Below are 56,560 nucleotides of genomic sequence, written 5' to 3' on the forward strand. Positions count from 1 at the left end.
TCATGATGGCGGGACTTGCTGGCTACCCTATTGTATCGGTGGGTGTAGGAAGGCCATTAAAGATCGCATTAACTTCAGCGCTGGTTTTTGGATTTATTGGCCTTTTTTTAATCGCATGTGATTATCAGCGCATGTACAATTTTTTTCATGGCAAAAATAAATCATCGCTGATGGATCTGGCTCAGATTCAAACGTCCTCTGTATTTCAATTTCACGCAAACTCCATGTGGCTCAATGTAATTGCCCTCAACGATGCTTTTGTGGAAGAGAAGTTGCAGGTGGCCGATTTCGTCCTCAGAGGGGTTCCCCAATATCAAACCATTTCAAAATATATTGCTTATCTTGTTTTGAGTAAAAAAGAAAAAGAAGCGCTGGATTTTTTGGAGGACTTCTCGCGCCGAGACCCTGCGGATTTCAAAGCTGTGGTGTTCGAATTGAACAGATTGGCGGCCACCGAAAAACAGTCGCACGCGATCTGGGGCTTTTTGCAGAGCCCATCCATGAAGATCTTAGTAGAACAGAGGGCGGCCGTATCGCCGATGCCGCCCTCACTGTCACTGGTTCCGTGAGGTGCATGGGTAGTCGCTGCCTCGCAAACCAAGTGTTGATACAGCTGCAGGGGGTGTGGTCCGGGGCATTACTTTTGCCTGGGGCGTGAGCGGTTAAGTGAGCGGTTAAAATCCGGCTTCTTCGCCCCATTCCATCATCCCACTTCCACCCATGTCCACCACCCCCAAGTCCCCCACCGCCATGGCCAACGCCATCCGTGCCCTTGCGATGGACGCCGTCCAGCAAGCCAACTCCGGCCACCCCGGCGCGCCCATGGGCATGGCCGACATGGCGGTGGCCTTGTGGGGCCGTCACCTGCGCCACAACCCCACGCAGCCGCACTGGCCCGACCGCGATCGTTTCGTGCTGTCCAACGGCCATGCGTCGATGCTCATTTACGCACTGCTGCACTTGACCGGCTACGACCTGCCGCTGGACGAGCTGAAGAACTTCCGCCAGATGCACAGCAAGACCCCGGGCCATCCCGAGGTCGGCATCACCCCCGGCATTGAAACCACCACCGGCCCCCTGGGCCAAGGCATCACCAACGCCGTGGGCATGGCCCTGGCAGAGAAGCTGCTGGCCACCGAGTTCAACCAGGGCGGCCACACCATCGTCGACCACCACACCTACGCCTTTCTGGGCGACGGTTGCCTGATGGAAGGCATCAGCCACGAAGCCGTGGCCTTGGCCGGTGCCTGGAAGCTGAACAAGCTGATCGCCCTGTACGACGACAACGGCATCTCGATCGACGGTCAGGTCGCCCCCTGGTTCATCGACAACACGCCCAAGCGTTTCGAAGCCTGCGGCTGGAACGTGATCGGCCCGGTCGATGGCCACGACGTCGATGCCGTCGACGAAGCCATCGTCAAGGCCAAGCTGAACACCGACAAACCCACGCTGATCGTCTGCAAGACGCACATCGGCAAGGGCTCGCCCAACCGCGCCAACACGGCCAAGGCCCACGGCGAACCGCTGGGTGCCGACGAGATCAAGCTGACCCGCGACACCATCGGTTGGCTGCACGAGCCTTTCGTGGTGCCCACCACGGCCTACGCCGATTGGGATGCCAAAGCCTCCGGCGACAAACTTGTGAGCGAGTGGGACGAACGCTTCGCCGCTTACGAAAAAGCCTTCCCTGAACTCGCCGCCGAGTTCACCCGCCGCATGGCCGGTGACCTGCCCGAGAACTTCGCCGAGATCGCCGTGGAATCCGTGGCCGCCGCGCACGACAAGGCCGAGACCGTGGCCAGCCGCAAAGCCAGTCAGATTGCGCTGGAATTCTTCACCGCGGCCTTGCCTGAAATGCTGGGCGGCAGCGCAGACCTGACCGGCTCGAACCTGACCAACACCAAGAGCACCCCCGCTTTCCGCGTGGACGCCGATGGCAAGGTGGCCACCACCGAAACCGGGCAGATCGGCCGCCACATCAACTACGGTGTGCGCGAGTTCGGCATGGCCGCGATCATGAACGGCGTGGCGCTGCACGGCGGCTACATCCCCTACGGCGGCACCTTCCTGACCTTCAGCGACTACAGCCGCAACGCCATCCGCATGGCCGCGCTGATGAAGCTGCGCGTGGTGCACGTGTTCACGCACGACTCGATCGGCCTGGGCGAAGACGGCCCCACCCACCAGTCGGTGGAACACGCCGCCAGCTTGCGCCTGATCCCCGGCCTGGACGTTTGGCGCCCGGCCGATACCACCGAAACCGCCGTGGCCTGGACCATGGCCCTGGCCAACAAGCACCGCCCGTCGGCGCTGCTGCTGTCGCGCCAGAACCTGCCCTATTCGCCCAAGACGGACGCGGATGTCATCACGCAAGGCGCGTACGTGTTGGCCGAACCCTCAGAAGTGGGGTTGAAGAAAAAGCCCCAAGCCGTGATCATCGCGACGGGGTCCGAAGTGCAGCTCGCCCTGCACGCGCAAACGCAGCTGGCCATCGAAGGCATCGCGGTGCGCGTGGTGTCCATGCCCTCGACCACGGTCTTCGACCGCCAGAGCCTGGCCTACAAGCAGAGCGTGCTGCCCGCCAACCTGCCGCGCATCGCGGTCGAGGCCGGCGTGACGGACTTCTGGTGGAAATACGGCTGCGCGGCCGTGGTGGGCATCGACACCTTCGGTGAGTCCGCCCCGGCAGGCGTGCTGTTCAAGCATTTTGGTTTCACCACGCAAAACGTGGTGGACACCGTGAAGGTGGCCCTGGGCCGCCGTCGTTGAACTGAACTTATTGATCGATTTTCAGTCTTTGTTTAAATCTCTCTGAGGACTCACATCATGGCTATCAAGATTGGCATCAACGGCTTCGGCCGCATCGGACGCATGGTGTTCCGTGCCGCCGTGCAAAACTTCAACGACGTCGAAATCGTCGGCATCAATGACCTGCTCGAGCCCGACTACCTGGCTTACATGCTCAAGTACGACTCGGTGCATGGCCGCTTCAAGGGCGAAGTCTCGGTCGATGGCAACACCCTGGTCGTCAATGGCAAGCCCATCCGCCTGACCGCCGTCAAGAACCCCGCCGAGCTGAAGTGGGACGAAGTCGGCGCCGACATCGTCGTCGAATCGACCGGCCTGTTCCTGACCAAGGAAACCGCCGAAGCCCACCTGAAGGCCGGCGCCAAGAAGGTCATCCTGTCGGCCCCGTCGAAGGACGACACGCCCATGTTCGTTTACGGTGTGAACCACCAGTCCTACAAGGGCGAAGCGATCATTTCCAACGCGTCGTGCACCACCAACTGCCTGGCCCCGATCGCCAAGGTGCTGAACGACAAATGGGGCATCAAGCGCGGCCTGATGACCACCGTGCACGCGGCCACCGCCACGCAAAAGACCGTGGACGGCCCGTCGAACAAAGACTGGCGCGGCGGCCGTGGCATCCTGGAAAACATCATTCCCTCGTCGACCGGTGCTGCCAAGGCCGTGGGCGTGGTGATCCCCGAACTGAACAAGAAGCTGACCGGCATGGCCTTCCGCGTGCCCACGTCCGACGTGTCGGTGGTCGACCTGACCGTCGAGCTGAACAAAGACGCCACCTACGAAGAAATCTGTGCCGAAATGAAGGCCCAGTCGCAAGGCGCCCTGAAGGGCGTGCTGGGTTACACCGAAGACAAGGTGGTAGCCACCGACTTCCGCGGTGAACCCTGCACCTCGGTGTTCGACGCCGAAGCCGGCATCGCCCTGGACAAGACCTTCGTGAAGGTCGTGTCCTGGTACGACAACGAGTGGGGTTATTCGAACAAGGTCATCGAGATGGCCCGCGTCATCGCCAAGTGACCCTTGGAGCTGTCCTCAAAAGCCCCCTCGGGGGCTTTTTTCATGGTCGAACGGTTTCTTTGTTGTGCCCAAATGTGTCCGCGCGGCCTGGTTTGCACATTGTGGGTGAGCGCTATTTCATAATCAGCGCTCTTTGCATTCCGGAGTGGTGTGTGGTGATCTGGCGAGGGCAGGCCTGCGGGCGGCGAGTTTTCTCGATGGGGCAGGTGGTCAAGGCCTTGTGGTGTGCTTGGGTGGTGTCTGTGCTGTCGGCAGGATCGGCCTGGGCCGAGCAAGCGCCCGAAGCTGCGCCCAGGATGGCGTTGGGCCTGATCGTCAAGCTCAAGGAAGCCAAGCCACCCTCGGTGGTGCGCTTGAAGGCGGCCGCCGTTCCCAGCGACGGCATGTCCCGGCAACGTGCTCGGATGGCCGATGCCGCCCGGCGCAGGCGGGTGTCCTTCCTGGTACAGCGACCGACGGCGTTTGCCGCCAATGTGATCCACTCGGGGCAGATCATGCCCTGGGCGGAGGCCAATGCCCAGGCCGAGCGCCTGCGGCTCGACCCGGACGTTGAATGGGTGGTGGTGAACGAGATCCTCACCAAGCAGGCCTATGTCTCCAGCCCCAGTTCCTTGCCGACCACGCCCTCCCAAAGCTGGCTGGGCTCGGTGACGACCACGGGCTTGCCGGGGCTGGCCAACATCGAGCCGGCCTGGGCCAAGTTGACGGACGGCCGGTCGCTGAACCCGGTGGTGGTGGCGGTGCTGGACACGGGCATCAGACCTCACCCCAGCCTGCAGGGACGCTACCTGGCCGGCTACGACTTCGTGTACCGCACGCTCATGTCCAACGATGGCGACGGCGTGGACCCCGACCCGACCGACCCTGGCGATGGCATCACGGCCAGCGACCTCCAAAACCACCCTGAGGTGTTCACCACTGCCGCGGGCTGTGAAAACAAGGTCACGGCCAGTTCGTGGCACGGGCTGGAAGTCGCGGGCACCCTGGGCGGCATCATCAACGACCAGGCCGGCATGCTGGCGCCGTTGCGGGGCGCCACCGGGTCCGAGGTCATCCTGCCTGTTCGCGTGGCTGGCAAATGTGGCGCCGAGGTGAGCAGCATCATCGAGGGCATGTTGTGGTCGGCCAATGTGCCCTACCAAGGCGGCCCTGCCTCGACCGTCAATCCGCATCCCACGGCCAGGGTCGTCAGCCTGAGTTTTGGCGGGGACGGGAACTGTTCCCTGGCCGCGCCAACGAGCGATCCGGGGTGGATCTATGCCCAGACGGTGGCCACCCTCAAGACGCAGGGCGTGCTGGTGGTCGCCTCGGCGGGCAATGGCGATGGCTCGACGGGTGAGGCGGTGCCCACCAGCCCGGCCAATTGCAGCAGCGTGCTGGCCGTGACGGCCCTGAATGCGCGCGGCTACAAGGCGGGCTATGCCAATTTGATCGCCAGCGGCATCGCGGTGGCCGGGGGGGATGTCAACACGCACGTCGACCCTCATCAATTGATCGACGATGGCGTGGTGGTGCCTTCGTATGACGGCACTTCTGCGTACGGCGCCCGGGCCATGGCCGGCACCAGCTTCGCCACGCCTCAGGCGGCGGGGGTCGCGGCCATGATGCTGGCGGTCAATCCGCAACTGACCGTCGATGAGCTGATCCAGGGCATCAAGGCTTCTTCACGCGCGCACGTGACTTCGGCCAATGTGACCGGTGTTCCGGCCAGCAGCCTTCCGCTGGGCAACTGCAGTGCTGGCAACCGCAGCCAGTGTTATTGCACCACCTCAACCTGCGGTTCGGGCATCCTGGATGCCGCGGCCGCCATTGATTGGGCTGCGGGGCACGCTGGCTCGTTCAACGGCCCCGGCGCCTACACCTCGCCCAGCACTTATTTCGTGCCCGCGCGGGAGGCCGCTGCCCGCCCCTCAGGCGGCGGTGGTGGCGGTGCCCTTGACTGGCCCGAGCTCCTGGGCCTGCTCAGCCTGACTGCGCTGGCGTCGTTCGGCTTGCGGCGCCCGGCTCAAAGCCGGCAGGCCGCGAAGCCCTTGCCCTGAGGCAGTTTGACCGCCGACAGGGCGACCTGGGTGTTGACGTCGGCCTGGGCCACCCGCACCACCTGCACTTCCATGGCCTGCCGCACGGTGACGACACGGGCGGTTCGGATGCCCCGCAGCTTCAGCGAGTTCAGCGCGGCATTGGCCTCGTCGAGGCTGCCATAGCGCCCCAGGGACAAGCCGGGTGAGAGGCTGGCCGGTGAGTGGATCTCTTCAAAGGACAGGCCCTTGATGCGGCGCAGTTCGTTCAGCTTGCGCGCCAGCATGTCCGCATCGACGTAGGGGCCCATGTAGGCCATCCACTGGCCGGGTACCGCCACGGTCTCGGTGCTCCAGGCACTGGCGCCCAGCACGGGTTTGAGGGTGGCCTCGACCTGGGTTTGCTCGGCAACTGTGAAGGGGCCGGCTTCCACGCAGATCGTGCGGCCTGCATTGACGGCGGCGGTGGCCGAAGAAGCGGGTGCAGGGGCTTCGGTGGCAGCGTCGCTGGCCGCCGGGCTCGGTGAACTGGGCGCCACTGGGGCGCTGGGCGGTTCCACCACGGTCAACTGATTCGCATTGACCTGTTGCTTCAGGCGTTGAGGCTCGCGCTGGGTGTCGGGTGAGGCGCCGACGAACTCATTCAGCCACCCGTGGCGCCAGGCATAGAAGCCCGCGTTGGCCAGCAACAGCACCAGGACCAGGGAACGCAGCATGTGGGTGTCAGGCAGGGAGTGTCGGGGATGGCGGTGATGATGGGGCCGCCAGGCGCACGCTCACGTCGCCGGTGGTCCAGCGTTGCAAGCCGGCGTCAGTATGCACGAGCAGGGCGCCCTGCTTGTCGACGCTGTAGGCCCGGCCGGTGTCGGTGGGGGCGCCACGCAACAGTGCGTTGTGGGCGGCGCCTTGCCACAGGTTGACTTCCTGGCCCGCCAGGGCGTCGCGCTGGGCATAGGCGGCCTGCAAGGGGGCGAAGCCTTCGGTGGCGAAGCGCAGCACGGCGCGCAGCAAGGACGGGGCGATCCACGTCCAGACCTGGCCGGCCGTGAGCGGCACTGGGCTGATGTCCTGCAAGCAGGTGTGTTCCAGGCTGGGCGCTTCCGGGGCGTGTTGCGGCCGCAGGTTGATGCCCACCCCGATCACCACCCAGCGTTGCCCGGCCGAAAGGCCGGGTGCCGGGGTGGCTTCGATCAGGATGCCGCCCAGCTTGCGCTGTTGCCACCACAGGTCGTTGGGCCATTTGAGGGTGATGGGGGCGCTGGCGGGGCCTTGCAGGCTGGCCAGGCCGACGTCCAGCGCTTCGGCGATGGCCAGGCCCACGGCCAGGGACAGGGCGCTGCCGCCGCCCGGTACCTGGTCCAGGTCCAGCGGCAGGCCCAGCGAGAAGGTCAGGCTGTCGCCGGCTCGGGCGATCCATTGGCGCCCATGGCGGCCGCGCCCGGCCGTCTGGTGGTGCGCGGCCAGCAGCATGGGTGCGGTGTCCCCGGCCCGGCCTCGCGCCAGCAACTGTGTGTTGGTGGAATCGGTCTCGGGCAGGACCTCCAGGCTGATGTCCGGGCAATCGGCCTGGGTGGCCAGCCAGATCTGCTCGGCGGCGGTGTTCAGGTCGATCATGGCCCGGCCGCTCAGCGTTTGCGGGTCTTGGCGGCCAGCATGGTGCCCCGGCACTGCTTGGCGCCGCACCAGCAGGCGTATTCGCGCTTCAGGGCGGCCGTCAGGCGGGCATCGATCACCAGGCCGTAGTCGAAGAACAACTCTTCACCTGGGGCGATGTCGCGCAGGGCTTTGAGGAAAACCCGGTTGCCGTCTTGTTCGGCTTCGACGTTGGGCGCGCAGGAATGGTTGATCCAGCGCGCCGAGTTGCCCTGATACTTCCCGTCGATGACGTGGCCGTCGTCGAGGTGAAAGTAAAAGGTGTGGTTGGGTTGATCGGGGTCGTGGGGGTGGCGGTCGAGGGCCGTCTCCCAGGTGATGATCTCGCCCTTGTACTCGATGACGGTGCTGCCGGCCTCGATGGGCTGGATGGCGAAAACCCCACGGCCGTGGATGCCGGACTGGCGGACCTGAATGCGCCGGCCTGACGCGGATATTTTGGGAAGTGCTTGCGTCATCGACAACTTTGGGTACATTGAAATGAGTGGGCGCGCGTGTGCGTGCGCACGCGTAAGAGCTGATTTTAGTTGGATAACAAATTCAAACCATGAGCAAAGCCCTGGTCATCGCTGAGAAACCTTCCGTCGCACAGGACATCGTCCGGGCCCTGACGCCCGTCGATGGCAAGTTCGACAAGCACGACGACTACTTCGAGAGCGCCAACTACGTGGTGAGCTCGGCCGTCGGCCACCTGGTCGAGATCAAGGCGCCGGACGAGTTCGACGTCAAACGCGGCAAGTGGAGCTTCGCCAACCTGCCGGTCATCCCGCCGCACTTCGACCTCAACCCGATCGACAAAAGCAAGGGCCGGCTCAACACCCTGGTCAAGCTGATCAAGCGCAAGGACGTCACCAACCTGATCAACGCCTGTGACGCGGGGCGCGAGGGTGAACTGATTTTCCGCCTGATCGCGCAGTACGCGCAGGAGAGCACCGCCACACTCAAGGCCAAGGGCCTGGGCAAGGGCGTGCAGCGCCTGTGGCTGCAGAGCATGACGCCGCAGGCCATCCGCGACGGTTTCGACAAACTGCGCTCCGATGAGCAGATGCAGCCGCTGGCCGACGCCGCGCGATGCCGTTCCGAGGCCGACTGGCTGGTGGGCATCAACGGCACGCGGGCCATGACGGCCTTCAACTCGCGCGATGGCGGGTTCTTTCTGACGACCGTGGGGCGCGTGCAGACGCCGACCTTGTCGATCGTGGTCGAGCGCGAGGAAAAGATCCGCAAGCACGTGTTCCGCGACTACTGGGAAATCCGCGGCAGCTTCGGCGCTTCGGCTGGCAGTTACGACGGCAAGTGGTTCGATCCTGCTTTCAAGAAGGACAAGGCGGCGGCTGAAGGTTCGGCCGAGGCTGAACTGAAGGCCGACCGGGTCTGGTCCGCCGATGAGGCGCAGGCGATTGCCGACGCGGTGCGTGGCAAGACCGGTTCGGTCACCGAGGAAGCCAAACCCAGCAACCAGTCCAGCCCGCTGCTCTACGACCTGACCACACTGCAACGCGAAGCCAATTCGCGCTTCGGCTTCAGCGCCAAGACCACGCTGTCGCTGGCCCAGGCCCTGTACGAAAAGCACAAGGTGCTGACCTACCCCCGGACCGATTCGCGCGCGCTGCCGGAAGACTATGTGGACGTGGTCAAGCAGACGATGCAGATGATCGCCAGCGAAGACCTGCCCGGCCCGCTGCGTGAACTGGCCCAGCATGCCGGCAAGGCCTTGAAAGAAGGCTATGTGAAGCCCGTCAAGCGCGTGTTCGACAACACCAAGGTGTCGGACCACTTCGCCATCATCCCCACGCTGCAGGCCCCGCGCAGCCTGACCGACATCGAGGCCAAGCTCTATGACATGGTCGTCAAGCGCTTCCTGGCGGTGTTCTACCCGCCGGCCGAGTTCATGGTCACCACGCGCATCACCAAGGTGCCGGCGGCGGGCAAGGAGCATCACTTCCAGACCAATGGCAAGGTGCTGGTCAAGCCAGGCTGGCTGGCCGTCTATGGCAAGGAAGCCCAGGATGACGACGCCACCCTGGTGGCCGTGCAGCCCAACGAGTCCGTCACCAATGAAGACGTGGTGGTGAACGCGCTCAAGACCAAGCCGCCCGCGCGCTACTCGGAAGCCACGCTGCTGAGCGCCATGGAAGGCGCCGGCAAGCTGATCGACGACGAAGAGTTCAAGGCCGCGATGCAAGAAAAAGGCCTGGGCACGCCCGCCACGCGCTCGTCCATCATCGAAGGGCTGATCATGGAGAAGTACATGATCCGTGAAGGCCGCGAGCTGATTCCCACGGCCAAGGCTTTCCAGCTGACCACGCTGCTGCGCGGCCTGGGCGTGGAAGACCTGACCAAGCCCGAGCTCACCGGCAATTGGGAGTTCAAGCTGTCCGAGATGGAAAAGGGCCTGTTGAGCCGCGAGGCCTTCATGGGCGAGATCGCGCAGATGACCCAGCGCATCGTGCAGAAGGCCAAGGAATACGACCGCGACACCATCCCCGGCGATTACGCCACCATGGCCACGCCTTGCCCCAACTGCGGTGGCACGGTGAAGGAAAACTACCGGCGCTTCACCTGCATCGGCAAGGCTTCCGTGGCGGAAGGCACCGAGGCCACGGGTTGCGGTTTTTCGATCAGCAAAAGCCCGGCCGGTCGCAGTTTCGAATTGCCCGAAGTCGAGCAACTGTTGCGCGACCACAAGGTGGGGCCGCTGGAAGGTTTCCGCTCCAAGGCCGGTTGGCCCTTCACGGCCGAACTCAAGCTGAGCCGCGACGAAGAGATCAACAACTGGAAGATGGAGTTCGACTTCGGCGACGATGCCAAGAAGGAAGAGGGCGGCGGCGAAGCGGTCGACTTCACCGGTTACCAGTCGCTGGGCCATTGTCCGAAATGCAAGGGCCGGGTCTTCGAGTTCGGCAGCAACTACATCTGCGAGAACGCCACGGGCGCCGCCACCTGCGACTTCAAGAGCGGCAAGATCATCTTGCAGCAGCCGGTGGCGCCTGAGCAGATGGGCAAGCTGCTGGCCACGGGCAAGACCGATCTGCTGGAGAACTTCGTGTCGAACAAGACGCGGCGCAAGTTCAAGGCCTTCTTGAGCTGGGACCCCAAGGCGGGCAAGGTGGGTTTCGAGTTCGAACCCCGTGCACCCCGCGTGCCGGCGGCCAAGAAAGCCGCGGCCAAGAAGGCGGCCTGATCGGTGCCACCCGGCCTTGGCCTGCACGAAGGCCGGGGTCGGTGTAAGGTTCTGGAACCTGCCTCGACCAATCAGGGTCTGATTTGTTCTTGCGTGAACCGGAGCCCGCCATGTCCTTCATCCGAACGTCCCGTTCCCCTGCCCATCCCGACAGCGGTTTGAGCCACTCCGTGCCCAGCGAGATCACGCCGCAGCAGGTCTACGCGCAGCGGCGTGAAGTGCTGCGCGCCATGGCGGCCGGCGCCGCGGGCGTCACCCTGAGCGCCTGGGCGGGTGGCGAGGCGCAGGCGCAAAGCGCCAATGTGGTCAAACGGCCCGGCAAACTGACCGCCCTGCCGGGTGCCCGCAGCGCGGTGTCCGGCGCCGTGGTGGCGGACAAGCTCACCCCCTACGAGGACGTGAGCGGCTACAACAATTTCTACGAGTTCGGCACCGACAAATCGGACCCGGCCCAGGCCGCCCACACCCTGAAGCCCCGGCCCTGGGCCATCAGCATCGAAGGCGAGGTGGGCAAGCCGCAAAAGCTGGGGCTGGACGACCTGCTCAAGCTGGCGCCCATGGAAGAGCGCATTTACCGCCTTCGCTGCGTCGAAGGTTGGTCCATGGTGATCCCCTGGGTGGGCTATTCGCTCGCCAACATCATCAAGCGTGCCGAGCCCAACAGCCGTGCCAAGTACGTCGAGTTCGTCTCGCTGGCCGACCCGGCGCAGATGCCCGGCGTTCGCTCCAGTGTGCTCGATTGGCCCTATGTCGAAGGCCTGCGACTGGATGAGGCCATGCACCCGCTGACCCTGATGGCCTTCGGCCTGTACGGCGAGGTGCTGCCCAACCAGAATGGCGCACCGCTGCGGCTGGTCGTGCCGTGGAAATACGGTTTCAAGAGCGCCAAATCCATCGTCAAGATCCGCCTGGTCGAGAAGCAGCCCAGGTCATCCTGGGAAAAGGCCAATGCCTCGGAATATGGCTTCTATTCGAATGTGAATCCCAAGGTGGACCATCCGCGCTGGAGCCAGGCCAGCGAGCGCCGCATCGGCGACGGCGGCCTGTTCACGCCGCGCAAACCCACCCTGATGTTCAATGGCTATGAAGCCCAGGTGGGCCAGTTGTACGCGGGCATGGACCTGAAGAAAAACTACTGATGAAGGCCCTCAACCAGTGGCTGATGAAGCCTTGGGTCAAGCCCCTGGTGTGGCTGCTCTGCGCCTTGCCCTTGGGGCTGCTGGTGCTGGCCGGTGTGCAGAATCGACTGGGGGCCAACCCCGCCGAGAAAGTGATCCATGAAACCGGCATTTGGGCCTTGCGCTGGTTGTGCATCACCCTGGCCGTCTCGCCCTTGCGCGAATTGGCGTCTCTGCCCGCTTTGCTGCGGTACCGGCGCGCGCTGGGGGTGACGGCCTTCGTCTATGCCCTGCTGCATTTCCTGAGCTACGCCTGGCTGGACAAAGGCCTGGTGTTCGACGACATCCTGCGCGATGTGCTCAAACGCAATTTCATCCTGGTCGGCATGCTGGGCTTGATCCTGATGACGCCGTTGGCGCTGACCTCGTTCAACCGCGCCATCAAGGCCATGGGCGCCAAGCGCTGGCAGTCGCTGCACAAGCTGGTGTATGCGGTGGCGTTGCTGGGCCTGCTGCATTTCTACTGGAAGAAGTCCATCAAGCACGACCTCAACGAGGTCTGGTTGTACGCCCTGATCCTGGCCGTGCTGCTGGGATGGCGTGTCATGCGCCGTGGCCTCACCAGCCTTTGGCAGGTGCGCTGAACCCGGCCAGACATGCTTGAGCTGCTGTGGCTGTTCGTGCCTTTCTTTGCCCTGGTCCTGATGGGTTGGGGCGCGGCCCGAGCCCGCGTGCTGCCGCTGGAAGGCATCGCGGCCATGAACAGCTTTGTGTTGTTCTTTGGCTTGACCGCCATGCTGTTTCGCCTGGGCGCCAGTGGGGCGCTGCACCAGGGCGGTCTGCTGGGCCTGCTGCTCGCGTATGGATTGGCAGGCGCGCTGGTCACCACCTTGGCTTTGCTGTGGGGTGTCCGGCTTGGCCTGGTCCGGCGTGACAGCGGCCTGGCGGCCTTGGCCACGGGATTTCCCAACACCGGTTTTCTGGGCTTGCCCTTGCTGACCGGTCTGCTCGGGCCTCAAGCGGCCGGGCCCATCGCGGCCACCTTGATCGTCGATGTGCTGGTGCTGAGTTCGCTTTGCCTGGCCTGGGCCCACTCGCACCCCGCGAACGAGGCCCCGGGTGATGACCCGGCCGAGGCCTGGCATGCGGCCCAGGCCTCACTCAAGGGCGCCTTGCGCAATCCTCTGCTGTGGTCCATGGCCCTGGGCATGCTGGTGTCCTGGCGGGGTTGGACCTTGCCTCGCGCTGTGGACGAAACCGTGCGGTTGCTGAGCCTGGCCGCCACGCCCACGGCTTTGTTCACCCTGGGGGCCATCCTGGCGCGGGCCCAGGTGCAGGGCCTGGCCCGGTCAGGTGGCGGCTCCTCGGTTTGGGTGCCCGTGTCCATAAAGTTGCTGCTGCACCCCCTGCTGGTGTGCGCCGCGGGTTGGGGGCTGATGAAAGCTGGGGTGCCTTTGCCGCCGGCTGGTTTGCTGACGGTCACCTTGGCAGCGGCCTTGCCCTCGGCCAGCAATGTGTCGATGCTGGCCGAACGCGAAGGCGCCAACACCGCCTTGGTGGCCCGCATCATTTTGTGGACCACGGCCTGCGCCTTGCTGAGCCTGAGCGCCTGGGCGAGTGTGCTCGGTGGGCGACTTGAAACAATTCATTTCTAATTCCCCCCAAGAGCGGGGCAGGGATGCGCCAGGTTTTATTGGATGATTCCGGCCTGTCGTTCCATTAGAAAAAATTCAGGGAAACCCATGATCCTCCCTCCGATCAGCGGCGGAGCTTTGACGTCGCTGCCAGCATTGGGCGGCGAACTCATCTCCCGGCTGCGGGCAGCCTTGACCATCGGCCAGCACACCCGACTGGTGCAAATCGAAACCACGCTGCCTTCGGCCACCCTGGTGGTCGAGCGCATGGCGATCACCGAGGCCGTGCACGCCGACGAGCCTCTGTGGGCCGAGGTCGATTGCCTCAGCACTTCCGCCTACCTGGAATTGAAGGCCTTGACCGGTGAGCGCGTGAGCCTGCGCCTGCAGTTGGCCGATGGCAGCTGGCGCACCTGGCAGGCGCACGCCGTGGGTGCCGCCCAGCTGGGCGCCGATGGCGGCTTGGCCCGCTACCGCCTGACCCTGGCCGCCTGGACGCACTGGCTCACGCACCGGCGCGATGCGCGCATCTTCCAGGACCAGACCGCCCAAGGCATCACTGACACGGTCTTCAAGGCCTACCCGCAAGCGAAGGTGCGTTTCGAGTTGGCGTCGCCTGGCCCGGTGCGGGCCCTGACGACGCAGTACCGTGAAACCGATTGGGCCTTCGCCTGCCGCCTGATGGCCGAGGAAGGCTGGAGCTGGCGTGTCGAGCAGGGACCCACAGAACACACCCTGGTTGTGTCGGACCAGCAAGCCCCGCGGCCTGATCTGGGCGCCTTGCGTTTCAGCCGGCCCGATGTGCGGTCTGGCGGATTCCTCGGTCTGGGCCAGGGCCTGGTGGAAGACACCATCACGGCCTGGAGCGTGGGGCAGCGCGTGGGGACCAACGCGGTCACGCTGGCCGGCTGGGATGAACGCCAATTGGCGGGCGTGTCCTCGCAGGCTCGGGCGGTGAGCATCCCAGCCGCGGTGCCGGCTTTGGAACACTACCGGGGGCACGGTGAACGCCGACACGCCGATGGCCGGGTGAGCGCGGCTCAGGCCGCCAGCACTGCCGTGGCCGATGCCCGTGCCAGCGCCTTGATGGCCGCCCATGAGTTGTCGCACCACCGCACCCAGGGTCAAAGCGCCGTGCGTGCCTTGCAGGCATCGGCCAATTTCCGGATCACCGAGCACAGCCTGTACGCTGGCATGGGCAGCGCCGACCAGCAGTTCTGCGTGCTGAGCGTGACCCATGAAGCGGCCAACAACCTGGGTGCCGAAGCGGCGCAGATCCTCCAGTCCACCGACCTGGCGCAGGGCAGCTACCGCAACCGCTTCACGGCGGCACCGGCCTCGGCCCGCTTGGCGCCTCTGCCGGCGCACAAGCCCACCGCACCCGGCTTGCAGACGGCCATCGTCATGGCAGCCCCTGAGGAAGCTTTGACCACCGACCGCGATGGCCGCGTGCGGGTCCAGTTCGGCTGGCAGCGTGGCGCGTCGCCCCTGGCGGGTGGCCAGGTGGGCCCAGCCACCCCGGCCGGACAGGACACAGGGCACGCACCGGGCCACGATGGCAGTGGCACCTGGGTGCGCGTGGCCAAGTCCATGGCCGGGGCCAATTGGGGGGCGGTGTTCACGCCCCGCGTGGGCACCGAGGTGCTGGTCGATTTCATCGATGGCGACATCGACCGACCCATCGTCGTGGGCCAATTGCACAACGGCCAGCACGACCTGCCCTGGCCGGCGGGCGTCGATGCCGGCAGCAACCACCCTGGCACGGTGTCGGGCTGGCACCACCAGCAGTTGGATCGGCAAGGCGCCAACCAATGGCTGCTGGACGATGCCACGGGTCAGCTGCGGATGCGCCTGGCCTCGCATGGTGCGGCCACCGGCTGGAGCGAACTGACGCTGGGCCGCATGATCGGCCAAAGTGGGCAGGGCGGTTCAGGCCATGCCCACCGTGGCGCCTGGCTGGGCGAAGGCTTTTATGGTCACACCGACGGCTGGGCGGTGGTCCGCGCAGGCGGCGGTCTGCTGCTGAGCACCACGGCGCGGGCACGACGTGGTGCCAGCGTCCACAGCACGCAGATGGACGCGGCCGAGGCCGTGGGCCAACTCAAGGCCGCACGGCAACTGGGCAACACCCTGAGCCAGAGCGCGCGCCAGCAAGGCGCACACGGCTTGAGCAGCCACGATGCCGGGCAAGCGGTGCAGCATCACACCGACGCCATCGACCCCCAGGCCAAGGGCAAGTACGCCCAGGCGGTGGGCGGGCAGGCGGCGCAAAAAGCCCAAGGTCGGGCATTGGGCGATGCGGTGGAGCGCTTTGACGTGCCCATCATCCACCTGGACACGCCGGTCACCGCCAGCTTCGTGACGCCGGCCAGCATCAGCCTGTTCAGCGGGCAGGACACCAGCTTGAGCCTGCCGGGCGATGCGCACCTGAGCAGCGCCCACACGCTGAGCAGCGTGAGCGGTGAGACCACCAGCCTGTACACGCACCGCGGCGGCATCAAAGGCATCACCGCGAACGGGCCGCTGAGTGTGCGTGCGCACACCGACGGGCAGCAGATCTGGGCGGATCAGGACATCACGGTGCAGAGCACCACGGATGAAGTGCGCATCCAGGCCAAGGACAGCATCACCTTGACGGCGGGGCAGAGCCAGATCGTGATCAAGGGTGGGGACATCACGTTCACCATGCCGGGGAAGTTCACGGTGAAGGGGGCGAGCCATGATTGGAGTGGGGGAGGAAATCGTCCGGTACAGATGCCAGCCATGCCCGATACAAGGGTGGGCCTTTATGACGAACAGATTCGACTGGTTGTGGTCGGCACAGAAATTCCGCTAGGACATACCCCTTACCGCATCAAAGCGTCGAACGGCGAGGTATTCGAGGGCCTGACCGATGAAAACGGCTTTGCAGAAAAAATAGTCACCGACCAGCCATGCACTTTTTCAGTCGAGATTTTAAACATTGGAAGCTCTGTGCATGTGGGGGATGAGCCATGAGCGCGAAGAACAAAAACAAACCTGTCGCTGTGGCAAAAAAGGCGGGCAGCACCAACAAGGACCCTGGTACCTTGCTCAAATGTGAGGTAGATGCCAATGTTGGGTCTTGGATTCAACCGTCAAGTTGCTCGACTCATTTCATCAATGCTGATGCTGTTTTTCCGGAGGTGATCTTTGAATTCACCTCAGATGTGGAGGGGCCATATGAGTGGTCCTGGGATATCCGCTGGACTGCAGAAGCTTGTCCTCAAGCACATGGTAAAAAAAGATTCAAGGCCAAGAAAAGCAAGCTATACACAAAGCAAGGCAAATTTACATCAAACGAAAAGAAGTGGAAAGCCGATTTGGGCGTGGCGGTTGGCGGGGTGCTGACGGTCACAGTAAAGGCCGGGAACCTGACGTTTTTGAGAAGAGTCATCATCTTGGGAAAAAATCCTGGAGAAGAGAAAGTTCGGACAGAACTGGATACTTATCTGGAGGATTTCAAGAAGGAAATTGCGATTTCAAAAAAAATATTTCAACAAGAAAGTAAATTTCGACATTTTTACAGTGACGACATGCCCTTGGTGTCTTTTGATAATGGGTATGGTTTGGGGCAAATCACCAATCCAGAACCGACCTATGAACAAGTCTGGAATTGGAAGGCGCATGTCAAGCATGTGGTGACATCGTTCGTAAAAGACCTTCGAAAGAAGTCCGAGCGATATTTTTCATCACATCCCGGAGGCACGGAAGATCAGATCGATACCGAGACTTTGGTTTTCTACAATGGGGCGAATCACCATTATCACGTGTGGTCCGAAACATCCAAAACTTGGGTGGTGAACGTTAACGTTATTTGCGACCCCACGCAATCGAACAAAGGGTGGAATGGGGTTGACGCCAAAAATAAGGGGCTTTCCCTTGCAGATCTTCAAGGCGGCAAGGGGTCGACCGCCGTTTACACAGGACGTTGTTACGCGGAGCATGTGCAAAATGCGAATAAATAAACTATTCCAACTATTGCTTGCTTGGCAATTAAGTGCGTCTGTGTATGCTTGTGTAGACGGCCATGATGGGTCCGCACCCCTTGAACAAGGAAGATATCAAGTATCGCGGATTGAATGCGATGGGCATCGTTATGTTTTAAGGTTTGATAAAAAAAATGCGCGAACAACCTTGATTTATAAGGGGGTGCGTCAGGTAATTGATGATGTCCCCGTTCATCAGAGTCCAGTTTTAGTTGATTCCGCCATGTGGGTAAGATTGCTCCCGCTTGAAAAGCAGCCGTATCTCAAAAATGGAATAATTGCTTTAACCTTGGCAAGGAAAAGTAAGGTTGGCTCAACTGGTCAGTGTGGGGCGGGCAGAGAAGTTGATTTGATTATATTTGACGTCTTGAAACCGAGGGTCAAAAAGCTTTCAAAGTATGTGCTTGAAAGTTGTCTTGATTCTGTGAGTATTGCACTTGATGGCGCACGTATTTTGGATGCTTTTTCTGTAGAGAACGGCGAACTGGTGGGGGAGTACGATGACATTCGGGGCGAGCAAGGCGTAAAAAAGAAATTTCTGCCGTAGGATGATTGCAATGCCATGAAACACCCGAGAGCGATCAAACCTGTATGCGTTGATGTTCCGTGGGGGCGCAAATGAATCGGAAGACCATGGTCCTGTTATTCGCAGTTGCCGCCCTGAGTTGGTTAATCGGGTTCAGGTGGGAGTCCATCATGGAAGAAAGAAATCCACCATTGGTGCACAGGTTAAAAGCACCATTGATGTTGGCTGGGGGTGAGGCCAACGATCACCAATATCTGCTTCCTGCAGGAACCAGTCTGTACTTCGACCAAGCTTTTCCGGAAGGATTCGTGAGGTACAAAATTTATGTGAATGTGGAGGGCGTTTCATTGGATGCCGCTCCGCCAAAAGATAAATTCTGGTTGGATCCTTTGACTGCTTTCCCGGTCAGACAAGAACAGCTGGGCAAGCTTTTGAAAGACTATCCATTGACCAAAGACGAGTTGCGCGGAATCTTGGGCAGTGGCGGTTTGTCAAAGGACGATATTCGCGCTCTGCTGGATGAATATTCTCGATGAGCTTGAGTGGCTTCTGAGTGTGTTGGCGGTGAGGGATGAACAGGTGATGGGGTTCGATCTAATCAGGGCTCAAACCACCTCGGCCACCACCTGATTGCGCCCGCGCGCTTTGCCCTGGTACAGCGCGCTGTCCGCCCGATTCACTGGCGCGTCCACGGGCTCCTCCAGTCGGTGGCTGCTGACACCAAAGGTCATGCTGACCTTGATGCACTTCGAGTCCACGAACACCTCGACCTCGGACACTTTCTCGCGCAGTCGCTCAGCCACCATGGTCGCTGCCTGCAGGGTGGCATTGGGCATCAGGATCAAGAATTCCTCACCGCCCCAGCGCGCCACGCTGTCTTGCTCGCGCACGGCCTGGCTCAACACCTGGCTCACGGACTTGAGCACCGCGTCGCCCACGGCATGGCCATGTTGGTCATTGATGGACTTGAAGTGGTCGATGTCGGCCAGCACGAAAGCCAGCGGTGCCAGGTGCCGCTTGCGCTGCGTCAATTCGTAGTCGGCCACCTCCAAGAGGCTGCGGCGGTTGAGCAACTTCGTGAGGGGGTCGGTGGTGGCCAGGATGCGCAATTGTTTTTCCGCTTTGCTGACCAGCTTCATGTACAGGTTGGACAGGTAGAACAGCAGGGCGAAGGTGGCCGCGAGATTGAAGGCCCGCAAGGTGGACAGCACCTCGGCGCTGAGTTCGTGGAGGGGCCGCAACTGGTGCATGGTGAGGTCCAGGGCCACGTAAAGCACGAAGACGAGGCCCGACAGGAGGTACTTGGACGAACGCCGGCGCATGGAGCTGATGACCACCACCGGCACCATCACCAACAGGTAGTAGTGGAAGCCGCTGTCCCAGCCGATGGACCGCACGGCCAGTGCCGCGTGAATCAGCACTTCGGACACGATGAGGATGGCGGCCAGCATGTTGCGCCGCATTTTCAGGCAGCCATAACTGACCGTGAACAAGGTCACGCTGCCCAGGTTGACCCAAGCCATGGTGGTGGCGTCGAGCCAGTAGAACACGCCAGCAAACAGCAGGTGAGTGACACCGGCCACAAGGCTGACCTGGTACATCAGCTTCCAGAAAGAGCGCGAAGTGTCGCGGGATCCAGGCTTGACGGGGGTGGTGGCAGAAAGGGTCGACATCGTCCTCGGATATCGACCCCTTTTTGCCTGAACTTTAGGCCAGCCTGGCTTTGGGGCGGGTCAACACGCTTTTCAGCGCGACGCCCGTGTGGGTGCGCGCCTTCACCAGCGCTTCGGGCGGGCCTTCGGCGACCACCTGGCCGCCACCGGTGCCGCCTTCCGGCCCCAGGTCCAGCACCCAGTCGGCTTCGGCGATCACGTCCAGGTCGTGCTCGATGACGATGACGCTGTGGCCGGCGTCGACCAGGCGGTGCAGCACATGGATCAGCTTGGCGACGTCGGCCAGGTGCAGGCCTACAGTGGGCTCGTCCAGCACGTACAGGGTGTGCGGCGCCTTCTGGCCGCGGCGCGTGATGTCGTCGCGCACCTTGGTCAATTCGGTCACCAGCTTGAGGCGCTGCGCTTCGCCCCCGGACAAGGTGGGCGAGGGCTGGCCCAGGGTCAGGTAGCCCAGGCCCACGTCCTGCAGCAGCTTGAGCGGGTGCGAGATCGACGGCATGGTGCCGAAGAACTCGACGGCCTCGTCGACCTCCATTTTCAAGACGTCGCCGATGTGCTTGCCGCGCCAGGTGGCGGTCAATGTTTCGGCGTTGAAGCGCATGCCGTTGCAGGCGTCGCAATGCACTTTCACATCGGGCAGGAAGGCCATTTCGATGGTGCGCACGCCCTGGCCTTCGCACTCGGGGCAGCGGCCATCGCCGGTGTTGAAGCTGAAGCGGGCGGCGGGCCAACCGCGGGCGCGCGCTTCCAGCGTGTCGGCGAAGAGCTTGCGGATGGTGTCCCAGAAGCCGATGTAGGTGGCGGGGCAGGAGCGCGGGGTCTTGCCGATGGGTGTCTGGTCGACTTCGAGCACGCGGTCGACCGCGCCCCAGCCGTCGACGCCCGCGCAGCCGTGCCACAGCGGTGCAACGGTGGCACGGTCGCGCGGATTGATGGCGACGGCGGCCTGCACATTGGCCAGCAGCACGTCGCGCGCGAAGGTGGACTTGCCCGAGCCGCTGACGCCAGTGATGGCGACCAGGCGCTTGAGCGGCACCGAGGCGGTCAGGTCTTGCAGGTTGTGCAGGCGCGCGCGCTTGACGGTGAGCAAGGGCGTGTCGGCGTCGGGGTGGCGGCGCGGGTTGAGCGGGTGCTGCATGGGTTCACGCAGGCAGCGGCCGGTGATGGAATCGGGCGCGTCCATGATGCTTTGCACCGTGCCTTGCGCGACGACGGTGCCACCGCGCACACCGGCGCCGGGGCCGATGTCGATGACGTGGTCGGCGCGGCGGATGGTGTCTTCGTCGTGCTCGACGACGACGAGGGTGTTGCCCTCTTGGCCGAGCGTGTGCAGGGCGTCGAGCAGCAGCTGGTTGTCGCGCGGGTGCAGGCCGATGGTGGGCTCGTCGAGCACGTAGCAGACCCCTTGCAGGTTGGAGCCGAGTTGCGCGGCCAGGCGGATGCGCTGTGCTTCGCCGCCCGACAGCGTGGGTGCGGCGCGGTCCAGGCTCAGGTAGCCCAGGCCGACCTGTTCCATGAAGCTGAGGCGCGACTTGATCTCGCTGACGATGTCGCGGGCGATGGTGGCTTCGCGGCCATTGAGCTTGAGCTGTTCGCCCCAACCGCGCGCGTCCTTGACGGACAAGGCCGAGACGTCGGCGATGCCCTGACCACGCAGCAGCACCGCGCGGGCCACGGGGTTGAGGCGCGCGCCGTGGCAGGTGCTGCAGGCGGCGTCCTCTTCCACGCCTTCGACATCGGGCTCGGCGAAGGTTTGCTCGCGGCCCTTGTTGTCGTCTTGCGGGGAATCGTCGAGCACCTTGCGTTGTTCGCGGGTCAGCTCCAGGCCGGTGCCGACGCAATCGGGGCACCAGCCGTGCTTGCTGTTGTAGCTGAACAGGCGCGGATCCAACTCGGGATAGCTGGTGCCACACGAGGGACAGGCGCGTTCGGTGGAGAAGACCTTGACCTGGCCAATGTGCAGGGTGGAATCGCCATTCGTCAGGGCTTCGGACAGGCCATCCAGTGGCGTCAACAGGTTGACCACGCCCTTGCCATGTTCCAGGGCCTTGGCCAGCAGCTCGCGCAACTGCGCCTCGTTGGCGGCGTTGACCACGATGTCGCCCACCGGCAGTTCGATGGTGTGCTCGCGGTAGCGGTCGAGCTTAGAGGCTTCGGTGCGGCCCCAGCCTGCGGTGGCCACGAATTCCCCATCGACGCGCAGGTGCGTGAAGCCGCGCGCGGCGGCCCACTTGGCCAGCTCGGTGTAGATGCCCTTGCGGTTGACCACCAGCGGCGCCAACAGGCCGATGTGCTGGCCCTTGTAGTCGCGCAGCCACTGCGCCGCGATGGCCTCGGGCGTTTGCGGCAGCACGGGGATGGGGTGGCCGTGGTGGTCGATGCAGGCGGGGTTGGTGCAGTGCTGCACGCCCAGCTTCACGTACAGCAGGCGCAAAAAGTGGTGCACCTCGGTGGTGGTGCCGACGGTGCTCTTGCGGCCGCCGCGCGACAGGCGCTGCTCGATGGCCACGGTGGGCGGGATGCCGTAGACGGCGTCGACCTCGGGGCGGCCGGCGGGCTGCACCAGCGAGCGTGCATAGGCGTTCAGCGATTCAAGGTAGCGGCGTTGGCCTTCGTTGAAGAGGATGTCGAACGCCAGGGTGGATTTGCCCGAGCCCGACACACCCGTGACCACGTTGAACTGGCCGCGCGGAATGTGCACGCTCAGGCCCTTGAGGTTGTTCTCGTGCGCGTTGACGACCTCGATGCTGGTGGCGCCGGGCGCGTGCAAGGCGCGTTCGCGCCGGTCTTCGCGGCGGCGATCACGGCGTGCCTTGATCAGCGATTGCAGCGAGACGCCGTCCTGGCGTTCGTCCGAGGGCACGTCGACGTGGTAGCCGGCCAGACGCTCGGCCGCGATCAAGGCGGCACCGCTCATGCCCATCGCGTCTTCGTATTCGCGCAAGGCCAGGGCCGTGTGAGAGCTGGTGTGCTGCTTCAGGTCATCGGGGGCGCCAGTGGCGACCAGTTGGCCGCCCGCGTCGCCGCCCTCGGGGCCGAGTTCGATCAGCCAGTCGCAGGCGCGGATCACGTCCAGGTTGTGCTCGATCAGGATGATGGAGTTGCCGGCATCGATCAGCTTGGCGAAGGCCTTCATCAGCTTGGCGATGTCGTCGAAGTGCAGGCCAGTGGTCGGCTCGTCGAACATGAAGAGCGTGCCCTTGCGCGCCGTGCGCTGGCCACTGCTGGACGCGTGCTTGGCAGCATCGACCAAATGGCCGGCCAGCTTCAGGCGCTGTGCTTCGCCGCCCGACAAGGTCGGCACGGGCTGGCCCAGCTTGACGTAGTCCAGGCCGACATCCACCAGCGGTTGCAGCGTGCGCACCACGTCGACATCCTGCGCGAACAGGCGCGCGGCTTCGGCCACGGTCAACTCCAGCACATCAGAGATGCTGAGCTTGCGGTTCAGGCGTTCGATGGTGACTTCGCGCACCTCGGCGCGGAAGCGTGTGCCGTCGCAATCGGGGCAGCGCAGGTAGACGTCGCTCAGGAACTGCATCTCGACGTGTTCGAAGCCCGAGCCGCCGCAGGTGGGGCAGCGGCCCGTGCCCGCGTTGAAGCTGAAGGTGCCGGCGGTGTACTTGCGTTCGCGCGCCAGTTCGGTGACCGCGAAGATGGTGCGCACCGCGTCGAAGGCGCCCACATAGCTGGCGGGGTTCGAGCGTGCCGTCTTGCCGATGGGCGACTGGTCGACGAAGCTGACGCTGCTCAGCCAATCGGCGCCCAGCAGTTCATCGTGCTCGCCCGGGCTTTCGGTGGCCTGGCCGAAGTGGCGCAGCAGGGCCGGGTGCAGGATGTCCTGGATCAAGGTGGACTTGCCCGAGCCCGACACACCCGTCACGCCCACCAGCCTTTGCAGCGGGAATTCAACGGTCAGGTTCTTGAGGTTGTGCTCGCGCGCGCCCTGCAGGATCAGTTTGGGCGTGCTGGCCTGCACGGGGCGGCGCAGGCCGATGTGGATGCTTTTGCGGTTGCCCAGGTAGGCGCCGGTCAGGGTGTCGGCATCCTTCAATTCATCCGGCGTGCCATCGAAGACGATCTGGCCGCCCTGGTGGCCCGGCCCGGGGCCCATGTCGATGACGCGGTCGGCAGCCAGCATCACGGCGGGATCGTGCTCGACCACCACCAGGGTGTTGCCCGCATCGACCAGGCGCTGCATGGCCTCGTTGATGCGGTTCATGTCGCGCGGGTGCAGGCCGATGCTGGGCTCGTCCAGCACGAACAGGGTGTTGACCAGCGAGGTGCCCAGCGCGGTGGTCAGGTTGATGCGCTGCACTTCGCCGCCCGACAGCGTGCGGCTTTGCCGGTCGAGTGTGAGATACCCCAGGCCGACATCGACCAGGTACTTCAAGCGGTTGCGCACTTCGTCGAGCAGCAGTTGCAGGGCTTCGTCGTGGCCGCGCGATGGCAGGGTCACGAAGTTGAAGAAGCGCTGCAGTTGCTGGATGGGCAGCAGCATCACGTCCTGCACGTTCAGGCCGGGCAGGGTTTCGAGTTTCTCGCGTGGCAAGGCCACGGCTGCGGGCATGAAGCGCTTGGCCGGGGCCAGCACGGCATCGGCATCTTGGATGCTGCCCAGGCGCCACAGCATCGATTCGGTCTGCAGGCGCGCGCCATCGCAGGTGGGGCAGGTGGTGTAGCTGCGGTACTTCGACAAGAGCACGCGGATGTGCATCTTGTAGGCCTTGCTTTCCAGGTAGTCGAAGAAGCGCGTGATGCCGTACCACTGCTTCTTCCAGTTGCCCGTCCACGCCGCATCGCCATGCAGCACCCAGTGCTGGTGTTCGGCGCTGAGCTGCATCCAGGGCGTGTCGCGCGGGATGCCAGCGGTGCCCGCGTACTTCAGCAGGTCGTCCTGGATCTCTTGCCAGGCGGGCGTCTGGATGGTCTTGATGGCGCCTGACCGCAGCGTCTTGTGCTTGTCGGGGATGACCAGGCCCCAGTCGACGCCAATGACGCGGCCGAAGCCCCGGCAGGCCGGGCAGGCGCCGGAGGCAGAATTGAAGGAAAACATGCCCGGCGTGGGCGCGCTATAGCGGCGGTTGCTCTCGGGGCAGTGCAGGCCGCTGGAGAAACGCCACAGTTCGGGTTCTCCACCGTCCTCGCCTTCCGAGGGCGCCTCGGGCAGTGCGTAGACGGTGATGTGGCCGCCACCGCGCTTGAAGGCCACTTCCAGCGCTTCCATGACGCGTGGCAGGTCGAGGTCAAGGCCGCCAGGATCGGCGCCGATGCGGAAGCGGTCGGCCACCACGTCCAGCACCAGGCGTTCGCCGGCCTGGGCTTCCAACGCAGCGGCCTTGGCGGTCTTGGTTTTCTTGGCAGGCTTCTTGCCGATGTCATCAACGGCGGGTGCGGTGGGAGCGGTCTTGACCACCCGCTGCGCCTGGATGCGCGTGAAGCCGCTGCTGGACAGCCATTCCTGCATCTGCTCGGTGCTGGTGTTGGCGGGCAGTTCGGCCCCAAAGGTGACGACCACACGGCGGCCACCGGGCGTTTGGGCACAACGCGCCAGCAAGGTCGTGTACACCGACTGCGGCGAGTCTTCCGACACGAGTTGCCCGGTGTCCTGGTCGAACAATTGCGCCGCCCGGGCGAACAAGAGCTTCAGGTGGTCGTTCAGCTCCGTCATCGTGCCCACGGTGGAGCGCGAGGTGCGCACCGGGTTGCTCTGGTCGATGGCGATCGCGGGTGGCACGCCGTCCACGCGGTCCACGGCGGGGCGGTCCATGCGGTCCAGGAACTGGCGCGCATACGCGCTGAAGGTCTCGACGTAGCGGCGCTGGCCTTCGGCGTACAGCGTGTCGAACACCAGCGAGGATTTGCCCGAGCCACTGGGGCCCGTGACCACGGTCAGCTCACCCGTGCGGATGTCCAGGTCGAGGTTCTTGAGGTTGTGCTGGCGGGCACCGCGGATGCGGATCGTTGACGACATGGAGAAGACCTTGCGCAGAGGAGGGCTGCCGAAGCAGTGGCGCAAGCATTCTAGGGAATCGTCAATGACCTTGTGATTTCACCGACAGGCCCCGCCGAGGCCTCGCGTTCAGGCCTGTGCCAGGCGCTGGATGGGTTGTTCGTCGCTCAGGTTTTCGCACAGCAGGCGCAGGCGGTGCATGTCGTTGGGCTGCAGATTGCCGGCGCGCAGCATGATGGCCCGCTGGATCGCGCGCAGCCGGAATTGCAGTTCGTTCTCGATCGCTTCCAGTTCGCCCGCGTCGTGGTGGTCCACGGCTTCCTTGCTCCACAGGCCGCTGGCGTTCCAGCCCAGGCGCAGTCGGTTGAGCAGGTGCTGGGCCAGGCCCAGGGCGTCTTTCAGGGCCGGGGATTCGGCGATGGTCAGCAAGGCGCTGGCATGGTCCTGGGCGGTGAGCATGGCCTGGTCGAGCTTGGCCAGGTTCAGGCGGATCTGCTCGTCGCTCGAGGCGGTGGACAGGGCTTCCTGCGTGCGCACGGCCTTCGAGATCAAGCCCACCCACTGCAAGTCGAATTCGCCAGGCACCACGCGCAGGGCGACGCTGGCGCGGGCCAGGTGAGGCTGCTCGCCGCGCAGCACGTTCAGCGCGGCCTCGGTCACGGCCAGCAGCATGCCTTGTGGCGAGATCTGGCCGCGTTGCAGCGCATGGGGGTAGCCGGAGCCATCCAGGTGCTCATGGTGCTCGGCCACGGCGCGCGCCACGATGGGCGGGTAGTTGGTCAGCTGGGTGATCAGCAGGTAGCCGATGTGCGGGTGCACCACCAGTTGCAGGTAGCTTTGGAAGTCGAGCGCGCGGTCGGCGTCGGCCTCGTTGAATTGCGGGGCGATGTACATCTCGCCGAGGTCGTGCAGCAGGCCGCACAGCATGGCCAAGCGCAGGTCGTGGACGCTGCCGCCGTGCTCCAGCATCAATGCGCCGTTCAGGGCCATGGCCTGCACGGCGTGCTCGTAGGTGGCGGGGCGAGAGGCCTGCGCGGCCGTGAGCAGCAGTTGGGCCACCGAATGCAGTGGAATGTGGGCGGCTTCGCGCACCAGTTTTTCGGAATGGCGCAGCAGCAGCGTGGTCAGGGGCGTGTCTTGTGTCAGCAGCGTCTTGAGCGACTGCACCAGCGAGTGCGGCGTCACGCCGTCCTCCACCATCAGGCAGCTTTCCAGGGGCTGGCGCAGCTGGCGGTCCAGCAGTTTGCGTTGCAGTTCTTGCGACACCGGCTGGTTGCGCGCCCACAACTTGATCCCCGTCATGTCGAAGATGTCGTGAGAGGCAATGATGTGCTTGGTCTCGCTGGCTTCCAGGATGGTGGCCAGGGCATGGGGGTTCGCGGTCGAAAAACTGGCGACGCGAGCGGGGGTGTTCATGACGGATCTCCTGACGATGGTCTTCGTCTGTGATTCGGCAGAAGTCACGCCCGGATTGAGGCCTCAATGGTTACCGGATGTATCAGGCGTTGTGTCAAGGGAAGGTCATCCGTTCGGCCAGCTCGCGCAGCTTGGGGTTCTTGGCGTAGATGATCTTCAAGTCCTTGTATTCGGGCCTGGCGAGGTGCACGCGCATTTTCTTCAGCGTCTGCTCGGGCAAAACGGTGACCGCGAAATTGGCGATCGCGAGAGGAATCATGCCGCCCGGGTCGGCGCTGCCCGAGATCTCGACCTCGGTGTGCTGCGGGTTGACCGGCGTCAGGCGCCACTTGGCGCGCATGCTGGGCAGGCGCACGAAGCCTTCCTGGCGGGGCAGGATGCCTTCTTCGCTTTCGACGTCGGCGTGGATGGTGAGGGTGACCGGGTCCTGCCGGACCTTGACGTGCACGATGACGTCGCGCGGACTGACGGGCCAGATGCCTTTCATGGCCAGGTACACGTAGGAGTCATCGACGTGCTCACCCTTGATGAAGCGGGATTCTTTCAGCATGAAGAACCACTCGGGCATGGCCGGCACGTCGGCCAGCATGGCGGCCACCTGGCGCAAGGGGGCGTCGATCTGCATCACGCCCCGGAAATTCTTCAGCACCTGGCCGGGCACCTCGCGGGTGTAGAGCTGGATGCCTTCGGTGTCCTTGTGCAATTTCCAGTCTTCCTGGGCCAAGGCCTGGGACGGAAGCAGTGCAAAAGTCAGCAAAACGGCCAACAAGGTGGCGGACAGGGGGCGTGGGTTCCACATGGCGTGATTATGGGTCGCGCGCTTTGTGGCCTAATAGAGGGTTAATCATCCATCACCGGAGCCATCCATGGGCAACAAGATCGTCACCGAAGCAGACCGCAAGGCCACTCCCCGTCCCCCCGCCATCCCTGGCGTGACCCCCACGACCGGCAAGGGCCAGAAGCGCAGCCTGGAACGTGGCACCGCCACCCGCAGCAAGAAGAACCCTGGCAAGCGTTCGAAAAGTGGCGGTTAAAGCCTTTTCGGGTCGAGCAAGAAAAACGGGCGCCTGCGGGGCGCCCGATTTCATGGTGCGGTGAAAAAAGGGCTCAGCCCTTCTTCTCGCCCAGCAGCACGGGCTTGAGCGAGGTGTCCACCGGCTTGTCGCCCAGCCAGATCTTCAGCAGGGCGTTGTAGAACAGGGGATCGGGCAAGGGCTCGACGATGGGCTTGCCGTTCAGGGTCAGCACGGTGCCGGTGCCGGGCACCCAGTCGGACAGGATGACGTCGCCCTTCTTCAAGGCGCCGATCGTTTCGAACATCTCGCCGAACTTCAGCAACTGGTTGACGAACTTGGTCTTCTCGTCTTTTTCCAGGTTCTTGTTGATCGCGCCCATGAAGCTGGAGCCGAACTCCTCGCCGCTCACGTCGCGCATCATCACCAGCTTGAAGCGCTTGGGCCCCGGGGCGCCCAGGATGTCGGCCACGGTGGTTTTCTTCTCGTTCAGGTAGATGCCCAGCACATAGACCTTGAACAGCACCTTGATGCGAACGCCAGCGTTGCTGAGCACCAGGTCTTTGCCCGCCACCTTGGCGTTGTCTTCCAACTGCACGCCGGCCACGTCCATGGCTTGCACGGGCGCTTGCGTGGCCAATGCCAGGATGGCGGCGGTAAGGATCGATGAAGTGAATCGTTTCATGGGGTCTCTTCCGGTTTGAAGTTGATCAAGCAGCCGCGTTTTCAAGCTTGAAGACGCTGACCACCTTGGCCAATTGACTGGCCTGGTTCTGCATGGATTCCGCGGCGGCCGCGGCTTGTTCAACCAAGGCCGCATTCTGCTGGGTCACGCCATCCATCTGGTGGATGGATTGGTTGACCGACTCGATGCCATGGCTTTGCGATTGGCTGGCGGCGGTGATTTCGCCCATGATGTCGGTCACGCGTTTGACGCTGGCGACCACGCCGTCCATGGTGGTGCCCGCCTGGCTCACCAGCTTGCTGCCCAAAGCCACTTGCTCGACCGACTCGCCGATCAGCCCCTTGATTTCCTTGGCGGCCGTGGCCGAGCGTTGGGCCAGGCTGCGCACCTCGCCCGCCACCACGGCGAAGCCGCGGCCTTGCTCGCCAGCACGGGCCGCTTCCACGGCGGCGTTCAGCGCCAAGATGTTGGTCTGGAAGGCGATGCCATCGATCACGCCGATGATGTCCACGATCTTGCGCGAAGAAGCGTCGATCGAACCCATGGTGGCCACCACCTTGGACACGACCTGACCGCCTTCGGCCGCGACGTCCGAGGCCGAGGCCGCCAGCTGATTGGCCTGGCGCGCGTTGTCTGCGTTTTGTTTGACGATCTGCGTCAGTTCGGCCATTGAGCCCGATGTCTGTTGCAGCGAGGCCGCCTGTTGCTCCGTGCGGTTGGACAGGTCCAGGTTGCCCGAGGCGATCTGGGTCGAGGCCGAGGCGATGGATTCGGTGCCCAGCCGCACTTCGCCCACGATGCGTTGCAGGCTGGTGTTCATGTGCTGGAGCGCCTGCATCAACTCTCCGGTCTCGTCCTTGCTCTTGGTGACGATGGTGCTGGTCAGGTCGCCCTGGGCCACGCGCTTGGCCACGGCCACGGCGCGGTTCAGGGGGATGGTGATGCTGCGTGTGGTGAACAGGCCCACCAGGATGCTGGCCACGCTGGCGGCCGAGGCCAGCACCAGGATGAAGAGGCCCGTCTGCTTGGCCAGTTGCGTGGAACTGGCGCCGGCCGATTCCATCTCCTTGTTCTGTTGCTCGATCAGCTTGTCGAGCGCGGCGAAGTACTTGGTCTGCACCGGGCGCACCGAGAACAGGTACTTCACCATCGCGTCGTCTTTCTGGTTGTCGTTCACCATGCCGACGAAGGCGGTCTGGGCCTTGATGGATTTTTCGCGCAGGGCCACGATGCTGGCCAGCAGCTTGACGCCTTCTTCATCCTTGATGCTTTTTTGCAGCCGCGCGATGTTCTCGTCGGTGAGCTTCATCACCTTGTCGATGTTGGCCAGTTCGGCCTTGATCTGGCCGTCGTCGCTCATGACCAGCGTGCTCAGCATGCTGCGCGAGATTTCATTCAGATCGCTCTTCATCTTGTTGGCGATCACGGTGCGCGGATAGTTCTCGCCGACGAGGCTGGCGATCTCGCTGCTGAGTCCGGAAATCCGGATCAAGGCCAGGGCGGCCAGCATGATCAAAAGGGCAATCACCAGGCCGAAGCCCATGGTCAATCGTTGTCCGATGCGGATGTCTCTGATGTTCATATGGTCCCAAGCAGGCCCGCACAAGGCCCGATCCTTTGCATTTCGGCATGTGGCGCAGGCACTTGAGTCCAAAAGTAACCGCCGCCCTGCAAAATAGGGGCATGAACACGACAGAGTCCTGGGACCATCCCCGCCCGCACATCCTTCGCGTCACGGTCGAAGAAAAGCACATCGATTTGATGCGGCACACGAACAACGTCAACTACCTGCAATGGCTGGAAAACGTGGCCTGGGATCATTCCGAAAAGCTGGGTTTGTCGCCGGTTCAGTACGAGGCGTGCGGACATGGCCTGGTGGTGCGGCAGCACGAGTTGAACTACCTGGCCCCCACCTTGTTGGGTGATGAGTTGTTGCTCGGCACATGGATCACGTTGGTCGATAAATTGTCGCTGTACCGTGCTTTCCAGTATGTGCGCGCAAGCGATGGCAAAACGGTGTTCAGGGCGCGCACGCACTATGTGTGCGTGGACATCGCGCAAGGGCGCGTCAAGCGCATGCCTTTGGAATTCTCGACGGTGTATTCAGCCGCTGCGGTGGCCGCGGCATGAGCCACGCCGAGCGCTCGCACACCCGCCTGCGCCTGCTGGAACGGTACGAGTTGCAGGCCACCAGCGCCGAGATCTTCGAGATGGCCAAGCTCATCGCGCACGGCCATGCCACGCTGGTGGCCCGCCAGAGTCGGCATGTGGGCCACTGGCGGCTGGCCTACAAGGGCCGGCAATTGCTGCTGGTGTTCGACCGACAGCGCCGCAGCATCATCACCGCTTTGCCGCCATCGCCTTGACCTGGGGCGGCCTTTCTTGGACCCGTGCCCGGCTCAAGCCGGTGCCAAGGCCTGGGGCAGCACCTCGTCGATGAAAGCGCGCAAGGCCTGCACGCGGCGGCTGCTGCGCAAGTCGCGGTGGTAGATCAGCCAGAGGTCGCGGGCCAGTGCGCTGGTGTCCACCGGCAAGCGGACCAGGCTGGCGTTGGTGCGGGCCAGGTAGTCGGGCAGGACGCCCGCCCCCATGCCCGCCGCCACCGCCACCATCTGTGCGTTGACGCTGTTGCTGGTGAAAACGGCTTGGCCATGGTCCGCGAAGGCTTGCGCCACCCACTGGGCCACGGGCAGGTGGCGCCAGGTGCTGTCCCAGCCGATGTGGGGCAGTTGCGTCCAGTCCACCGTGTCGGTGTCCCTGCCTTGCAGCAGGCTCGGCGCGGCGTACAGGCTGAAGGGCACGCTGGCCACCCGGTGCATGACGTGGTCGGCTTGCGCGCCGGACATGGCGGGGTCCAGCATGCGCAGGGCCAGGTCGGCTTCGCGGCGCGTCAGGTCGGCCTGGGCGTGGCCCAGCACCAGTTCGACACGCAGGGCAGGGTGGCGCTGCTGCAGCAAGGGCAGGCGCGCGGTCAGGAGGTGCACGCCCATGCTGTCGGACGCGGCCAGGCGCACCAGGCCCGTGACCTTGTCGGCCTCGGCGGCCACGCTGCTGCGGCGTTCGACGGCCTGGGTGCTGCGCTCGACCTCGGCCACGCGGTCGAACAACTCGCTGCCGGCGTCGGTCAGCAGGTAACCGGTGGACAGGCGCACGAACAGGCGCATGTTCAGGCGTTTTTCCAGCGCGCCGATGTGGCGCGACACCGTGGAAGCGCTGGTGCTCAGCTGCAAGGCCGCCCGCGACAGGCCGCCATGACGGGCCACGGCCAGGAAGTACTTCAGGTCGTTCCAGTCGAAACCGGCGGCGGCATCGTCGGGTGGGCCGAGGCTTTGCGATTGTGGAAAACGCTTTTGCATGGACTGGCTTGCGTGGAGGCGGGCCAGGGATGATAGTCGGCTGACCTTGTGACCGTGCCGAGCCCACCATGAACCTCGTTTATCTGCGCCTTGTTTTGACCGCCCTGATGTGGGCGGGCATGTTCCACGTGGGCCAGTACGCCGTGGCGCACATGTCGCCCCTGGCGGCGGCAGCTTGGCGCTTCGGCCTGGCCGCGCTGATTTTTCTGCCGCTGGTGGCCTGGCGTGAGGGCTGGTCGCTCGATGGCCTGCGGCGCAACGCTTTGGTGCTGACCGTCATGGCGGTGGTCGGTGTGTTCGGCTTCAACATGGGTTTGTTCTATGGGCTGCAGGCCACCTCGGCGGTGAACGGCGCGCTGATCGTGGGCGTGAACCCGGCGCTCACCGCGGTGTTGGCGGCCTTCATCAACCGGCGCCTGCCCAGCGCTGCACAGGTGGTGGGCCTGGTGCTGGGGTTGATCGGGGTGGTCGTCGTGGTCAGCCATGGTTCGTGGGCCACGCTGGCCTCGCTGCACGTGGCCTCGGGCGATGCGCTGGTCTTGCTGGGCGCGCTGTGCTGGGCCATTTACACCGCCTTGCCGCAACGCTTCGTGAAGGGGCTGTCGTCGGTGCAGGTGGCGGCCAGCACGGTGACGGGCGGCGCGGTGCTGATGGTGGGCTTGGCCTCGGTGGCCACGACCGATCTGGTGCAGTGGCCTTCGTGGCCCATGCTGGCGGCCATCGGCTTCATGGGCGTCTTCGGCTCCGTGCTGGCCTACCTGTGGTGGAACGATGGCGTGAAGGTCGTCGGCCCGACGCAAGCGGCCATCTTCATGAACTTCGTGCCCTTGTTCGCCACCCTGATCGGGGTGCTGCGAGGCCAGCATGTGGGCGCGGCGCAATGGGTCGGGGCGGCCCTGGTGGTGGGCGGGGTGCTGGTGTCGGCTTTGTGGAAGAAGCAGCCTGCCTTGGCGCCTGCGGCGGTGAACGTGGCCGGTGGTGGTCAGCAGTTTTGCAAGGCGTGAGCCTTACTCGATGACCTTGACCAGTTGCCCCGGCTTGGGCTCACCCCCGGCATACACCCCATTGATCAAGCGCAGTTGCTGTTCGGCCTGCTGACCCCAGGGAGAAGGCTTGGCCAGTTGCGGAAAGCCGCCCTTGGGATAAGGCAGGAGCTTGATCACCCAGGGGCGTGCGGCGTTGCGGTCGGCGGGCGTCAGGGCCCGGAACGAGGCCTCGGCTTCGCGCATCTGATCGGCGGCGCGCTGCAAGGCGGCCGCGTCCTTGGAAGCGTAGCCCAGCAGGTAGTGCCGGTTGGCGGGCCCCGTCACCACCGTGGCTTCGATGCGCTGGGCCTGCCCTTGCTGGTTGCGGCGCGCGCCCATGAAGTGGGTGGCGGGCAGGCCGCTCACGGTGCGCGGCTCGACGCGGCCTTGCTCGGGCTGGATGACGTTTCGGATGATTTCTTCGTGCGTGTTGCCTGCGTTGGCAGGGATCGTTTTGATGACCAGGCCGGCATCGCCCGCGCCATTGAGCAAGGCAATGGACTGCGAGGTGTTCTGGATTTTCCAGCCCTCGGGGGCGGTCACCGCGATGCCCAGGGGCTCGTGGTAAAAGTTTCGGCCACGGGTCAGGCCTTGCTCGCGGCCTTCGCCAAAGGTCATGCCCTTGATGGTGTCCAGGTAGCGGGTTCGGCCATCGTCGCTGTGGGCGCTGGCGGGGTAGTTGGCCGCGATCTGCGTGATGTCGGCCAGGCGCTTGTCGTTGCTGGGGTGCGATGACAGCCAGTTGGTGCGCGCACCGGGTTGGCGGCCTTCGGCTTTGGCCTGGTCATCGGCGAAGCGCTCCTGGTTCTTCAGCACGGTGATCACGTTGACCATGTTCTGCGGGTCGTAGTGGCTGCGGGCCAGGTACTCCGCGCCCAGCTGGTCGGCCTGCAATTCCTGGTCGCGCCCATACGAGGCGATGTAGCCCGCCGCCAGGTTCTGCGACACCTGGCTGCTCAACTGGCCCGCGCCGCTCACCCCCTGGCTTTCGAGCACGGCGCCCAGCAGGGTGGCGGCCAGCACGCCGAAGCCGGCGGTCTGCTGGCGGGTGGCCCGTTGCGCGCCATGGCGGGCGGTGACGTGGCCGATCTCGTGGCCGATCACGCCGGCCAGGTCGGCCTCGCTTTCCATGTAGGCCATGATGCCGCGCGTCACGTATACATAGCCGCCGGGCAGGGCGAAGGCGTTGATCTCCGGGCTGTCGAGCACGGTGAAATGCCATTCGATGGTGTTGCGGTGCGATTGCCTGGCCAGGCGCTGGCCCAGCTCATTGACGTAGGCCTGCACCTTGGGGTCGTCGTAGACGCCGTACTCCTTGAGGACCTGCTGGTGGCCCTTCTCGCCTTCGGCGATCTCGGCCTTCTCGTCCATCACCGTTCGTTCGGTCAGGCCCGAGACGGGGTTGGTGACGGTGGCGCAGCCGGCCAGCAAGGCCGCGGTCAGCAGGCAGGGGATGAGCTTGGCGCACATGGTCATGGCGGGGCGAAACTTTCTGACGGTGAGGTGGCTCAGGCCACGTCGATGACGAAGTCGTCGTGGAAGGCGGCTTGCTCGCCTTTGCTGGCATAGCCGCGGGGGTTGGCCACCACGCGGCAGCCCCGGTGATGGTAATCATGTGGGCAGTGCAGGTGGCCGTGCATCCACACCTGGGCCAGGGGCAGCAGCTCGTCGTGCGAGTTGCAGAAGCCGGCGGTGCCGGGCGTGCGGCCATAGCGCGGGTCGGCGCTTTCCAGGGTGGGCGCGAAATGCGTCACCACCACGGTGCTGCCCTCGAAGGGCTGGGCCAGGGCCTGGCGCAACCAGGTCTGGCAGTCCAATGACATCTCGCGGATGCCTTCGGCCAGCACGGGCTCGCCTTGCTGAAGCGTGCTGTTTTTGCGCAGGTAGAAGTTGGCCGCTCGGAAGGCCTTGTCCCGCAGCTTCAGTTGCTTGGTGAGGTCTTGCTCTGCCACGGCGAAGGCATCGAAATCGCTCCACAGCGTGGTACCGATGAAGCGCACGCCGTCCAGGATGATCGCCTCCCGGTCCAGCCAGGTGATGCCCAGGTCGGCGCAGACTGCGCGCAAGCGTGTGCCGGCCTCGTTGAACTCCAGGCCGTCGTACTCGTGGTTGCCGGGCACGAAGAGCACTTGCCGCCAGGGCGCGCCTTGCTTGGGCGAAAACCGCGCCAGGCCGAAGTCGTCCTGGGCCAGGCGCGAACCGCTCTGGTAGGAGCCAATGTCGCCCGCCAGCACCAGCACGTCCACGTTGGGCGCGGCCTTGGGTTGGAAGTCGGGGTATCGCTCCAGGTGGAGGTCGGACATCAGCTGTATGCGCATCGCGCCGCAGTCTATACGAAGCCTTTTCTCCGGCCAGTGGCAACAGCGGCGTCCCGGGCGCGGCCGCCTTTTTCGGCCCAGGTTCGCGTCCAGCGCACCTGCACCAGGCGCAGCATCAGCAGCATGGCGGCCGCCAGCACTGCGAAGGCCACGAAGCCCCAGAGGTAGCTGCCGGTCAGCTGCTTGGACTGGCCCATGGCGTTGGGGATGAAGCCACCGCCCAAGGCCCCGATCTCTCCGATCATGGACCCGGCGACGGCGGTGGTGAGCGGCCAGCGCAACGGCACCAGTTGGAACAGCGCGCCATTGCCCGCCCCCAGCGCCGCGAAGCAGAGCATGAAGAGCAAGGTCGTCGCCACCACCGAGGAACCCGCCAGTCCGCACAGGACCAGGGTGGCGCACACCAGCACCAGCACGCCGCTCAAGGTGTTGATGCCGCCGATGCGGTCCGACACGTGGCCGCCCACCACGCGCACCACCGAGCCCATCAGCGTGGCCAGCATGGTGAGTTGCCCCGCTTCGACCTTGGTGACCTTGAACTGGTCGTGAAAATAAGTGGGGAGGAAGCTGGCCAGGCCGATGAAGCCGCCGAAGGTGATGACGTAGATCAGGCTGAAAGACCAGCCGTCTTTCTCGAACAGGCAAGAGACGTGTTCGCGCAGCGATTGGTGTTCTTCCACATCGGGCGGCTCCTTGGCGCAGAACCACATGACCAGCATCGGCAGCAGCATGGTCCCCGCGGCCAGGCCGTAGACGGTGGTCCAGCCATAGGCCACGGCCAGCGGCGGCGCGAACAGCACGGCCAGCACCGTGCCCGAGTTGCCAGCCCCGGCGATGCCCATGGCCAGGCCCTTGTACTGCGGAGGAAACCAGCCGGAGCCCAGCGACAGCGCCACGCCGAAACTGCCCCCGGCGATGCCCAGCAGCACCCCCATGGCCAGCACCTCGCCGTGCGTGTTGACGAAAAGATAGCCGTACAGCAGGGCGACGACGATCAGGCTCATCTCGACCATGGCCGCGTTCTTGCGGCCGATGTACTGCGAGAGCACGCCCAGCGGAAAGCGCATCAGTGCGCCGGCCACGATGGGCACCGACACCATGAACCCCTTCTGGGCGGCGTCCAGGTTGAAGGTCTCGCTGATGAAGGGCGCCATGGCCCCGTTCAGCACCCAGACGGCGAAGGTGAAGTCGAAGTACAGGAAAGCGGCCAGCAGCGTGGGCCAATGTCCGGAGCGGAGGAAGACCTTGAAATCAGACACGGCGTGCTCCTGAATTTCCGATCTTTCCGGACAAGCAAGAGGTGTGCAAGGCACCCTCTTGCCCGGGATCGCTCAGCTCAGGCGCCGTGGCACTGCTTGAACTTCTTGCCGCTGCCGCAATGGCAGGGGTCGTTGCGGCCCAGCTTGGGCGTCTCATGCTTCACGGTGGTCACCTTGATGCGCTCGGCCACGCCCACTTCGGCCAGGTCGACCACGTCGAACACCAGCTGCTGGATGCCTTCGTCGAGGTTGCGCAGGGGGTGTTCCTGGTCCAGGGCCTTGGTCATTTCGGCCTGGGTTTCATCCTGCTCAGGCAGGTGGCGCCACAGCGAATCGAGCAGGTCGGGCACGCCGGGCTGGCCCAGGTCTTCCAGCTGCGGGAAGTTGGCCAGGGCCCATTCGAAGCCGGCCACCCAATAGCCCAGGCCTTCCATGGCGTCCTTGCCGGTCAGCAGCTTGCCGTCGTCGTCTTCCAGCTGCGGCACGATGGGGTCGAACCAGCCGCCTTCGAGGATGCCGCGCAGGATTTCTTCGCGGCGACGCTCGATCAGGGCCAGCAGCCGCGTGTTCTGCGCCTCGGTCCAGCCTTCCATGGCGGTGGGCACCTTGCCGCTTTCACCAAAGATGGGCGGCAGCCACTGTTCGGGCGTCAGCAGCACGGGCTGCACCAAGATGCCGCACAGGTAGCCGTCCAGCATCACCGCGTCCACGGCCTCGTAGGGGGCGGGCACGCCGGCGAGCAGGTCGTCCAGCTCGTTGATGTCGGCGTCGCTGAGCGGCGGGACCGTGTTGGGGCGGTTGGTGGGTTGGGTGGAAGGCGTGGTCATGGGTTCAGCGGGAAAAACAGGGCGGACGAAGGTGTCCAAAGGGGGGATTGTGCCGGGAATGCTTTATGCGTTGTTCAAGGGGTCGCTGTCACGGCTCAGAAAGGATGCACCATGCTTGACACCACGTCGACCAAATTTTCCCACGTCCGCCCTGAAGACACCTCCTGGCGCTCCGATGGTTTGAGGGATTTCTTCCTCTACAAGGACCTTGGCGTGGCCGATGCCACCAACGGAAAAGTGATCGCGCACCTTGTGAAGGCGAACCATGCGCCAGAAACAGGCACGGGCTGGCACCGGCACGAGGCTGATTTCCAGATCGTGATCATGACCAAGGGCTGGGCCCGCTTCATGTACGAAGACCAGGAAACCCTGGTCAAGGCGGGCGACTGCGTGCACCAGCGCCCCGGCATCAAGCATTACCTGTTCGACTATTCGCCCGACATGGAGTACCTGGAGATCGTCGGCCCGGCCGATTTCAAGTCCATCGACGTGGAGCCGGTGTGCGACATCCCGACCCCCACGCCCTGGAAGTGACTCAGAACTCCACGTCCAGTTCGTCGATGTTGTCGATCTGCTCGGCCTTGGCGGCGCTGAACCATTCCTTCATCTCGGGTTCGGCCAGCATGAGGTCGCGGTAGGCGGCGCAGGCCTCGTCCAGCTTCACGTCGTAGGTCGCGAAGCGCGTGCAGACCGGCGCGTACATGGCGTCGGCCACGCTGCGCTTTTCGCCGAACAGGTAAGGGCCGCCGTAGGTGTCCAGGCAGTCGCGCCAGATGCTGCAGATGTGGTCGATGTCGGCCTGGGCACGCGACCAGATCTTGAACTTGGGAAAGTGCCCGCGCAGGTTCATGGGCAGCGAGGAGCGCAGGGCGCTGAAGCCCGAATGCATTTCGCCGCTGATGGCGCGGCAGTGCGCGCGGGCCTTGGCATCGGCCGGCAGCAGGCCCGCCTTCGGGCAGACCTCGTTGAGGTACTCGGCGATGGCCAGCGTGTCCCACACCTTGATGCCCTCGTGCGTCAGGCAGGGCACCAGGATCGAGGACGACAGCAGCAGAATTTCGGCGCGCGTGGATGGGTCGTCCGGCGGCAGCACGTTTTCGGCGAACGCCAGGCCCGAAAAGCGCGTGAGCAACCAGCCGCGCAAAGACCACGACGAGTAGTTCTTGCTGGTGATGGTCAGGGTGGTGGTCGTGGTCGGCGCCTTGGCTGCCGACTTGGGTGCAACCTTGGTGGCGGTGCGGGCGCGCGGAGGGGCAGAGGCGGTGGTGGCCATGGTGTGTGGGGTGGAGCGAGTGGCGAAGCCGATGGGGCAGACCCGTGCAAGGGACGTGCCATGTCCGCTTGAGGCGCCATGGCGCGCAACTTGCAGGTCACTGGGCAACGTTGCCAACCCAGGATCCGCTCATGCTGTATTCCACCTATCAGGCTCAGCACAATGTGCTCGAGCCATGGCGCGTGATGGCCCAGGGCATGTCCGAGTGGCTGCACCAGGTGCTGCCCGAAGGCCCCACGCAGAATTCCATGTCCGAAATGGCTGCAGGGGGCCTGATGGTCCGCGGCCTGGCCGCCGCCAGCGAAGTGGTCGCCCGCATGCGGCTGACCCACGCCCGGCCCTCGTTCGACTTGCCCACGGTGGTGTCCCAGGGCATGGAGTGCGGCATCACCGAAGAGGCCGCCATGGTCACGCCCTTCGCCACCCTGCTGCACTTCAAGAAGGATCGCAACCTCGACCAGCCCCGCGTGCTGCTGGTCGCGCCCATGTCCGGCCACTTCGCCACCCTGCTGCGCGACACCGTCAAAACACTGCTGCAGGACCACGATGTCTACATCACCGACTGGCACAACGCGCGCGACGTGCCCATCCGCCATGGCCGCTTCGGCCTCGACGAGTACACCGAGCACCTGATCAAATTCCTGGACCGCATGGGCCCTGGTTCGCACCTGATGGCCATCTGCCAGCCCTGCGTGGCCTCGCTGGCCGCCGCTTCGTTGATGGCGCAGGATGCCCACCCCGCGCAGCCGCGCAGCCTGACCCTGATGGCCGGCCCCATCGACTGCCGCGTCAACCCGACGGCGGTGAATGCATTGGCCATCAGCAAACCCATGAGCTGGTTCGAGTCCAAGATGATCCACACCGTGCCGCTGGGGCAGAAGGGCGCCTTCCGCAAGGTCTACCCGGGCTTCGTGCAGCTGTCGGCCTTCCTGAGCATGAACATGGGGCGTCACATCAAGGCCTTCCAGGACATGCAGCAGTTCATCGCCTTGGGCGAGCACGAGAAGGCTGCGCACACCAAGGCGTTCTACGAAGAATATTTCGCCGTCAGCGACCTGCCCGCCGAGTTCTACCTGGAAACCGTGCGGGTCGTTTTCCAGGACTACGACCTGCCGCGCGGCGAGTTGATGTACCGCGGCATCAAGGTCGAGCCGCAGGCCATCCGGCGCACTGCGCTGTTCACGGTCGAAGGCGAGCGCGACGACATCTGCGCCGTGGGCCAGACCGTGGCCGCGCAAGACTTGTGCACCTCGGTGCGGCCCTATTGGCGCACGCAGCACGTGCAGACCGGCGTCGGCCACTACGGCGTGTTCAGCGGGCGGCGCTGGCAGAACGAAATCTACCCGCGCGTGCGCGACGTGATCCACCAGACGGCGGTCTGACACCGCCTGCGTCCGGCTCATCCGATGGCCATGACTTCCCTGAGGTGCTGCAAGGATGCCAGGTTCTCGAGGGTCGACAGATCGCCCGGGTCCCGGCCTTCGCAAACGGCCTGGATGACGCGGCGCAGCACCTTGCCCGAGCGCGTTCTGGGCAGGGCGTGGACGAAGTGGATGCTGGCCGGCCGGGCCAGGCTGCCCAATTGCCGGTCCACCGCCTGCACCAGTTCAGCGGCCAGGGCGATGCGGTTCTGGTGCTGCGTGACGTGCACTGGATTGCGCGGTACCACGAAGGCATGCGCCACCTGGCCTTGAAGTTCGTCGCTCACGCCGACCACGGCCGCCTCGATCAGGCCAGGGTGGCTGAGCAAGGCGTTCTCGATCTCGCGGCCGTCCAGGCGCAGGCTGGCCACGTTGATCACATCGTCCGTGCGTCCGAGGATGAAGTAATAGCCCTCGGCGTCGCGCATGCCCCAGTCGAAGGTGTTGTAGGTCTTGCCGCCGCGAAAACTGCGCCAGTAGGTTTGCGTGAAGCGCAGGTCGTCGCGCCACACGGTTTGCAGGCAACCCGGGGGCAGGGGGCCCTCGATCACGACCACGCCCCGCTGACCAGGCTCGGTCACCTCTTTGCCGCTGGACTCGTCCAGCAGCTTGACCTGGTAGCCCACCATGGGCACGCCGGGGGAGCCGACCTTGATGGGCTGGTCGGGCTGCACGCCGCGCGCCATCCCCAGGACGGGCCAGCCGGTTTCGGTTTGCCAGTAATGGTCGACCACGGGCTTGCCCAGCACGCCCCCGATCCACCGCGAGGTAGGTTCATCCAGCGTTTCACCCGCCAGGAACAGGTGCTTGAGGCTGCTCAGGTCATGGCGTTGAATGGGCTCGGGCCCGTGCTTCATCAGTTCGCGGATCGAGGTGGGCACCGAGAACAGCACGCTGACCCGGTGCTTTTCGACGAGCGACCACCAGATCGATGGGTCCGGCTGGAGGGCATTGCCCTCGTGCACGATGCTGGCCATGCCGGCGATCAAGGGGCCATAGACGATGTAACCATGCCCGCCGGCCCAGCAAATGTCGCTGGTGCAGAAAAAGGTTTCGCCCGCCTGGCCGTCGTAGACCTGGTCCATGGAGGTGGCCAGCGCCACGGCATAGCCGCCGGTGTCGCGCTGCACCGCCTTGGGCCGGCCGGTCGTGCCGCTGGTGTAGAGCGTGTAGCTGGGGTGGTTGGACTCGACCCACTCGCAGGGCACGATGGCGTCCATCACGTCGTGGCGGGCTTGGGCATAGTCCACATCCTGGGGCGCGGTCATGGTCACGGAGGCCAAGTTCCGGTTCACCACCAGCACCTGCTGCACCGGCCGGTTGGCCATGCCGATGGCCTCGTCCAGCACGGGCTTGTAGGGCACGATCTGGCCGCCGCGCGAACCCGCGTCGACCGTGACCACGACCCTCGGGGCCGCGTCGTCGATGCGTTGGGCCAGCACCTGGCTGGCGAAACCGCCATAGACCACCGAATGGATGGCGCCCAGCCTGACCGTGGCCAACATCGCGATCACGGCTTCCGGCACCATGGGCATGTAGATCATCACCCGGTCGCCCTTGACCACACCCAGGTTCTGGAGCACGGCCGCCATGCGCTGCACTTCGACGAACAACTGCCCGTAGCTCAGGGTGCGCTCGGTGCCGGTTTCGGTGGACACGTGGATCAGGGCCGGCTGGTCGGCCCGGTGGATCACGTGCCGATCGACCGCGTTGTGGCACAGGTTGGTCAAACCGTGGACGAACCAGCGCGTGAAGGGCGGGTTGCTGTCATCGCACACCACGTCGAATTGGCGGCGCCAATCGATGCGCGCGGATTGTTCTTGCCAGAAGCCGTCCCGATCGGCGATGGACCTTTGGTACAAGGTCGAGTAGTTCATTGTTGTAAGACCCCCTGCGGTGCTCTTTTGGGTTGATCTCGCTTTGGATCAAACGGAGCCCGTGAAGGTGGATGCTAGCGTGGGAACAACCCCTTGGATAGGGGCGTTGCGCGCTGGGGTCAGATGAAGACCGCGGCGCGTCGCAGGATCAGCAGGCCAAAAAAGCCCAGGCCCAGCACCACCATCCACTTCAGCGTTTGAACGGCGCGTTGGCGCCAGATGACCTGGCCCGTCACGGTGTAGGCCGCCAGGCACAAGACCATGGCCAGGGCCATCAGCAGAACCATCCAGCGGAACAGAATCATTGGAGCTTTCTCGGGCTTGTCGGCCTGATCACCAGGCGGGGGCCAGTTCGGCCATGCCCTTGGGGGCCTTGGCCTCGTCGTCGAAGGTGACGATCTCGTAGGCCGAGGGATCGGCCAGCAAGGCGCGCAACAGCACGTTGTTCAGCGCATGGCCTGACTTGTAGGCGCTGTAGGCCGCCAGCAGGGGCCGGCCCACCACGTAAAGGTCGCCAATGGCGTCCAGGATCTTGTGCTTCACGAACTCGTCGTCGTAGCGCAGGCCATCGCTGTTGAGCACGCGGTGGTCGTCCACCACGATGGCGTTGTCCATGCCGCCGCCCAGGCCCAGGCCGCGTGCGCGCATCACTTCGAAGTCCTTGGCGAAACCGAAGGTGCGGGCTCGGGCGATGTCGCGCTTGTACTGGCCGCTGCTGAAATCGAACTCCACGCGCTGGCCGGTCTGGTCCACGGCGGGGTGGTCGAAATCGATCTCGAAGGCCAGTTTGTAACCATGGTACGGGTCCAGGCGGGCCCACTTCAAGGTGCGGCCCTCGCCTTCGCGCACTTCCACGGGCTTGATGACCTTGATGAAGCGTTTGGGGGCTTTTTGGAGCTCGATGCCGGCGCTTTGCAGCAGGTAGACGAAAGAAGCCGACGATCCATCCAGGATGGGCACCTCTTCGGCGGTGATGTCCACGATGAGGTTGTCCAGTCCCAATCCGGCGCAGGCGGACATCAGGTGCTCGATGGTGTTGACCTTGGGCAGGCCGGGGTCGCCGTTGGGCGAAATGGTCGAGGCCATGCGCGTGTCGCACACGGATTGCGCATTCACGGGGATGTCGACCGGGTTGGCCAAGTCCACCCGCCGAAACACGATGCCGGTGTCGATGGGGGCGGGGCGCAGGGTCAGTTCCACCCGTTGGCCGCTGTGCAGCCCCACGCCCACTGCGCGTGTCAAGGATTTGAGGGTGCGTTGTTGCAGCATGGGGGGATTATCGGGGCAGCTCAAAAAACACGTTCAACCAGGTATTTTCCCTCGGTTGTCGTCGGTACCAAGTGTCTTTCCGAATACCGAGGCGCGTTAAGGAGTGTAAAGATAGGTGACGTACTTTGTGCAAATGGCACCAGTTGTTACCGAATGAGTCGCCCATGCCCAGCTTCACCTTCACCTTTTCCAGCACGTCCACCTCTCCGGTGAGCCAGCCCCTGCCGGAAAAAGGCATGATGAATCCGTTGATGGGCGTGCTGACACAGGTCCGCAAGGAAGTCGATGCCAAGCGTGGTCTCGGCATTGGCAACACCATCATGAGGATGATCTCGGTGATGTGGTTCGCCGGCCAGCATCGCGAGGTTGTGCAAGCCATTTCGGGCGTCCACACCAAGGATTTGTTGAAGACCTATTCGCGCGCGGTCTACCGTTACACCTTGCCCTACCTGTCGATGCGTTTCGACCGCCTTGAGCGTCAGCAAATGCTGGTGGGGCACTACGAGTTCGTCAACCAATCGCTCCACAAGGCATTCTTCCAGCGCGTGCTGGCCGATTCCATGAGCCTGTGGCAGCGCGAAATCAATGGCAGTGTGTTCTCCATTGGCGTGGGCGGACCTTGCCTGCACCGTGAGGGCGACCTCACCCTGGTGTTCAAGATGGACGGCTGCCCGCTCTACCGCATCGCATTTTCGCTGGTCAAAGCGCCCCTGCTGAAGGTGGACGCCGGGACCTCCAGCCATGTCGCCTACGTGGGACAAGTGCAGGGCTACCCTGACCGCTTCGCCCAGATCCGCCAGGCCACCCGCCTGTGCCGCGACGTGGCGCCCGCCGACCTGTTGATGGCCGCGATGGCTGGCCTGGCCCGTGCGCTCGACATCACCCTGGTGGCTGGCGTTGGCGTGGAGGACAGCCTGTCCTACAAGAACCTGGTCGAACTGAACACCAGCAGCAGCTACGCCGATTTCTGGGCCAAGTTCCAGGGCATGCGCAACGAAGGCGGCCACTACACCTTGCCCTTGCCACTGGCCGAGAAGTGCATCAGCCAGGTCAAGGCCAACCACCGTGGGCGCACGCTGGCCAAGCGCGAGTTGAAGAAAAGCATCACGGACGAGGCCGAAGCGATGATGCGGCCGATGGTCCTGACCGGGCGGCGCTGAGCGCCGGAGTGCTCAGAGGGTGTGCGTGCGGTCGCCGGCGCTGAAACCCAGGGCCTCGAACCATGGGCCTTTGACAAAACCGATGACCTTGAACAGTTCGCCCATCTCGTGTTCGGTGATGAGCATCTGAACCGCCGCCCGCGTCTTGAAGTGGGCCGCTGAGGTGCCATTGCCATCGTCCCCGGCTTGGCCCGCCTGTGCCAGCAGGCCGCAGTTGCTCAAGAAGCGCCCTTGCGTGGTGTAGCCCAGCACTTCCCAGCCGTTTTCCTGACCCGCCAGCGCGATGCCGGTGAAATTGACGTGGGTGGTGATGTCCTTCTCACCCACGTTCACCAAGGGATCGGGGTCGCTCTGGTGGCCCCGGTGGCACATCAGGGTGCCGCCAGTGCGCTGTGGGTGGTAGAACTCGGCCTCGGGGAAGCCGTAGTCGATGAAAAAAGCCGCGCCGCGCGTCATGCGCTGGGCCAGGCTGGCGATGAAGGCTTCGGCCTGACCGTGGGTTTCGACCACGGTGCCGGGGATGAATTCGCTGTCGTCGCGCTCGGTGGGCGCGCGGGCCCCTGCGGGGGCGGGCTGGTCGGCCCAGACGAAGGCGGCTTCTTCGGTGTCGTCGGCCAGGGCCACGCCGCGCTCCAGCCAGCGCTCGCCAGTCCAGGCCATCAGGTGCACGGGCATGGCGTCCAGCACTTCGTTGCCCACGATCACGCCCTGCATCTGCTCGGGCAAGCTGTCGGCCCAGACCACCTTGTGCGCCATTTCGGGCAGCTCTTTCACCAGGGTGTGGTGCTGGCGGTCGCGCAGGGTGCCCGACAAATCGACGATGGTGTAGCGCTCGATGCGGTCGCCCAGGGTGGCCAGCAACTGGATGGCCAGGGCGCCGCTGCCCGCGCCGAACTCCCACACTTCATGCGTGCCGGTGGCTTCCAGGGCTTCGATCACCTGGGTGGCCAGGGTCTGGCCGAAGAGGGGCGTCAGTTCAGGGGCGGTGACGAAGTCGCTGCCATCTTGTGGCAGGTGGCCGATCACGCGGCGGCCGCTGCTGTAATAGCCCAGACCAGGCGTGTACAGGGCCAGTTCCATGAAGCGCTCGAAGCGCATCCAGCCGCCACGTTGGCGGATCTCGTCGCGGATCAGGCGTGCCACCGGGTGGGCGTTCAAGGGGGCGGACACTACACTGTGCCCAGTCGGTTCTTGGCGGTTCATGCGCCATTGTAGAAAACCCATGTCCGATCCCAATTCAAACCTTCCGCTGCCCACCCCGCGCACGGCCCTGGTCACCGGCGCCGGCAAACGCCTGGGCCGCGACATCGCCTTGACCCTCGCCTTGCAAGGCTGGGACGTGGCCGTGCATTGCCGCCATTCCCTGGCCGATGCCCAGGCCACGGCGTCCGACATCCAGGCCTTGGGGCGGCGCGCCATCGTGCTGCAGGCCGATTTGTCGGACGAGGCCGCCGCGCGGGCCCTGGTGCCGCAAGCGGTGCAGTTGCTCGGCTCGCTGGATGCCGTGGTCAACAGCGCGTCCACCTTCGATTTCGACGACAGCGCTACTTTCACCTACGCCATGCTGGAGCGCCACCTGCGCGCCAACACCGCGCCGGCCATCGTGCTGGCCCAGGCCCTGGCCGACCACGTGGCGGGCCGCCCTGGCACCAACGCCGCCGTGGTCAACCTGCTGGATCAGAAGTTGTGGAACCCCAACCCGGATTTCCTGAGCTACACCCTCTCGAAAGCCGCGCTCGAATCCGCCACCAACCTGCTGGCCCTGAGCCTGGCACCGCGGGTGCGCGTGGTCGGTGTGGCGCCGGGTTTGACCTTGACCAGTGAAACCGTGCAGGGCGAGAAGTTCGAGCAGTTCCACAAACTGTCGCCTCTGGGCCGCTCTTCCACCGCGCAGGACGTGGCGGCCACGGTGGCTTTCGCGCTGTCCAACCGCTCCATCACCGGCACCACCTTGCTGGTCGATGGCGGCCAGCACCTTCAGCGGTTCGACCGCGATTTTTCAAAAATGTGAGGACGCGCCATGTCGCTGACCCGAGGCAACCAGACCCTGAACCTGAGCGGGCTGCGTTTCAACACCACGCTGGGCCTGCTGCCCCATGAGCTGACCGAATCGCAACCCATCCTGGTCGATGCCGAGCTGAACATGGGCAGCCAGCCCCTGATGCCGCGCGACGACGACATCACCCACGTGCTCGACTACCGCCGCGTTCGCAGCATCATCATCGAAGAGTGCAACGCCACGCACGTGAACCTGCTCGAATCGATGATCGGCAAGGTGTGCCTGCGCCTGATGGACCTGCCCGGCGTGCTGGGCGTGCGCATCAAGATCGCCAAGCTGGAGATCTTCGACGACTGCGAGGTCGCCATCCGCATGGAAACGGGGCAATGGTGAGTGGTCGTTGGCCCGATTTGGCCATTTGCCACAAGATCGGCGAAAATCCCGGGATGAACGCCGCCGTACTCTCTCCCGACTCGCCCGAATTCCTGTCCCGCACTGACGAAGCCAAGGCCGAAGACGCCAAGGCCAAGAAGCAAGCCTTCGAAGCGCAAAAGCTATCGAAACGCCTGCACCGCCAGGTCGGCCAGGCCATCACCGACTTCAACATGATCGAGGGCGGCGACAAGGTCATGGTCTGCATGTCGGGTGGCAAGGACAGCTACGCCATGCTCGACGTGCTGATGAACCTGCAAAAGCGCGCGCCCGTCGCCTTCGAGCTGGTGGCCGTCAACCTGGATCAGAAGCAGCCCGGTTTTCCGGAACACGTGCTGCCTGAATACCTCACCAAGGTGGGCGTGCCCTTCCGCATCGAAGAGCAAGACACCTACAGCGTCGTCAAGCGCGTCATCCCCGAAGGCAAGACCACCTGCAGCCTGTGCTCGCGCCTGCGCCGGGGCATCCTGTACCGAGTGGCCACCGAACTGGGCTGCACCAAGATCGCCTTGGGCCACCACCGAGACGACATGCTGCAGACCTTGTTCATGAACATGTTCTTCGGCTCCAAGCTCAAAGGCATGCCGCCCAAGCTGGTCACAGACAACGGCGACCATGTGGTCATTCGTCCCATGGCCTACTGTGCCGAGAAGGACTTGGCCACGTATGCCGAACACCGCCAGTTTCCGATCATCCCTTGCAACCTGTGTGGCAGCCAGGACGGCCTGCAACGCCAGCAGATGCGCGAGATGATCAACGAGTGGGACCGCAAGTTCCCCGGGCGTGTCGACAACATGTTCACGGCCTTGTCCAACATCGTGCCCTCGCACCTGATGGACCGCAGTCTGTACCCCTTCACCACCATCAAGGCCGCTGGCCAGCCCGTGGTGGGCGGCGACATCGCCTTCGATGAAGAAGAAAGCTGCGGCCCGGTGGGCGAGTCCAAAATCTCGATCGTGAGCATTCGCCAAGATGACTAGAACGTCGCGTCACTGGATGAACCTGAAAAGAGCCGCGGCGGCCACGCTGCTGTTGTCCGGTGCGGCCATGCTCGGCGGTTGCGCCGCCCTTCATTCGGTGACCAGCGAGGTCTCCAGTTACGGCAATTGGCCGGCGGAGCGCAAGCCCGCGGCCACCACCTACGCTTTCGAACGCCTGCCTTCTCAGCAGGTCGATGGCCCGTTGCAGGCCAACATCGAAGCCGCGGCGGCCCCCGCCCTGGCGGCGGCTGGTTTCACCCCCGCCGCCAGCCCTGAGTCGGCCGACGTGATGGTGCAGGTGGCCATGCAGTCGCGGCTTTACCAAAGCCCGTGGCGTGACCGCTGGGGGCCTTACGGGCCCTATGGCCGCGTGGGCTTCGGCAGCTGGTACGGCAATGGCGGCCGCTTCGGCTTTGGCTTGGGCATGTCGCTGGAACCGCCGCTCAGTGAAATGCAGGTCGACCTGCTGATCCGCGACAAGAAAACCACCAAGGTGCTTTACGAAACCCACGCCGTGCGGCAGCAGAATGGCGGCTGGGACGAGCGCCTGATGGCCCCCATGTTCGTCGCCGCGCTCAAGGACTTCCCCTTGCCGGCCATCAGCCCCCGCATCGTCTCTGTTCCCTTGAAGCCATAACCACCGCTCTTTGCTGCAGCCGCAGCCAGCAGTAGTCACAGGATCCCCATGTCGCTTTCCATTGTCATCATGGCTGCCGGCAAGGGCACCCGCATGAAGTCGGCCCACCCCAAGGTGCTGCACAAAATCGCGGGCCGCCCCATGTTGTCTCACGTCATCAGCACCACGGCCAGCCTCGCGGCCGACCAGCAGATCGTCATCACCGGCCACGGCGCCGAACAGGTCGAAAGCGCCATGCGCCAGGCCTTCGGTGGCCAGCCCCTGAGCTTCGTGCGTCAAGAGCCCCAACTGGGCACCGGCCACGCCGTGCAGCAGGCCGTGCCCGCGCTGCCCGACAGCGGCACCACCCTGATCCTGAATGGCGACACGCCCTTGATCGAAGCTGCCACCGCGCGCGCGCTCGTCGATGCCTGCGCTGGCGACAAGCTGGCCCTGTTGACCATCGATTTGCCCGACCCCACCGGCTACGGCCGCATCGTGCGCGATGCCTCGGGCCAGAAGGTGCTGGCCATCGTCGAGCACAAGGACGCGACCGAAGCCGAGCGCGCCATCACCGAGGTCTACACCGGCGTGATGGCCGCGCCCACGGCGCAGCTCAAGCACTGGCTGTCGAAGCTGACCAACCAGAATGCGCAAGGCGAGTACTACCTCACCGACGTCGTCGCGCTGGCCCAACGCGACGGTGTGGCCGTGGTCGCTGCCCAGCCGCGTGACGAGGTCGAAGTGCTGGGCGTGAACAGCCCCTTGCAACTGGCCCAGCTCGAGCGCCGCCACCAGCGCGCCCAGGCCGAGCGCTTGATGGAGCAAGGTGTTCGCCTGGCCGATCCGGCGCGCTTCGACCTGCGCGGCACGCTGCAGTGCGGGCAAGACGTCGACATCGATGTGAACTGCCTTTTCGAAGGCACGGTGATCCTCGGAGACCGTGTCCAGATTGGTGCCAATTGCGTGATCCGCAACGCCACCATCGGCGCGGGCGTGCTCATCCAGCCTTTCACCCACATCGATGGCGACACGCAGGGGGCCACGGTGGGCGAGGGGTCCATCATCGGCCCCTTCGCGCGGCTGCGCCCTGGTGCGCAATTGGGCGCCGAGGTCCACATCGGCAACTTCGTCGAAGTGAAGAATTCGACCCTGGGGCGTGGCTCCAAGGCCAATCACCTGGCTTACCTGGGCGACGCCACGGTGGGCGAGCGCGTCAATTACGGCGCCGGCAGCATCACCGCCAACTACGACGGCGCCAACAAGCACCGCACCGTGATCGGCAACGATGTGCAGGTCGGTTCCAACTGCGTACTGGTCGCCCCCATCAACGTGGGCGATGGCGCCACGATCGGTGGCGGCAGCACGCTCGGCAAGGACGCGCCGGCGGGGCAACTCACCGTGGCGCGTGCCAAGCAGGTGTCGCTGGCGGGCTGGCAGCGTCCGGAAAAGCTCAAACGCTGAAAAAAATTGCAAACTCGCCCTTTTGCAAGGGCTGCATGAGGCGGGGCTGTCGTTAACATGGCGACACTACATTCTCCGCATTGCAGGACCGCCCGGCCGTGAACCACTATGACTGCTTGAAAGTCACCTCGGATGCACCCACCGAGGTCATCCGGGCGGCCTATCGAGCACTCGCCGGCAAGAGCCACCCCGATCGCCAGGGGGGCACCCTGGGGAGCGATGACCAGACACACATCCAGATGGTGGCCATCAACGCCGCCTACGAAGTGCTGATCAACCCCGAGTTGCGCGCCGAGTACGACGCCATGTTGGCCGCCAAAGCCAAACCCAGGTCACCTCGTCCGGCCGACAACCTGGCCGGTGCCAAGACCCTTGAAAACGCCGTCGAGCGCGAGAACGGGTTTTCAGAAACCCGGGTCGACATCGATTGGATGACGCCCAAGCCCATTGGTGTCACGCCGCTGTGGCCGCTGGTGGGGCCGCGCAAGTACATCGCGGTGGCCGCGGCCAGTGTGCTGCTGCTGGGCATCATCTGGACCACCTGGCAGGTGGTCGTTCGCCACCAGATGGACAAGGCCTTGTCCGAGCAGTACACGGCCCAGCCCGTCGAATCAGCGCTGGACGCCGAGCCGGTGGACACCGCCCAGGGACTGTCGGCGCCCAAACCCACCGCGCCGCTGGAGGCAGCCCGCGAAGTGCCTCAGACGCCCGAGGAGGTGCTGGCCAGCGAACAGGTCAGTTCCTCGGCCAGCCGGCCCGAGGTGCCGCCCCCCAGTTTCGAACGCCAGCCCACGGTGACCGAGCTGTCCAAGCTGTCCGATGAGCAATTGATGGCCATCTTGCCCAGCCTGGGCGAGCTTCAACCGGCCAAGGGCTCGTTCTCGCGTCAGGTGGCCAGCCGGCATCACCCGCTGGATGGCAAGCCCTTGAACCTGCGCACCGACCGGCAACTGGTCGACCCCCTGGCGCCCGACGCGGTCAAGCACTGATTGATTGATCAGCCCACGGGCGGCAAGGGCAGGGCGGTGCCGAACTTGGCCCGCTTGACCGAGAAAAAGGCGCGCACATTGCGCACCTGGCTGTCTTCGGTGAACAGCTGCCGCGCCAAGTCTTGGTAGCTGGGCATGTCGGCCACCTGGACCACCAGCACGAAATCCGGACCCGGCGACACCCGCCAGCATTGCTGCACGCGTTCGTCGGCCACGGCCTTGGCCTCGAAGGCGTCCAGCGCTTCTTGGGTTTGCTGGTCCAGCGTCACCTCCACCAGCACCGACAAGCCCCAGCCCAAGGCCTCGGCCAAGCGTTCGGGCGACAGCACCGCCACCTGCTTTTCAATCAGCCCCACATCCCAAAGGCGTTTGACGCGCCGGTGACAGGTGGCGGGCGACACCTTCACCAGGTCGGCCAGGGCCTGGTTCGAGATGCTGGCGTCTTTCTGCAACAAGCTGAGCAGGCGCAGGTCGGTGTCGTCCAGGGCCTGGGGAATGGGTGAAGGTCTTAGCATGAAATATTATTGCAAAAAATGCCAGATGATTGATGTTTGATTGTTAATCATCACATCGATGGAATAAATAACCGCTGACATCCATAAAACAAAACAACATTTCATGGCTGAAGGCCTAGCATCGACCTCTTCTGTTGGATTGGCCTTGCATGGCCACAGGGAGCATCAGCATGTGTGGAATCGTCGGCGCCGTTGGTTCGCGCAACATCACCCCGGTTTTGGTCGAAGGCCTGAAGCGGCTTGAATACCGCGGCTACGACTCGTGCGGCGTGGCCGTGCTGCAAGACTCGCAACTGCGCCGTTCGCGCAGCACCGAGCGCGTGTCTGAGCTGGACGCGCTGACCAAGGCCGACGGCATCGACAGCACCCTGGGTATCGCCCACACCCGCTGGGCCACGCACGGCGCGCCTGCGGTGCACAACGCCCACCCGCACTTCTCGCACGGCACGGGCAAAGATGCCGCCAAAACCAAGCCAGGCCACATCGCCCTGGTGCACAACGGCATCATCGAGAACCACGAAGCCCTGCGCGCCGAGCTGCAGGCCAAGGGTTACGAGTTCCTCAGCCAGACCGACACCGAGGTCATCAGCCATCTGGTGGACCATCTTTATGACGGCGACTTGTTCGCCGCCGTCAAAGCCGCCACGCTGCGCCTGACCGGCGCCTACGCCATCGCCGTTTTCTGCAGCGACGAACCGCAACGCGTGGTCGGCGCCCGCCAAGGCTCGCCTTTGATCTTGGGCGTGGGCGGCGTGGATGCCACCGAGCGCTTTTTGGCGAGTGACGCCATGGCCCTGGCCGGTGTGACCGACCAGATCGTGTACCTGGAAGAGGGCGACGTGGTCGACCTGCGACCCGGCCGCCACTGGATCGAGAACCGCGCGCAAGGCGCCACCGAACACCAGCGCGTGGACGCCGCCGAGCGCCCCGTGCGCACGGTGACCGTGCACAGCGGCGCCGTCGAGCTGGGCCCTTACCGCCACTACATGCAGAAGGAAATCTTTGAGCAGCCGCGCGCCATCGCCGACACGCTGGAAGGCGTGGTCGCCATCACGCCCGATCTGTTTGGCGACAAGGCGCTCGAAGTGTTCGGCAAGATCGACCGCGTGTTGATTTTGGCCTGCGGCACCAGCTACTACTCAGGCTCGGCCGCCAAGTACTGGTTGGAGTCGATCGCCAAGATCCCCACGCAGGTGGAAGTGGCCAGCGAATACCGCTACCGCGACAGCGTGCCCGATGCACGCACCCTGGTCGTCACCATCACCCAATCCGGTGAAACGGCCGACACCCTGGCCGCGTTGAAGCACGCGCAAAGCCTGGGCATGAAGCACACGCTGACCATCTGCAACGTGGCCACCAGTGCCATGGTGCGCGAATGCGAGTTGGCCTATGTGACGCGGGCCGGCGTGGAGATTGGCGTGGCCTCGACCAAGGCCTTCACCACGCAACTGGCCGGCTTGTTCTTGCTGACCTTGACGCTGGCCAAGCTGCGCGGCTATTTGAGCCCCGAGCAAGAGGCCGAGCACTTGGCCGACATGCGCCACCTGCCCGTGGCCTTGCAATCGGTGCTGGCACTGGAGCCGCAGATCATCTCTTGGGCTGAATCATTTGCGCGCAAGGACAACGCCTTGTTCCTGGGGCGTGGCCTGCATTACCCGATCGCGTTGGAGGGTGCTTTGAAGCTGAAAGAGATCAGCTACATCCACGCCGAGGCTTACCCGGCTGGGGAGTTGAAGCATGGGCCCTTGGCGCTGGTGACGTCAGAGATGCCGGTGGTGGTGGTGGCGCCGCATGACACCTTGCTGGAGAAGCTGAAGAGCAATATGCAGGAGGTGAGGGCGCGTGGGGGTGAGCTGTATGTGTGCGCGGATGCGGACACGCACATTCAGGCCGAGCCTGGCTTGCATGTGATCAGGTTGCCGGAGCACTATGGGGCGCTGAGCCCGATCCTGCACACAGTGCCGCTGCAGTTGCTGGCGTATCACACGGCTTGTGCGAAGGGGACGGATGTGGATAAGCCGCGGAACCTCGCCAAGTCTGTGACGGTGGAGTGATGTTGATTTGACAGCGGCATTGCTGTTTGCCTTCGATCCAGCGAAAACGATCGCTCACCGAGCCCTTGGCGGCCGCATGCCCGCAATGCCCGGCATGGCCTGTCGCATGACGTTGGCAAAGGCCCGCAACCGTGCGGGGTAGATGCGGGCGTACGGATAGACCAGATGCACCGGTAGCGGCGATGCCTCCCAGTCGGGGAGGAGCTGGCACAGGCGGCCAGTGGCCAGATCGTCGGCCACCAGCCATGCCGAGACCAGCGCGGCGCCCACACCCTCACGCACGGCACTGCGCGCGGCATAAAGGCTGTCGGTCCTGAGCCGAGGGCTCAAGCGCACGCACTCGCGCTTGCCAGTGCCGCGCTGAAGAAGATCGAGTTCGTCCTGGTGCAGATGGGGGAGCGACAGCCAGGGCAGCGCCTGCAGATCGGCCGGTTTGCGAGGTGGCGCATCCAGATCCAGTAAGACAGGCGAGACCACCAGGATGCGTGGCACCTCCGCCAATTGCACGGCCACCAAAGAGGGGTCTTGCACGCCGCCAACGTGGATGGCGCAGTCGATGCCTTCGGCGATGAGGTTCGCCTCGCGGTCATGCAGCAACCAGTCCACGCTGACCTCGGGGTGCTCAGCCAGGAAAGCCGCCAATGGCTTGATCAGGGCCTCCTGCCCGAAGGCGTGCGGCGCGACCACACGCAACTGACCTCGGGGCTGATCTTTGGCACCGCGCAGATCGGCCTCGACCGCAGCCCAGTTCTCCAGCAAGGACTTGGCATGGGCGTAGCAGCGCTCACCGTCCTCGGTCAGCCGCATGGTGTGGGTGGAGCGCTGCAGCAGCCGCAGGCCCAGCAGCTTCTCAAGCCATTGCAGGCGCCGGCTGATCGTAGGTTGCGTGCTGCCCATCTGCGTGGCCGCGGCCGAAAGGCTACCGGCCTCGACGATGCGGACAAAGGTCTGCATCAACTCCAATCGGTCCAGCGCAGTTGAATTCGGTGATTTCATGCACGCAATGTATATCCAATGTGCATATCAGTCGTCTACAACAATATTTCATGCACAACGAGAATCAAGCTGTGCAATTTGCTGGAGTCCTGTCATGAGTTCGATGTCTTTGAAGCTGAAGCGCGGCGCCACCGCTGCGCAAGCTGGCGATCTGCCCCGCCCGCTGGTGCTGCTGCTGGCCAGCGGTGCGGGTCTGGCGGTGGCGTCCATCTACTACAGCCAGCCCATGCTGGCCGTGCTGTCCGGCTCGCTCGGCGCCAGTGTCCGCGATACCGGCTTTGTGCCCACGCTGACTCAATTGGGGTATGCGCTGGGCATCTTGCTGCTGGCCCCGCTGGGCGACCGCTTCGATCGCCGCCGGCTCATCCTGGTCAAGACCACGCTGCTTGCAGCGGCGCTGTTGGCCACCGGCCTGGCGCCAGGGCTGCCTGCCCTGCTGGCGGCGAGCCTGGTCGTGGGTCTGACCGCGACGTTCGCCCAGGACATCGTGCCGGCCGCCGCGACGCTGGCGCCCGAGGCCAGCCGAGGCAAGGCCGTCGGGACCGTCATGACAGGGCTCCTGCTGGGCATCCTGCTGTCGCGCGTGGCCAGCGGCTTCATCGCAGAGCGCTGGGGCTGGCGCATGGTGTATGAGCTGGCCGCTGTCAGCATCGGGGTGTTTGGCCTGGCCGCTTGGCGCGGTCTGCCACGCCTGCCGGCGACAAGCCACATGAGCTACACCAAGCTGATGGGTTCGCTGGCGAAACTGTGGCGCCATCACGCCGAGCTGCGCCGTGCAGCCCTGGCCCAAGGCCTGTTGTCCATGGGGTTCAGTGCCTTCTGGTCCACGATGGCGGTGATGCTGCACCAGCAATACCACCTGGGCAGCGAAGCGGCGGGCTACTTCGGGCTGGCAGGTGCGGCCGGTGCGCTGGCCGCACCGCTGGCGGGCCGGCTGGCCGACCAGCGCGGCCCTGAACTGGTGACCCGCCTGGGTGCCGGCCTGGCCATGGCCTCCTTCGCCGTGATGGGGCTGGGCATGTTCTTGCCCCACGAGGCCCAGATCGGTCTCATCCTTGCCGCCACGGTGGGCTTCGACTTCGGGGTCCAGGCCACGCTGGTGGCCCACCAGACCGTGGTCTACAGCCTGGACCCCGCGGCCCGCAGCCGCCTGAATGCGCTGCTGTTCACCGGCATGTTCGTTGGCATGTCGGCTGGCGCGGCGCTGGGCAGCCTGGCACTGGCTCACTGGGGCTGGATGGGCGTGGTGGCGCTGGCCACGGCGGCCGCTGGCGCGTCATTGGCCGTGCGGCTCAGCCGCCGCCACGGGGCGCCTTGAGGTCTGCGATCTGCGACATGGTCGGCTCCATGAAGTCAATGGGATGTTGATCGGCAGGTGCTGATGGATCCGAGGCGGTGGACCTGCGCTTGCAGGCGCCGACCGCAAGCGAAGCCTCTGGCAGGTGGTTGGCAACAGTGTTGGGCGGCGCAAACCCATCGCTCCGACATGGGGCCGGCGCAAAAGCGGGTCGCCGGACTTGAGCGCTTACTTCAGCACGGATTCTGCAGATCACCAATGAACACTTCGGTCGCCCCATCTTTCCTGACCTGGGTTGCCTGAGCTTCATTCTTGACGAACGCACGCACGGGAAGGCCTTTCTCCTGAAGTCGACGAGTCAGGATTCGCCGCAATACCGCCTGCGGCGCTGGTGATGAGGATCATGAGGTGTCCGTTCGATGGGTCTGGTCTTGTGCCCCAATGTACCTCATATGTCGATTAAAAATCGACATTGATCTTAAATCGCTAACCATTGGTCGCAGTGGTAGAATGGACTCACCTTGGAGGAACAGTGACTGCAGCCAAACGCCCACGCTTGGAGAAGCGCAAGCAGGCCACCCGCCTGCGACTGATGGAGTCGGCCTACGCCCTGATGGCCACGAAGGGGTTCCCCGATGTCTCGATTCAAGAAATCACGTCGGCAGCCGACGTGGGCTTCGGCACCTTCTACACCTACTTCGCCTCGAAGGAGTCGATCTACGACGCCTTGG

Annotated in this window: 49 protein-coding genes (1 of these 49 cut by a window edge); 28 read left to right on the top strand and 21 right to left on the bottom strand. The window is 64.3% G+C overall.

The annotated features are described in order from the left end of the window. The 4 genes from ACREB4_RS15985 to ACREB4_RS16000 all read left to right on the top strand — a co-directional run. A partial coding sequence (locus tag ACREB4_RS15985) for a hypothetical protein (RefSeq protein ID WP_431589225.1) occupies nt 1-569 on the top strand: 569 nt, incomplete at its 5' end. A gap of 151 nt (nt 570-720) precedes the next feature. Beyond that, on the top strand, nt 721-2,769 hold the full coding sequence (gene tkt, locus ACREB4_RS15990) for a transketolase (RefSeq protein WP_431589226.1): 2,049 nt from the start codon (nt 721-723) through the stop codon (nt 2,767-2,769). A 57-nt stretch (nt 2,770-2,826) separates the two neighbouring features. Then, nucleotides 2,827-3,825 carry a type I glyceraldehyde-3-phosphate dehydrogenase gene (gene gap / locus ACREB4_RS15995; RefSeq protein ID WP_431589227.1) on the top strand — a complete coding sequence of 333 codons (999 nt, stop codon included), beginning with the start codon at nt 2,827-2,829 and terminating at the stop codon, nt 3,823-3,825. Between the two features lie 152 nt (nt 3,826-3,977). Continuing rightward, on the top strand, nt 3,978-5,864 hold the full coding sequence (locus tag ACREB4_RS16000) for a S8 family serine peptidase (protein ID WP_431589228.1): 1,887 nt from the start codon (nt 3,978-3,980) through the stop codon (nt 5,862-5,864). Here the strand turns inward: ACREB4_RS16000 and ACREB4_RS16005 are convergent. From ACREB4_RS16005 to ACREB4_RS16015, 3 genes are read right to left on the bottom strand one after another with little or no spacing between them, the layout of a single operon-like run. Continuing rightward, nucleotides 5,831-6,559 carry an SPOR domain-containing protein gene (locus ACREB4_RS16005; RefSeq protein ID WP_431589229.1) on the bottom strand — a complete coding sequence of 243 codons (729 nt, stop codon included), beginning with the start codon at nt 6,557-6,559 and terminating at the stop codon, nt 5,831-5,833. The two genes, ACREB4_RS16000 and ACREB4_RS16005, sit on opposite strands and share 34 nt — an antisense overlap. 7 nt (nt 6,560-6,566) lie before the next feature. Beyond that, complete coding sequence (locus tag ACREB4_RS16010) at nt 6,567-7,457, bottom strand: biotin--[acetyl-CoA-carboxylase] ligase (protein WP_431589230.1); 891 nt, start codon at nt 7,455-7,457, stop codon at nt 6,567-6,569. 11 nt (nt 7,458-7,468) lie between these two features. Beyond that, entirely contained in the window at nt 7,469-7,972 is a 504-nt protein-coding gene (locus ACREB4_RS16015; protein WP_431589231.1) for an SET domain-containing protein, read from the bottom strand. A gap of 71 nt (nt 7,973-8,043) precedes the next feature. On the opposite strand from ACREB4_RS16015, the gene ACREB4_RS16020 reads away from it, so the two are divergent. The 8 genes from ACREB4_RS16020 to ACREB4_RS16055 all read left to right on the top strand — a co-directional run bounded on the left by ACREB4_RS16020 (nt 8,044) and on the right by ACREB4_RS16055 (nt 18,501). Continuing rightward, entirely contained in the window at nt 8,044-10,680 is a 2,637-nt protein-coding gene (locus ACREB4_RS16020; RefSeq protein ID WP_431589232.1) for a DNA topoisomerase III, read from the top strand. A 110-nt stretch (nt 10,681-10,790) separates the two neighbouring features. Beyond that, complete coding sequence (gene msrP / locus ACREB4_RS16025) at nt 10,791-11,819, top strand: protein-methionine-sulfoxide reductase catalytic subunit MsrP (RefSeq protein ID WP_431589233.1); 1,029 nt, start codon at nt 10,791-10,793, stop codon at nt 11,817-11,819. Then, nucleotides 11,819-12,442, top strand: coding sequence for a sulfite oxidase heme-binding subunit YedZ (locus ACREB4_RS16030; RefSeq protein ID WP_431589234.1), 624 nt, complete (start codon nt 11,819-11,821; stop codon nt 12,440-12,442). The genes msrP and ACREB4_RS16030 overlap by 1 nt, the downstream gene beginning before the upstream one ends. Nucleotides 12,443-12,454: 12 nt before the next feature. After that, nucleotides 12,455-13,453 carry an AEC family transporter gene (locus ACREB4_RS16035; protein ID WP_431589235.1) on the top strand — a complete coding sequence of 333 codons (999 nt, stop codon included), beginning with the start codon at nt 12,455-12,457 and terminating at the stop codon, nt 13,451-13,453. An 87-nt stretch (nt 13,454-13,540) separates the two neighbouring features. Continuing rightward, the gene (locus ACREB4_RS16040) at nt 13,541-16,429 is read left to right on the top strand and encodes a type VI secretion system Vgr family protein (RefSeq protein WP_431589236.1); all 2,889 of its coding nucleotides are present in this window, start codon (nt 13,541-13,543) and stop codon (nt 16,427-16,429) included. Continuing rightward, nucleotides 16,426-17,418, top strand: coding sequence for a hypothetical protein (locus tag ACREB4_RS16045; RefSeq protein WP_431589237.1), 993 nt, complete (start codon nt 16,426-16,428; stop codon nt 17,416-17,418). The genes ACREB4_RS16040 and ACREB4_RS16045 overlap by 4 nt, the downstream gene beginning before the upstream one ends. After that, nucleotides 17,405-17,986 (top strand): hypothetical protein, encoded by a 582-nt coding sequence (locus ACREB4_RS16050; protein ID WP_431589238.1) that lies wholly within the window; start codon nt 17,405-17,407, stop codon nt 17,984-17,986. Before ACREB4_RS16045 ends, ACREB4_RS16050 begins: the two co-directional genes overlap by 14 nt. A 149-nt stretch (nt 17,987-18,135) precedes the next feature. Beyond that, nucleotides 18,136-18,501 carry a hypothetical protein gene (locus ACREB4_RS16055; protein WP_431589239.1) on the top strand — a complete coding sequence of 122 codons (366 nt, stop codon included), beginning with the start codon at nt 18,136-18,138 and terminating at the stop codon, nt 18,499-18,501. A gap of 69 nt (nt 18,502-18,570) precedes the next feature. Here the strand turns inward: ACREB4_RS16055 and ACREB4_RS16060 are convergent, their stop codons facing one another. The 4 genes from ACREB4_RS16060 to ACREB4_RS16075 all read right to left on the bottom strand — a co-directional run bounded on the left by ACREB4_RS16060 (nt 18,571) and on the right by ACREB4_RS16075 (nt 27,803). After that, entirely contained in the window at nt 18,571-19,638 is a 1,068-nt protein-coding gene (locus ACREB4_RS16060) for a GGDEF domain-containing protein (protein WP_431589240.1), read from the bottom strand. A 34-nt stretch (nt 19,639-19,672) separates the two neighbouring features. Then, nucleotides 19,673-25,609, bottom strand: coding sequence for an excinuclease ABC subunit UvrA (uvrA, locus tag ACREB4_RS16065; protein ID WP_431589241.1), 5,937 nt, complete (start codon nt 25,607-25,609; stop codon nt 19,673-19,675). A 108-nt stretch (nt 25,610-25,717) separates the two neighbouring features. After that, complete coding sequence (locus tag ACREB4_RS16070; RefSeq protein WP_431589242.1) at nt 25,718-27,004, bottom strand: HD-GYP domain-containing protein; 1,287 nt, start codon at nt 27,002-27,004, stop codon at nt 25,718-25,720. A 94-nt stretch (nt 27,005-27,098) separates the two neighbouring features. Next, nucleotides 27,099-27,803, bottom strand: a complete 705-nt coding sequence (locus tag ACREB4_RS16075; RefSeq protein ID WP_431589243.1) for an START domain-containing protein — start codon at nt 27,801-27,803, stop codon at nt 27,099-27,101. 67 nt (nt 27,804-27,870) lie between these two features. On the opposite strand from ACREB4_RS16075, the gene ACREB4_RS16080 reads away from it, so the two are divergent. Beyond that, nucleotides 27,871-28,038, top strand: a complete 168-nt coding sequence (locus ACREB4_RS16080; RefSeq protein ID WP_431589244.1) for a hypothetical protein — start codon at nt 27,871-27,873, stop codon at nt 28,036-28,038. Between the two features lie 73 nt (nt 28,039-28,111). Here the strand turns inward: ACREB4_RS16080 and ACREB4_RS16085 are convergent, their stop codons facing one another. Together ACREB4_RS16085 and ACREB4_RS16090 are read right to left on the bottom strand one after the other, a co-directional pair. Then, on the bottom strand, nt 28,112-28,702 hold the full coding sequence (locus ACREB4_RS16085) for a chalcone isomerase family protein (RefSeq protein ID WP_431589245.1): 591 nt from the start codon (nt 28,700-28,702) through the stop codon (nt 28,112-28,114). A 25-nt stretch (nt 28,703-28,727) separates the two neighbouring features. Beyond that, on the bottom strand, nt 28,728-30,284 hold the full coding sequence (locus ACREB4_RS16090; protein ID WP_431589246.1) for a methyl-accepting chemotaxis protein: 1,557 nt from the start codon (nt 30,282-30,284) through the stop codon (nt 28,728-28,730). Nucleotides 30,285-30,385: 101 nt separating this feature from the next. Between ACREB4_RS16090 and ACREB4_RS16095 the strand changes: the two genes are divergently transcribed. Both ACREB4_RS16095 and ACREB4_RS16100 read left to right on the top strand, forming a co-directional pair. Beyond that, nucleotides 30,386-30,832, top strand: coding sequence for an acyl-CoA thioesterase (locus ACREB4_RS16095; RefSeq protein WP_431589247.1), 447 nt, complete (start codon nt 30,386-30,388; stop codon nt 30,830-30,832). Beyond that, nucleotides 30,829-31,068, top strand: coding sequence for a hypothetical protein (locus tag ACREB4_RS16100; protein ID WP_431589248.1), 240 nt, complete (start codon nt 30,829-30,831; stop codon nt 31,066-31,068). The genes ACREB4_RS16095 and ACREB4_RS16100 overlap by 4 nt, the downstream gene beginning before the upstream one ends. Nucleotides 31,069-31,101: 33 nt before the next feature. Here ACREB4_RS16100 and ACREB4_RS16105 read toward each other — a convergent pair whose 3' ends face one another. Then, nucleotides 31,102-32,058 carry a LysR family transcriptional regulator gene (locus ACREB4_RS16105; protein ID WP_431589249.1) on the bottom strand — a complete coding sequence of 319 codons (957 nt, stop codon included), beginning with the start codon at nt 32,056-32,058 and terminating at the stop codon, nt 31,102-31,104. A 68-nt stretch (nt 32,059-32,126) separates the two neighbouring features. Here ACREB4_RS16105 and ACREB4_RS16110 point away from each other — a divergent pair, with 68 nt between their 5' ends. After that, the gene (locus ACREB4_RS16110; protein ID WP_431589250.1) at nt 32,127-33,062 is read left to right on the top strand and encodes a DMT family transporter; all 936 of its coding nucleotides are present in this window, start codon (nt 32,127-32,129) and stop codon (nt 33,060-33,062) included. Between the two features lie 3 nt (nt 33,063-33,065). Here ACREB4_RS16110 and ACREB4_RS16115 read toward each other — a convergent pair whose 3' ends face one another. From ACREB4_RS16115 to ACREB4_RS16130, 4 genes are all read right to left on the bottom strand, one after another. Then, nucleotides 33,066-34,559, bottom strand: a complete 1,494-nt coding sequence (locus tag ACREB4_RS16115) for a M48 family metalloprotease (RefSeq protein ID WP_431589251.1) — start codon at nt 34,557-34,559, stop codon at nt 33,066-33,068. Between the two features lie 32 nt (nt 34,560-34,591). Continuing rightward, nucleotides 34,592-35,401, bottom strand: a complete 810-nt coding sequence (locus ACREB4_RS16120; protein WP_431589252.1) for a metallophosphoesterase — start codon at nt 35,399-35,401, stop codon at nt 34,592-34,594. A gap of 11 nt (nt 35,402-35,412) precedes the next feature. Beyond that, nucleotides 35,413-36,660: an MFS transporter gene (locus ACREB4_RS16125; protein ID WP_431589253.1), complete on the bottom strand. Its 1,248-nt coding sequence runs from the start codon at nt 36,658-36,660 to the stop codon at nt 35,413-35,415. 77 nt (nt 36,661-36,737) lie between these two features. Continuing rightward, entirely contained in the window at nt 36,738-37,487 is a 750-nt protein-coding gene (locus tag ACREB4_RS16130; protein ID WP_431589254.1) for a UPF0149 family protein, read from the bottom strand. Nucleotides 37,488-37,598: 111 nt separating this feature from the next. On the opposite strand from ACREB4_RS16130, the gene ACREB4_RS16135 reads away from it, so the two are divergent. After that, nucleotides 37,599-38,021 carry a cupin domain-containing protein gene (locus tag ACREB4_RS16135; RefSeq protein WP_431589255.1) on the top strand — a complete coding sequence of 141 codons (423 nt, stop codon included), beginning with the start codon at nt 37,599-37,601 and terminating at the stop codon, nt 38,019-38,021. 1 nt (nt 38,022) lies between these two features. On the opposite strand, the gene ACREB4_RS16140 is transcribed toward ACREB4_RS16135, so the two are convergent. Next, complete coding sequence (locus ACREB4_RS16140) at nt 38,023-38,760, bottom strand: glutathione S-transferase family protein (RefSeq protein ID WP_431589256.1); 738 nt, start codon at nt 38,758-38,760, stop codon at nt 38,023-38,025. 131 nt (nt 38,761-38,891) lie between these two features. Here ACREB4_RS16140 and ACREB4_RS16145 point away from each other — a divergent pair, with 131 nt between their 5' ends. Further along, the gene (locus ACREB4_RS16145) at nt 38,892-40,142 is read left to right on the top strand and encodes a polyhydroxyalkanoate depolymerase (protein ID WP_431589257.1); all 1,251 of its coding nucleotides are present in this window, start codon (nt 38,892-38,894) and stop codon (nt 40,140-40,142) included. Between the two features lie 17 nt (nt 40,143-40,159). On the opposite strand, the gene ACREB4_RS16150 is transcribed toward ACREB4_RS16145, so the two are convergent. The 3 genes from ACREB4_RS16150 to lpxC form a co-directional block, all read right to left on the bottom strand. Beyond that, a complete protein-coding gene (locus ACREB4_RS16150; RefSeq protein ID WP_431589258.1) occupies nt 40,160-42,058 on the bottom strand; it encodes a propionate--CoA ligase in 1,899 nt (632 codons plus the stop codon). 119 nt (nt 42,059-42,177) lie between these two features. After that, nucleotides 42,178-42,363 carry a hypothetical protein gene (locus ACREB4_RS16155; RefSeq protein ID WP_431589259.1) on the bottom strand — a complete coding sequence of 62 codons (186 nt, stop codon included), beginning with the start codon at nt 42,361-42,363 and terminating at the stop codon, nt 42,178-42,180. A gap of 28 nt (nt 42,364-42,391) precedes the next feature. After that, on the bottom strand, nt 42,392-43,327 hold the full coding sequence (lpxC, locus tag ACREB4_RS16160) for a UDP-3-O-acyl-N-acetylglucosamine deacetylase (RefSeq protein ID WP_431589260.1): 936 nt from the start codon (nt 43,325-43,327) through the stop codon (nt 42,392-42,394). A gap of 164 nt (nt 43,328-43,491) precedes the next feature. On the opposite strand from lpxC, the gene ACREB4_RS16165 reads away from it, so the two are divergent. After that, nucleotides 43,492-44,487: a DUF535 family protein gene (locus ACREB4_RS16165; protein ID WP_431589261.1), complete on the top strand. Its 996-nt coding sequence runs from the start codon at nt 43,492-43,494 to the stop codon at nt 44,485-44,487. 12 nt (nt 44,488-44,499) lie between these two features. Here ACREB4_RS16165 and ACREB4_RS16170 read toward each other — a convergent pair whose 3' ends face one another. After that, nucleotides 44,500-45,690, bottom strand: a complete 1,191-nt coding sequence (locus ACREB4_RS16170) for a class I SAM-dependent methyltransferase (protein WP_431589262.1) — start codon at nt 45,688-45,690, stop codon at nt 44,500-44,502. A gap of 19 nt (nt 45,691-45,709) precedes the next feature. On the opposite strand from ACREB4_RS16170, the gene ACREB4_RS16175 reads away from it, so the two are divergent. The 6 genes from ACREB4_RS16175 (at nt 45,710) to ACREB4_RS16200 (ending at nt 50,967) form a co-directional block, all read left to right on the top strand. Then, on the top strand, nt 45,710-46,498 hold the full coding sequence (locus ACREB4_RS16175; protein ID WP_431589263.1) for an SDR family oxidoreductase: 789 nt from the start codon (nt 45,710-45,712) through the stop codon (nt 46,496-46,498). Nucleotides 46,499-46,507: 9 nt separating this feature from the next. After that, nucleotides 46,508-46,879 (top strand): dihydroneopterin aldolase, encoded by a 372-nt coding sequence (locus ACREB4_RS16180; RefSeq protein WP_431589264.1) that lies wholly within the window; start codon nt 46,508-46,510, stop codon nt 46,877-46,879. A gap of 53 nt (nt 46,880-46,932) precedes the next feature. After that, nucleotides 46,933-47,898: a tRNA 2-thiocytidine(32) synthetase TtcA gene (ttcA, locus tag ACREB4_RS16185; RefSeq protein WP_431589265.1), complete on the top strand. Its 966-nt coding sequence runs from the start codon at nt 46,933-46,935 to the stop codon at nt 47,896-47,898. 16 nt (nt 47,899-47,914) lie between these two features. Next, nucleotides 47,915-48,535, top strand: a complete 621-nt coding sequence (locus tag ACREB4_RS16190) for a DUF4136 domain-containing protein (protein ID WP_431589266.1) — start codon at nt 47,915-47,917, stop codon at nt 48,533-48,535. Nucleotides 48,536-48,583: 48 nt separating this feature from the next. Continuing rightward, on the top strand, nt 48,584-49,978 hold the full coding sequence (gene glmU, locus ACREB4_RS16195) for a bifunctional UDP-N-acetylglucosamine diphosphorylase/glucosamine-1-phosphate N-acetyltransferase GlmU (protein WP_431589267.1): 1,395 nt from the start codon (nt 48,584-48,586) through the stop codon (nt 49,976-49,978). Between the two features lie 98 nt (nt 49,979-50,076). Continuing rightward, nucleotides 50,077-50,967 carry a J domain-containing protein gene (locus ACREB4_RS16200; RefSeq protein ID WP_431589268.1) on the top strand — a complete coding sequence of 297 codons (891 nt, stop codon included), beginning with the start codon at nt 50,077-50,079 and terminating at the stop codon, nt 50,965-50,967. Between the two features lie 8 nt (nt 50,968-50,975). On the opposite strand, the gene ACREB4_RS16205 is transcribed toward ACREB4_RS16200, so the two are convergent. Beyond that, nucleotides 50,976-51,482 carry an Lrp/AsnC family transcriptional regulator gene (locus ACREB4_RS16205; protein ID WP_431589269.1) on the bottom strand — a complete coding sequence of 169 codons (507 nt, stop codon included), beginning with the start codon at nt 51,480-51,482 and terminating at the stop codon, nt 50,976-50,978. Nucleotides 51,483-51,652: 170 nt separating this feature from the next. Between ACREB4_RS16205 and glmS the strand changes: the two genes are divergently transcribed. After that, nucleotides 51,653-53,536, top strand: coding sequence for a glutamine--fructose-6-phosphate transaminase (isomerizing) (gene glmS / locus ACREB4_RS16210; protein WP_431589270.1), 1,884 nt, complete (start codon nt 51,653-51,655; stop codon nt 53,534-53,536). 54 nt (nt 53,537-53,590) lie between these two features. Here the strand turns inward: glmS and ACREB4_RS16215 are convergent, their stop codons facing one another. Continuing rightward, entirely contained in the window at nt 53,591-54,532 is a 942-nt protein-coding gene (locus ACREB4_RS16215) for a LysR family transcriptional regulator (protein ID WP_431589271.1), read from the bottom strand. A 94-nt stretch (nt 54,533-54,626) separates the two neighbouring features. On the opposite strand from ACREB4_RS16215, the gene ACREB4_RS16220 reads away from it, so the two are divergent. Together ACREB4_RS16220 and ACREB4_RS16225 are read left to right on the top strand one after the other, a co-directional pair. Beyond that, nucleotides 54,627-55,850 (top strand): MFS transporter, encoded by a 1,224-nt coding sequence (locus ACREB4_RS16220; protein ID WP_431589272.1) that lies wholly within the window; start codon nt 54,627-54,629, stop codon nt 55,848-55,850. Nucleotides 55,851-56,361: 511 nt separating this feature from the next. Next, nucleotides 56,362-56,560: the 5' end (the start) of a TetR/AcrR family transcriptional regulator gene (locus tag ACREB4_RS16225; protein ID WP_431589273.1), read on the top strand. 572 nt of this gene lie beyond the right edge of the window; the window shows 199 of its 771 coding nt (coding positions 1-199); its start codon is at nt 56,362-56,364; its stop codon lies beyond the right edge, outside the window.

The organism is Aquabacterium sp. (assembly GCF_050725395.1).
Taxonomy (GTDB): domain Bacteria; phylum Pseudomonadota; class Gammaproteobacteria; order Burkholderiales; family Burkholderiaceae_C; genus Aquabacterium.

Excerpts from the sequence above, each read along its gene's own strand:
- tkt (WP_431589226.1), top strand. The coding sequence starts at position 721 with ATGTCCACCACCCCCAAGTCCCCCACCGCCATGGCCAACGCCATCCGT.
- gap (WP_431589227.1), top strand. The coding sequence starts at position 2,827 with ATGGCTATCAAGATTGGCATCAACGGCTTCGGCCGCATCGGACGCATG.
- ACREB4_RS16005 (WP_431589229.1), bottom strand. The coding sequence starts at position 6,559 with ATGCTGCGTTCCCTGGTCCTGGTGCTGTTGCTGGCCAACGCGGGCTTC.
- ACREB4_RS16010 (WP_431589230.1), bottom strand. The coding sequence starts at position 7,457 with ATGATCGACCTGAACACCGCCGCCGAGCAGATCTGGCTGGCCACCCAG.
- ACREB4_RS16015 (WP_431589231.1), bottom strand. The coding sequence starts at position 7,972 with ATGTACCCAAAGTTGTCGATGACGCAAGCACTTCCCAAAATATCCGCG.
- ACREB4_RS16020 (WP_431589232.1), top strand. The coding sequence starts at position 8,044 with ATGAGCAAAGCCCTGGTCATCGCTGAGAAACCTTCCGTCGCACAGGAC.
- msrP (WP_431589233.1), top strand. The coding sequence starts at position 10,791 with ATGTCCTTCATCCGAACGTCCCGTTCCCCTGCCCATCCCGACAGCGGT.
- ACREB4_RS16030 (WP_431589234.1), top strand. The coding sequence starts at position 11,819 with ATGAAGGCCCTCAACCAGTGGCTGATGAAGCCTTGGGTCAAGCCCCTG.
- ACREB4_RS16035 (WP_431589235.1), top strand. The coding sequence starts at position 12,455 with ATGCTTGAGCTGCTGTGGCTGTTCGTGCCTTTCTTTGCCCTGGTCCTG.
- ACREB4_RS16040 (WP_431589236.1), top strand. The coding sequence starts at position 13,541 with ATGATCCTCCCTCCGATCAGCGGCGGAGCTTTGACGTCGCTGCCAGCA.
- ACREB4_RS16045 (WP_431589237.1), top strand. The coding sequence starts at position 16,426 with ATGAGCGCGAAGAACAAAAACAAACCTGTCGCTGTGGCAAAAAAGGCG.
- ACREB4_RS16050 (WP_431589238.1), top strand. The coding sequence starts at position 17,405 with ATGCGAATAAATAAACTATTCCAACTATTGCTTGCTTGGCAATTAAGT.
- ACREB4_RS16055 (WP_431589239.1), top strand. The coding sequence starts at position 18,136 with ATGGAAGAAAGAAATCCACCATTGGTGCACAGGTTAAAAGCACCATTG.
- ACREB4_RS16060 (WP_431589240.1), bottom strand. The coding sequence starts at position 19,638 with ATGTCGACCCTTTCTGCCACCACCCCCGTCAAGCCTGGATCCCGCGAC.
- uvrA (WP_431589241.1), bottom strand. The coding sequence starts at position 25,609 with ATGTCGTCAACGATCCGCATCCGCGGTGCCCGCCAGCACAACCTCAAG.
- ACREB4_RS16070 (WP_431589242.1), bottom strand. The coding sequence starts at position 27,004 with ATGAACACCCCCGCTCGCGTCGCCAGTTTTTCGACCGCGAACCCCCAT.
- ACREB4_RS16075 (WP_431589243.1), bottom strand. The coding sequence starts at position 27,803 with ATGTGGAACCCACGCCCCCTGTCCGCCACCTTGTTGGCCGTTTTGCTG.
- ACREB4_RS16080 (WP_431589244.1), top strand. The coding sequence starts at position 27,871 with ATGGGCAACAAGATCGTCACCGAAGCAGACCGCAAGGCCACTCCCCGT.
- ACREB4_RS16085 (WP_431589245.1), bottom strand. The coding sequence starts at position 28,702 with ATGAAACGATTCACTTCATCGATCCTTACCGCCGCCATCCTGGCATTG.
- ACREB4_RS16090 (WP_431589246.1), bottom strand. The coding sequence starts at position 30,284 with ATGAACATCAGAGACATCCGCATCGGACAACGATTGACCATGGGCTTC.
- ACREB4_RS16095 (WP_431589247.1), top strand. The coding sequence starts at position 30,386 with ATGAACACGACAGAGTCCTGGGACCATCCCCGCCCGCACATCCTTCGC.
- ACREB4_RS16100 (WP_431589248.1), top strand. The coding sequence starts at position 30,829 with ATGAGCCACGCCGAGCGCTCGCACACCCGCCTGCGCCTGCTGGAACGG.
- ACREB4_RS16105 (WP_431589249.1), bottom strand. The coding sequence starts at position 32,058 with ATGCAAAAGCGTTTTCCACAATCGCAAAGCCTCGGCCCACCCGACGAT.
- ACREB4_RS16110 (WP_431589250.1), top strand. The coding sequence starts at position 32,127 with ATGAACCTCGTTTATCTGCGCCTTGTTTTGACCGCCCTGATGTGGGCG.
- ACREB4_RS16115 (WP_431589251.1), bottom strand. The coding sequence starts at position 34,559 with ATGACCATGTGCGCCAAGCTCATCCCCTGCCTGCTGACCGCGGCCTTG.
- ACREB4_RS16120 (WP_431589252.1), bottom strand. The coding sequence starts at position 35,401 with ATGCGCATACAGCTGATGTCCGACCTCCACCTGGAGCGATACCCCGAC.
- ACREB4_RS16130 (WP_431589254.1), bottom strand. The coding sequence starts at position 37,487 with ATGACCACGCCTTCCACCCAACCCACCAACCGCCCCAACACGGTCCCG.
- ACREB4_RS16135 (WP_431589255.1), top strand. The coding sequence starts at position 37,599 with ATGCTTGACACCACGTCGACCAAATTTTCCCACGTCCGCCCTGAAGAC.
- ACREB4_RS16140 (WP_431589256.1), bottom strand. The coding sequence starts at position 38,760 with ATGGCCACCACCGCCTCTGCCCCTCCGCGCGCCCGCACCGCCACCAAG.
- ACREB4_RS16145 (WP_431589257.1), top strand. The coding sequence starts at position 38,892 with ATGCTGTATTCCACCTATCAGGCTCAGCACAATGTGCTCGAGCCATGG.
- ACREB4_RS16150 (WP_431589258.1), bottom strand. The coding sequence starts at position 42,058 with ATGAACTACTCGACCTTGTACCAAAGGTCCATCGCCGATCGGGACGGC.
- ACREB4_RS16155 (WP_431589259.1), bottom strand. The coding sequence starts at position 42,363 with ATGATTCTGTTCCGCTGGATGGTTCTGCTGATGGCCCTGGCCATGGTC.
- lpxC (WP_431589260.1), bottom strand. The coding sequence starts at position 43,327 with ATGCTGCAACAACGCACCCTCAAATCCTTGACACGCGCAGTGGGCGTG.
- ACREB4_RS16165 (WP_431589261.1), top strand. The coding sequence starts at position 43,492 with ATGCCCAGCTTCACCTTCACCTTTTCCAGCACGTCCACCTCTCCGGTG.
- ACREB4_RS16170 (WP_431589262.1), bottom strand. The coding sequence starts at position 45,690 with ATGAACCGCCAAGAACCGACTGGGCACAGTGTAGTGTCCGCCCCCTTG.
- ACREB4_RS16175 (WP_431589263.1), top strand. The coding sequence starts at position 45,710 with ATGTCCGATCCCAATTCAAACCTTCCGCTGCCCACCCCGCGCACGGCC.
- ACREB4_RS16180 (WP_431589264.1), top strand. The coding sequence starts at position 46,508 with ATGTCGCTGACCCGAGGCAACCAGACCCTGAACCTGAGCGGGCTGCGT.
- ttcA (WP_431589265.1), top strand. The coding sequence starts at position 46,933 with ATGAACGCCGCCGTACTCTCTCCCGACTCGCCCGAATTCCTGTCCCGC.
- ACREB4_RS16190 (WP_431589266.1), top strand. The coding sequence starts at position 47,915 with ATGAACCTGAAAAGAGCCGCGGCGGCCACGCTGCTGTTGTCCGGTGCG.
- glmU (WP_431589267.1), top strand. The coding sequence starts at position 48,584 with ATGTCGCTTTCCATTGTCATCATGGCTGCCGGCAAGGGCACCCGCATG.
- ACREB4_RS16205 (WP_431589269.1), bottom strand. The coding sequence starts at position 51,482 with ATGCTAAGACCTTCACCCATTCCCCAGGCCCTGGACGACACCGACCTG.
- glmS (WP_431589270.1), top strand. The coding sequence starts at position 51,653 with ATGTGTGGAATCGTCGGCGCCGTTGGTTCGCGCAACATCACCCCGGTT.
- ACREB4_RS16215 (WP_431589271.1), bottom strand. The coding sequence starts at position 54,532 with ATGAAATCACCGAATTCAACTGCGCTGGACCGATTGGAGTTGATGCAG.
- ACREB4_RS16220 (WP_431589272.1), top strand. The coding sequence starts at position 54,627 with ATGAGTTCGATGTCTTTGAAGCTGAAGCGCGGCGCCACCGCTGCGCAA.